The organism is Micromonospora sp. NPDC049359 (assembly GCF_044466585.1).
GTDB lineage: Bacteria > Actinomycetota > Actinomycetes > Mycobacteriales > Micromonosporaceae > Micromonospora.
This window is the reverse complement of record NZ_JBITMW010000006.1, coordinates 206084-263331: the sequence shown is the minus strand read 5'-3', so window position 1 is coordinate 263331 and position 57248 is coordinate 206084. Positions and strand designations below refer to the sequence as shown.

Sequence of the window (57248 nt, the reverse complement as noted above, 5' to 3'; positions counted from 1 at the left end):
CTTCCCGGGTGTCGTCACCCCGTCGGGCGTCGCGCAGACGGAGGGCGGTCGCTTTCTGAGCGTGCCCGTCGGGCTCGCGCACGCCACCGGCCTGAGCTTCGTCCTGCCGAACCTGCGGATCATCGCGGAGCCCGCGAAGGCCGACTGGCTGACCGGGCCGTTCGTGGCTCTGCGGCGAAGCACCCTCGACGCGATCGGCGGCGTCGACGAGACGTCCTTCTTCTACGGCGAGGACATGCGCCTCTGCTGGGCGGTGCGGCAGCGGGGCCTGCGCCTGGCGTACCGGCCCGACGCGGTGATCATGCACGAGGACGACGCCACCGCCAAGCGGCGCTGGACCGAGGAGGAGATCTCCCAGCGACGGACGCGCGAGTTCATCCGGGCCACCCGGCAGATGGCCGGCCGGCGGGGTCGGGTCGCCAGCGCCGCCTTCGTGGTGGGGGTGCTGCTGCGGGCGGCCGTCGGGCCGAATCCGGTGCGCCGAGCCATCGCCCGGGGCGCTGTCGAAGGACTACGTTCCCGATGAAGGTGTTGTTCGTCTGCACCACCGGCGGCTCCGGCCGGCGTCAGTTCGGCGGCGCCGAACGGATCCTGACGGAGATCATCCCCGCGCACGCGCGGACCGGAGTCGACGTCATCGCCGCCACCTCCGACGACGAGGTGGGCGCCTCCCTGCGGGAATCCGGAGTTCCGTGGGTCGACATCAGCGCGACCAGTCGGGTCGACCTGGGGTACGCCCGGGCGCTTCGGCGTCTCGTCGACGAGGTCAAGCCCGACGTGGTCTGTGCCCACCTGCTGTCCGCGGCGATGCACTGCCGGGCGGCGCTGGCCACCGAGCGCCGCGGTACGCCTCTGGTGGTCACCATGCACACCAGCCTGTGGCAGTTCCGCGACACGGCACCCTCGCTGAAGCGCAAGGCCAGCATCCAATCCAACATCACCCTCGACCTCGTCATGCGTCGTCTGCGTCCGCACGCGAGCGTGGCCGTCTCAGAGTTCGAGGCTGACGAGCTGCGCAACCGTGGCCAGGTCCAGGACGTCCACCTCATCCCCAACCCCCTCCCGGCGACCTGGCCGGCGTCTGCACCGCCACGGATGCCGGAGGGAACCCGTCCGCTCGTGGTGGGCTACCTGGGCCGGGTGGAGCCCGAGAAGGGCGTCGACCTGATACCCGACGTGGCGTCGCTCATGGCGGACGCCACCTTCCAGGTCGCCGGCAGCGGAGCGCTGGCGCTCGCTCCCCGACCGAACCTGGAACTCGTCGGCCGGGTCGATGCCGCCGACTTCCTCCGCCAGATCGACTGCCTCGTCGTACCGTCCCGGGTCGAAGCCTTCGGCCTGAGCGCTCTCGAGGCGATGTCCCTGGGCGTACCGGTGGTCCACTCGGGCGCGGGAGGTTTGGCCGAGGTCACCCGACACGCGGCCGGAACGCTGGCGTTCCAGAGCGATCTCACACCCTCGTCGATAGCCGCCGCGATCCGCCATGCCGTCGGAGCGACGACTGCGGAGCAGCGGAGCGCCGTCGCGGACTGGTACGCGAAGGAGTACGCCTTCGACAGGTGCGTCCAGCGGTGGCAGAGCCTGTACCGGTCACTCCTCACGAGGAACGCAAAATGATCATTCAGAAGTACCTGACCGTCGGGCTCTGGGCGGCCGCGGTCGCCGTCGTCGTACCGCTCTTTTTGGTCAACCCGGCAGCCGGGGTGGTGGCGGCGTTCGCCGCCGTCGCGGTCATCGCGGTGCGGTCGGCCATGTGGCTCGCGGTCTGTTCCGCCGCGTGGGCGCTCGTCTTCCTCGCGGTGATCACGGTCCCGGGGCCGTACGACTCCCCGGCGGGCCGCGCCGTCATCCCGGTGCTCGGGGTCTTCGTCGCCTGTTTCCTCGCCGCCTGGTACGCCGGTCGGCGGCTGGCCGAGCGGGGCCGGCCGGCCGCCGCCGTGGAGCCGCCGGCGGGGCCGCCACTGTGGTGGATCCAACCAGCGGGGCAGGACCGGCTCGCCAGCCCTTCGTTCGGCCGCGCGAACCGGTCGACCCGGCCGACACTGCAGTGGCCTGCCGACCGCCGCCTGACCGGCTTCCTGCTGGTCGTGCTGCTCATCGCGATCATCGGAGGCGCGCTGAAGTTCGGCGGTGAGGTGCCTCCACTCTTCGCCGAGAACCCGGACGTCGCCCGAGCCGAACTGGGCCTCCGGTCGAACATCGTGGTGGGTCTGCTCGCGGAGGCGTGGACGCTCGGTATGGCGATCTCACTGCTTCGGGCGCTCAACGGCAGGAGCGAGGCCCGCTGGCGCTACCTGCTCCTGGTCGTGGTCTTCACGTTCGGGGCGGCTCTGGGCGCCAGCAAGAACTCGGTCCTGGTCGGAATCGTGCCGGCACTTGTCGCCGCGCTCTCCACCCGGCGCGAGTCGGGCGGGATGAGTGCCCGTCAGCGGCAGGTCGCTGCTCTGGTGGTGGTCCTGGTCGGCCTCGGCGTGGTGGGCGGCGCGGTCTACCTCGGCGGGCAACGCACCCTGGCCGGCACCGGCACCTTCGAGGACCAGTTTCGGGCCCAGTACGGCGGCAACCCGATCTACACGAGCGTCGGATCTCTGGACCTGTCGCTGAGTTCGTCGGTGGAGACGTTCGGACGGCTCTGGGAACACCGGGAGGAGTACGACCCGGCATGGGGTCGTTACTCGCTGACCTTCACCGGCTCGGTGGGCGAGCGACTCCTCGGACCGGTCGACCTCTACAAGATCACCGGTGGGCTCAGTCAACCGTTCTACATGAACACCGCGACCTTCGTGGCGGTGCCGTTGATGGACTTCGGGCCGGTCGGCGCAGGACTCGTGCTGGCCCTAACCGGGCTCGTCGTCGGCTTCGCCGAGCGTCGGCTCAGCGACACCAACAGCCCGGCGCACCACATCGGACGCGCCTTCCTCATCTACTACGCCACCTTCGGCATCTACGAGTTCTACCCGGTCATCCAGCCGTTCTGGCTCTCTCTCGTGCCCGGCATCGTGGCGTTCTACCTGGTCAGCAACCCGTCCAGGCTGGCGATGCCGGCCTGGCCCAAGGTGGTGATGCCGACATGGAAACGCTGACCGTCGTCACGGTGCTCTACCGGTCCGCCGGCATGCTCGCCGACACGCTGCCGACCTGGGTACGCAGTGCCGACCGTCTCCCGGTGCGGTTCCTCTTCGCGGACAACTCGCCGGAGGACGGCTGCCGGAAGGTCATCGCCGACTGCCTGGACGACGACCGCTACGACTACCTGCCCGACGCCTCGAACCCAGGCTTCGCGACCGGTTGCAATCGGGCGGTGGCGCAGACGGCCACGAGCCACGTCCTCCTGCTGAATCCGGACGTCTGGCTGCCCGAGGACGCGCTGAAGCGGATCTGCGCCGCCATGGCCGAGACGCCCGCGCTGCCGATCGCGGTCGGTCTGGCGATGCACGGCGGCGAGTACGTCGGCATCGACCTGAACCCGATCTCGCTGTTCATCGATCGCCCGGCATCCGCGGTACGGGGGCCGTTGGGTCCGTCGGGTGGCGCGGCCGTCTTCCCTACCGAGCTGTTCCGTCGGTTCGGCGGCTTCCACGAGCAGCTGTTCGCCTGGGGTGAGGACGCCGACCTCGCCTTCCGTCTCTACGCGTCCGGCGTGCGCACACGTCGGTCGGAGCTGGTGCTGCCGCACGCCGGAGGCCACAGCGTCGAGGGCGACCACAAGCTCCAGGCGTTCCGCGCCTTCCTGCTCGCCCGCAACCGGCTCATCGTCGCGGCGCGCACCTTCACCTGGCCGTTGATGATCGTCGCGACACCCGTGCTGGCCCTGGCGCACCTCGCGCTGGCCGTACGCCGGGCACGACAGGGCCTGCTGCGGCCCTTCCTGCGGGGAATGGGCGAGGGCCTGCGTGGAGGGCTGCGCGCCCGACGCCAGTGGCAGGGCGACCGGTTCGGTTTCGCCGCCCTGTTCAGCTACTTGACAGTTCGGAGAGCGTGATGACAGGACGTCGCTGGAGTGTCGTGACGGTCACCTACAACTCGGCGGAGACGCTGCGCGCGTGCTGGCGCGGCGATGCCCGGCCGTACGAGTGGATCGTCGTCGACAACTGCTCCTCCGACGATTCGGCCGGCGTAGCCCAGGAGATGGGCGCCCAGGTCATCCGCCTGCCGGAGAACGTCGGCTTCTCCCGCGCCAACAACATCGGTCTGCGCCAAGCGGCGGGCGAGTACGTCCTGTTCGCCAACCCTGACCTCGAGATCACTTCGACCGAGGGCTTCGAGGTGCTGCGGCGGCACCTCGACGCGCACGGCGGCCTGGCCGCGCCGCAACTGCTCTCCTCGGACGGCGTCGTTCAGCCCAACGGCCGTGGCTTTCCCTACGCCACCGCCAAGCTGGGCAACCGGAAACTGTGGCCGTTGTCCCGGCTGCACGCCTCGTACCGGATGACGGCCGAACCGGGCACGGCGGTCTGGGTGGCCTGGGTCATGGGTGCCGCGGTCGCCGCACGGACCACCGACTTCATCGACCTGGGCGGCTGGAACGAGAGGTTCTTCCTCTACTACGAGGACCATGAGCTCGGTCTGCGCGCCTGGCGCAACGGGCTCCCTGTGGCGCTGCTCGGCGACGTGCGGTGGACACACCACTGGGGCCGGGCGACGAACTCGTTCCGCTGGTCCCGGGCGCACACCCTGGAACTGCGCAGCGCCCGGACGTTCTTCGGCATGTTCCCGGAGTTCCTGACGGGACTGCCGCCGGCACCACGCCGGCATCGGCAGGCGGCGCGGCTGGTCGGTTCGCCGGTGCCGGTCGTGAACGACAGCGCGGCCCAGCCGGTGAACGCGCCGGGCCAGCGGGCGACGACCTGAAGGGGGCGCGTTGGCAGTGACCACCGCCGACGCTCGGGACACCTGGGCGGTCCCGTCCGGCAGCCGCGACCGGGTCGCGCGGCTCGGCCGGAGCTTCGTCCGCGGCATCTGGTTCTTTCCGGCCCTGCTCACCGTCCTGTTGACGTTGCTGACCGTCCTGCAAATCAGCGGGTCGTCGATGGGCGTCTACCAGTCGATGCTGTACGGCTCGCAACCGGACGCGAACCTGCTGCTCAACGCACCGCAGCCGATCCGATCGGACGAGTGGGCCGTCAACACCCAGCTGACCATCGCCCAGGACGCCGCCGGCTACCCCCGGATAAACCCGAACATGGGTCAGGGCGCGGACGTCTCCCTGGTCGTGGACGTGCCGTACCGGGACTGGTCGGCGGCTTTCAAGCCGCACAACCTCGCGTTCCTGGTTCTTCCGCTCGACTACGCCTTCGCGTTCAAGTGGTGGCTGATGGCGGTGCTGCTCATCCTGAGCGCCTACTTCTTCGTCCTGGTGCTGATGCCGGGCCAGCACTGGCTAGCCGCCGGTCTCTCGTCGACACTCTTCTTCAGCCCGTTCGTGCACTGGTGGTACCAGTACATCACCCTCGGGCCGCTGTACTACGCACTGTTCATCGCGACGGTCTTCGTCCTTCTGCTGCGGTCGACCCGCCTGCTCGCCACCGTCGCCTGGGCGGCGTTACTGGCGTACCTGCTCACGTGTTTCGCGCTGGTCCTCTATCCGCCCTTCCAGATTCCCTGTGCCCTGGCGCTTGCCGCGTTCTGCGTGGGCCATCTCATCGAGCGGTACACCGTGCCACGAAGTCCCATGCTGCGGCCGCTGGCCTTCGTGGCGGCAGCGCTCCTCGTCGCCGGCCTCCTGGTCGGGCTCTTCGTCGGCACCCGGCTGGACGCCATCAACGCGGTGCTGCACACCGCCTACCCGGGGCAACGGCTCACCCGAAGCGGCGGCTTCGACCTGGCCCACCTGCTCTCTGGACACACCAGCTTCGGCCTGGAGTCGGGCAGATCAGCGGCGCAATACAGCATTCCGGACAAGGGGCTGACCAACCAGAGCGAGAACTCCAACTTCCTGCTCATGCTCCCGTACCTGTGCGTGCCGTGCCTCTATCTGCTGTACCAGTCGTACCGCGCCAGACGCGTCGTCGACTGGCCGCTGCTGCTCGTCAACCTCGCATTCCTCGGAGCACTCGTCCGGCTGTTCGTACCCCATCTCGACTTCTTCGGCAGGCTGCTGTATCTGGACCGGGTGCCGCACACGCGATTGCTCATCGGCATCGGCCTGCTCAACTTCATCGGGCTGGTGCTGTTCGTCCGGCGGCTCCGCGACCAGCGGTCGACTCTGCCGGGGCGCACCGTCATCATCGGTTACACACTCGCGCTCCTGCTCGTCCAGGCGTTACTCAGCCTGCACGTGGCGCAGACATCCCCCGGCTTCCTGGGCCTCGGCGGCTTCGTCCTGTCCCTCGTCCCCGTGCCGTTGGTCGTCCATCTGGCACTGCGCCGCCGCTTCGTCTGGGCGACATCGGTTCTCCTGGCGTTCTCGGTGGCCATGACGGCCTTCATCCATCCGCTCTACCGGGGCACCGCCACGTTGACCCAGACGCCGCTGTCCCGATCCATCCGGGCCATCGCCGCCGAGGATCCGGATGCCGTGTGGACGGCGGAGGTGGGCATCGTCCAAAACTTCCCCACCATGAACGGCGCCCGGTCACTGTCCGGTGTCTACGCGTACCCGCAGCTGACGTTGTGGCGGACCGCCGACCAGCAGGGCCAGCAGGAGTACATCGTCAACCGCTACGCGCACGTCTGGTTCACCTTCGACCGGAACCCCGCCGTCATGTCGACGACTACCTTCACCCTCACGGCGCCGGACCACTTCCGGGTCAACACCGAGCCGTGCGGCCCCTTCCTCCGCCAGCATCGCGTCAAGTACCTCGTGACGGGCACCGAGATCAACGAGTCGTGCCTGAAGCTGCGGGCCACGGTCCGCTATCCGGAGGCCACGTTCCTCATCTACGAGTTCTGGTGAACGGCGGTCAGCTGTTCCGATGCCACAGATCGCGCAACGCGTCCCAGTTGCCGGCGATCCCGGCCTCACACGGGGTCTCGAAGTACACCGCGCCCAGCCGGTCGTCCCGGTCCCACCAGATGCCGCACATGACCGGCCCGTTCCCGGGGTCGCCGGCGTACTCGACGTAGCTGCCGGTTGCTCCGCTGGAGCCACCCGTGGTCCGCGCGCCCTGCCTGATCCCCGGTGAGAGGGTGCCGGCGAGGAAGGCGAGCTGCTCACGGTAGGCGCGTGCGGCGTCCTTCGTCGTCGTGGACTCGAAAAGTGCGAAGTGGACGAACACGTTGCCGTACCGACAGAAGACATGCCGCTTCTCGTCCTTCGGCAGCTTCGGACCGCCGGCCTCCCGGTCCGAGGCGCAGTCGCCCATCCGGGCGAGCCAGGGCTCGGCGAGCGGCACCAGATCGGGGTCGAACTTCGCCTTGTTGAGGGCGTACTGGGTCTTCTCGAACAGCGGGACCGGAGGGCTGGCCGCAGGCTGCGTCTCGGGCTTCGTGTCACCACCGAGGGCACCGCCACCGAGGAGCCCGGCGCCGGCGGCCACCACCGCGGTCAGGACGAGGGCACCGACCCACAGGCCGGTCCGACTCCGCGGCGGGCGCGCCACCGGCGCGATCCGCCGTCCGCCCGAGGACGAGAGCGGATCGAACGACGGGATCGGTGCGGCGTTGGAGGCGTACGCCGGGGACTGCGGCGCGGCCTTTGCCGGCGTCGGCGCGGGGGAGGCCGGCGCTGCCGACACCGGTTGCGGGGACGCGGACACCGGCTGCCCGGAGACCGGGTTGGCGTGCACCGCCCACGGCAGCTGCGGCGGGTACGCCAGGAGTTCCGGAGCGCCGGAGACCGGGCTCGGCGGTCCGCTGGCCTGCTGCGGCACACCGGACACCGGCGGCGCGGAGACGGGCGGGGAGGAGGCAGGCGGGGCCGACGTGGGCGGGGCGGAGACCGGCAGGTCGGGCACGGGCTGGTAGTCCATGCCGAGGCTCTGGAAGAGCCGCTGCGGCGCGTGCCCCTCCTCGGCCCGGTAGGCCACCCACGGGTGGGCGGCGGACAGGTCGGCGTCCGCGTAGCGGTGACCGCCGACGGCCTGCGCCAGCGCGTTGGCCGCGTTGCCGAAGGCCACCCGCCAGCGCTCGTCGGACGCGGCCACGCCGTCCAGCACCGCCACGGTGGCGAACTGACCCTGCCCGTCCACTGCGGCCCAGGCCTTACCAACCTGGCACGCGCCCAGCATGTGCGTGTACCTGTAGGGGCTCTCCGGCTGCATGCCACTCCTTAGCTCAACCGCCGTGGATCCTACAGAGGTGTCGCCATCTCAGCGTGCCGCCCGCCGGCGGAGCGGCAGGGTGCGGCGCCCTTGCCTATTGAAAGTTTTCATGCATACAGTCACGATGTGAATGAAGGAGCGACGGCCGAGCAGGTCCTCGACCTGTTCGACGGGGTACGGCTCACCCCCACCCAGCGCCGGATCGCGCACTGTCTCGTGCAGCACGCGCCGACCGTCGCGTACCTCTCCGCCGCGGAGGTCGCCGAGCTGGCCGGGGTCAGCCAGCCCTCGGTCACCCGATTCGCCGTCGCGCTCGGCCACGACGGCTATCCGGCGCTGCGCCGCCGCCTGCGCGACCTCACCGCCAGCACGACCGGCGGCCCGGCGGACACCGCCAACGAGCTCCAGCAGGCGGTACGCGCCGAGATGGGCAACCTGGACCGGTTGGCCGGACAGCTCGCCGACACCGGCCGGATCGCCGAGACCGGGCGGCTGCTCGCGTCCAGCCGGCCGCTGCCGGTGCTGGGCCTGCGGGCCGCCGCGCCGCTGGCCGCGTACTTCGCCTACTTCGCCGCGAAGGTCCACCCGGACGTGCGGGTGCTCAACGACGGCGGCAGCCTGCTCACCGACCGGCTGGAGCAGGCCGCCGAGGCCGGGGCGTCCGCCGTGCTCGCCTTCGTGCTGCCCCGCTACCCCCGGGAAACCCTGGACGCCCTGCGCGACGCGCGTGCCGCCGGGCTGACCGTCGTGGCGATCACCGACTCGCCGGTCAGCCCGGCCACCGAACACGCCGACGTGGTGCTGCCGGCCGCCGTCGGCGCCCAACTCGTCTTCGACCTGCACACCGCCCCGATGACCCTGGCGATGGTCCTGTTGCAGGCGATCTGCGACGCCGCGCCGGCCGACACCCAGCGCCGCCTGGAGGCGTTCGAAGCCTCCGCGGCCCGCCGACAGTTGTTCCTCGGATGAGGAGGAGACCGGAGATGACCCAGCCCATCCGTGCCGCACGGGGCAGCCAGCTCACCGCCCGTGGCTGGCAGCAGGAGGCCGCCCTGCGGATGCTGATGAACAACCTCGATCCGGAGGTGGCCGAACGCCCCGACGACCTGGTGGTCTACGGCGGGACCGGCAAGGCGGCGCGGGACTGGCCGTCGTACCACGCGTTGGTGCGTACGCTGACCGACCTGCGCGCGGACGAGACGATGCTGGTGCAGTCCGGGCGACCGGTCGGTGTGATGCGTACGCACGAGTGGGCGCCCCGGGTGCTGCTGGCGAACTCCAACCTGGTCGGCGACTGGGCGACCTGGCCCGAGTTCCGTCGCCTGGAACAGCTCGGCCTGACCATGTACGGGCAGATGACCGCCGGCTCGTGGATCTACATCGGCACGCAGGGCATCCTCCAGGGCACCTACGAGACGTTCGCCGCCGTCGCCGCCAAGAGGTTCAGCGGCACCCTGGCCGGGACGCTGACGCTCACCGCCGGGTGCGGCGGGATGGGTGGCGCGCAGCCCCTCGCGGTCACCATGAACGACGGCGTCTGCCTGATCGTCGACGTCGACCGCACCCGTCTGGACCGCCGGGTGCACGACCGCTACCTGGACGAGGTGGCCGACTCCCTGGACGACGCGGTCGCGCGGGTCCGCGCGGCGAAGCGGGACCGGCGCGCGTTGAGCGTCGGGGTCGTCGGCAACGCGGCCGAGGTCTTCCCGGAGCTGCTGGGCCGAGGCGTCGAGATCGACATCGTGACCGACCAGACCAGCGCCCACGACCCGCTGGCGTACCTGCCGGTGGGCGTCGAGCTGGCCGAAGCCCGGGACTACGCAGCGGCGAAGCCCGCCGAGTTCACCGATCGGGCCCGCGCGTCGATGGCACGGCACGTCGAGGCGATGGTCGGGTTCCTCGACGCCGGGGCCGAGGTCTTCGACTACGGCAACTCGATCCGGGGCGAGGCGCAGCTCGGCGGCTACCAGCGGGCGTTCGACTTCCCGGGCTTCGTGCCCGCGTACATCCGCCCGCTGTTCTGCGAGGGCCGGGGACCGTTCCGGTGGGCGGCGCTCTCCGGCGACCCGGCCGACATCGCCGCCACCGACCGGGCCATCCTGGACCTGTTCCCGGAGAACGAGTCCCTGGCCCGCTGGATCAAGCTGGCCGGTGAGCGGGTCGCGTTCCAGGGCCTGCCGGCCCGGATCTGCTGGCTCGGCCAGGGCGAACGCGACCGGGCGGGCGTGCGGTTCAACGACATGGTCGCCTCCGGTGAGCTCTCCGCGCCGGTGGTGATCGGCCGGGACCATCTGGACACCGGCAGCGTCGCGAGCCCGTACCGGGAGACCGAGGGGATGGCCGACGGCTCCGACGCGATCGCGGACTGGCCGCTGCTGAACGCGCTGGTCAACACCGCCAGCGGGGCGTCCTGGGTGTCCATCCACCACGGCGGCGGGGTGGGCATCGGCCGGTCGATCCACGCCGGGCAGGTCTGCGTGGCCGACGGCACCGCCCTGGCCGGCCAGAAGATCGAGCGGGTGCTCACCAACGATCCGGCGATGGGCGTCATCCGGCACGTCGACGCCGGCTACGACAGCGCCCGCGAGGTCGCCGACCGCACCGGCGTCCGCGTCCCGATGACCGAGCAGTAAGGAAGGGCACCTTGTTATCGGATTTTGTTGAAGAAGGGGCCCTTCCTTTCAGGTTCCGGGCGCTGTGGGACGAGATCGCGCCGGTCGGGCGGGACGCCGGCAGCGGCGGCTACCTGCGGTACGCGCTGACCGAGCCGGAACACCAGCTGCGGGCCTGGTTCCGGGCACAGGCCGACCGTCGCGGCCTGCCGGTCACCGAGGACGGCAACGGCAACCTGTTCGCCCACTGGGGTGACCCGGAGGGCGCGGACGCCGTGCTGACCGGTAGCCACTTCGACTCGGTGCCGCACGGCGGGGCGTACGACGGCCCGCTCGGCATCGTCAGCGCGTTCCTCGCCGTGGACGAGCTGCGCGCCGCCGGTGTCACCCCGGTCCGGCCGCTGGTGGTGGCCGCGTTCGTGGAGGAGGAGGGCGCGCGCTTCGGCGTACCCTGCCTGGGGTCGCGGCTGCTCACCGGCGTGCTGGCGGCCGACCGCGCGGCCGGCCTGCGCGACGCGGCCGGGGTGAGCTTCGCCGACGCGCTCGGCGGGCGGCCGGCGGGCGCCCGACCGGAGCTGCTCGGCCGGTTCGGCGCGTTCGTGGAGCTGCACGTCGAGCAGGGCCGCGCGCTCGCGGACGCGGACGCGCCGGTGGGGGTGGCGAGCGCGATCTGGCCGCACGGCCGCTGGCGTTTCGACGTGGTCGGCGAGGGCAACCACGCGGGTACGACGCGGATGGCCGACCGCCGCGACCCGATGCTCACCTACGCGTTCGGGGTGTTGGCCGCGAACAAGGAGGCCCGGCTGCGTGGGGCGCACGCCACCGTGGGTCGGGTCGCCGTGGAGCCCAACGCCACCAACGCGATCCCGTCGAGGGTGACCGGCTGGCTGGACGCGCGCGCCGCCGACCCGGAGACCCTGACCGGGCTGGTCGACGCGGTTCGGGCCAAGCTCGCCGAGCGGTCCCGCCGCGACGGCACGGAGGTGCTGGTCACCGAGGAGTCGGTGACCCCGCTGGTCGCCTTCGACGGCGACCTGGCCGCCCGGCTGGCGACGCTGCTCGACGCGCCGGTGCTGCCCACGGGCGCGGGACACGACGCCGGGGTGCTCGCTGCGTACCTGCCCACGGCGATGCTGTTCGTGCGCAATCCGACCGGGGTGTCGCACTCCCCCGCCGAGTCCGCGAGCGACGACGACTGCGCGGCCGGGGTGCGCGCGCTGGCCCGCGTGCTTGAGGAGCTGACATGCCGCTGACCGCCACCCGCTGGCTCGCCGAGTACGCCTGGCTGCCCGCGCACGCCGAGCCCACGCCCGACGTGCTGATCGAGGTCGAGGACGGTCGGATCAGCGCGGTGACGCCGCTGACCCCCGGGAGCCGGCCGCCGTCCGGGGTCGACGTGTACGCCGACGCCGTGCCGCTGCCCGGCCTGACGCTGCCGGGCCTCGCGAACGCGCACTCGCACGCCTTCCACCGGGCCCTGCGGGGGCGCACCCACGGCGGGCGGGGTGACTTCTTCTCCTGGCGGGAGCGCATGTACGCGGTCGCGGACCGGCTCGACCCGGACACCTACCTGGCGCTGGCCCGGGCGGTGTACGCCGAGATGGCGCTTGCCGGGATCACCTGCGTGGGCGAGTTCCACTACCTGCACCACCGGCCCGACGGCGGCGCGTACGACGACCCGAACGCGATGGGCGCGGCACTGGTCGAGGCGGCCGCGCACGCCGGGGTCCGACTCACCCTGCTGGACACCTGCTACCTCGCCTCCACTGTGGATGGTCGGCCGCTCGCCGGACCGCAGCGGCGCTTCGGCGACGGCGACGCGGCCGGCTGGGCGCGGCGGGCGGGCGCGTTTCAGCCGACGGACTCGCACGTGCGGGTCGGCGCGGCCGTGCACTCGGTGCGGGCGGTCCCCGCCGACCAGCTCCGCACGGTCGCCGACTGGGCCCGCGACCGGCAGGCTCCGCTGCACGTGCACCTCTCCGAGCAGCCCGCCGAGAACGACGAGTGCCGGGCCGTGCACGGGCGTACGCCCACCGCCCTGCTCGCGGACCACGGCGTGCTCGGGCCGGACACCACCGCCGTCCACGCCACCCATCCGACCAGCGCCGACCTGACCCTGCTCGCCGACAGCCGGACCGGCGTGTGCCTCTGCCCCACCACCGAGCGGGATCTCGCCGACGGCATCGGACCGGCCCGCCGGATGGCCGACGCCGGTATCCGGCTGAGCCTGGGCAGCGACAGTCACGCCGTGGTCGACATGTTCGAGGAGGCCCGCGCCGTGGAGCTGGACGAACGGCTGCGCACCCGCCGCCGCGGCCACTTCACCCCGGTCGACCTGTTCGCCACCGCCACCGCCGCCGGGCACGCCGCGCTGGGCTGGGCCGACGCCGGGCGGATCGCCGTCGGCGCCCGCGCCGACCTGGTGACGGTACGACTCGACACCGCCCGTACCGCCGGCGTACCGCCGGTGGGGGTGTTCTTCGCGGCCGGCGCGGCGGACGTCGACCAGGTCATGGTGGACGGTCGCGTGGTGGTGGCCGACGGCCGGCACCTGAGCGTGGACGTGCCGGCCGAGCTGTCGGCGTCGATCGAGGCGGTGACCCCCGCATGAGCAGTCTGCTTGTCGACAACATCGGGGAGCTGGTCACCAACGGCGTCGGCGCGGACCCGCTGGGCATCCGCCGCAAGGCGGCCGTGCTCGTCGAGGAGGACCGGGTGGCCTGGGTCGGGCCGGCCGCGTACGCGCCGGCCGCCGACCACCGGATCGACGTCGGCGGTGCCGCCGTACTGCCCGGCTTCGTGGACAGCCACGCCCACCTGGTCTTCGCCGGGGACCGGGCCGCCGAGTTCGCCGCGCGGATGGCCGGCGAGCCGTACACCGGCGGCGGCATCCGGACCACCGTGGGCGCGACCCGGGCCGCCACCGACGGGGAGCTGCGGGCCACCGTGCGCCGGCTGCGCGGGGAGGCGCTGCGCCAGGGCACCACGACCATGGAGATCAAGAGTGGGTACGGGCTGAACGTCGCCGACGAGGCCCGCTCGCTGCGGATCGCCGCCGAGACCAGCTCCGAGACCACCTTCCTGGGCGCGCACGTGGTGCCCGCCGAGTACGCCGACCGGCCGGACGACTACGTCGGGCTGGTCTGCGGGCCGATGCTGGCCGCCGCCGCGCCGCACGCGAAGTGGATCGACGTGTTCTGCGAGCGGGGCGCCTTCGACGTCGACCACGCCCGCGCCATCCTCGCCTGCGGCCAGGCCGCCGGGCTGGGCGTACGACTGCACGCCAACCAGCTCGGCCCCGGGCCGGGCGCGCGGCTCGGGGTGGAGTTGGGAGCGGCCAGCGTCGACCACTGCACCCACCTGAGCGACGCCGACGTCGACGCGCTGGCCGGCACGGCCCACACCGACGGGTTCGGGACCACCACCGTCGCCACCCTGCTGCCGGGCGCCGAGTTCTCCACCCGCTCGCCGTACCCGGACGCCCGCCGGCTGCTCGACGCCGGTGTGACCGTGGCCCTGGCGACGGACTGCAACCCCGGTTCGTCGTACACCTCGTCGATGCCCTTCTGTATCGCCCTCGCGGTCCGCGAGATGCGGATGACCCCGGCGGAGGCGGTCTGGGCCGCCACCGCCGGTGGCGCGCGGGCGCTGCGCCGCGACGACCTCGGCGTGCTCACCCCCGGCGCGCGGGCCGACCTCGTCGTCCTGGACGCGCCGTCCTACCTGCATCTGGCCTACCGGCCCGGTGTCCCCCTGATCCGCCAGGTAATTCGCAACGGAGTTCCGCAATGACGCACGTGACCATCCAACCCACCGGGATCACCGCCGACGACGTGCTCGCGGTGGCCCGCGGCACCGCCACGGTGGTCCTCGCTCCGGCCGCCCGGGACGCGATGGCGACCAGCCGCGCGATCGTGGACGGGATCGAGGCCGCCGGACGACCGGTGTACGGCGTCTCGACCGGGTTCGGGGCCCTGGCGAACACCTTCGTCGCGCCGAAGCGGCGGGCCGAGCTGCAACACGCGCTGATCCGTTCGCACGCCGCCGGGGTGGGCGCACCGATGCCCCGCGAGGTGGTCCGCGCCATGATGCTGCTGCGCGTACGCTCGCTCGCCCTGGGCCGCTCCGGGGTCCGGCCGCTGGTCGCCGAGGCCCTCGTCGACCTGCTCAACCACGACATCACCCCGTGGGTGCCGGAGCACGGCTCGCTGGGCGCGTCCGGCGACCTGGCGCCGCTGGCGCACTGCGCGCTGGTGCTGCTCGGTGAGGGCTGGGTGCTGGGCCCGGCCGGCGAGCGGCAGGACGCGGCCGACGTGCTGGCCGCCAACGGGCTCAAGCCGATCGAGCTGGCCGCCAAGGAGGGGCTGGCGCTGATCAACGGCACCGACGGCATGCTCGGCATGCTGCTGCTGGCCATCCACGACGCGGCGCACCTCTTCGCGATGGCGGACGTGACCGCGGCGCTGGCCATCGAGGCGATGCTCGGCTCGGAGCGGCCGTTCCTGCCCGAGCTGCACGCCATCCGGCCGCATCCCGGTCAGGCGGCGTCGGCGGCGAACATCCACCGGCTGTTGCAGGATTCGCGGGTCATGGACTCGCACCGCGACGACCTGGCGCACGCCGTGCAGGACGCGTACTCGATGCGCTGCGCGCCGCAGGTGGCCGGCGCGGCCCGCGACACCCTGGACTTCGTCCGCACGGTCGCGGGCCGGGAGCTGGTGTCCGTGGTGGACAACCCGGTGGTGCTGCCGGACGGTCGGGTCGAGTCGACCGGGAACTTCCACGGCGCACCGCTCGGCTTCGCCGCCGACTTCCTCGCCATCGCCGCCGCCGAGGTGGGTGCGATCGCCGAGCGGCGGGTGGACCGGCTGCTCGACGTGACCCGCTCCCGGGAGCTGCCGGCGTTCCTCTCGCCCGACGCCGGGGTCAACTCCGGGCTGATGATCGCCCAGTACACGGCGGCCGGGATCGTCGCGGAGAACCGGCGGCTGGCCGCGCCCGCGTCGGTGGACTCGCTGCCCACCAGCGGCATGCAGGAGGACCACGTCTCGATGGGCTGGGCGGGGGCCAAGAAGCTGCGCACCGTGCTGGACAACCTCACCAGCCTGCTCGCGGTGGAGCTGCTGGCCGGAGTACGTGGCCTGCAACTGCGCGAACCGCTGGTGCCGTCGCCGGCCGGTCGGGCCGCCGTCGCCGCGCTCGGTGCGGCGGCCGGCGACCCCGGCCCGGACGTGTTCCTCGCCCCGGTGATGGAGGCGGCCCGTGCGGTCGTCGCCGGCCCCGAGCTGCGCGCCGCCATCGAGCGGGAGGTCGGCCCGCTGGGCTGACCTCCACGGGTCGCTGTCGTCCGCCGCGGGTCAGGCGGCGGGCGGCAGGACCTTGGCGACCAGCTTGGCCAGCTCGCGCAGCGCCTTGCCCCGGTGGCTGACCGCGTCCTTCTCGGCCGGGGTCAGCTCGGCGTTGGTCCGGTCCTGGCCGTCGCCCAGGAAGATGGGGTCGTACCCGAATCCGCCGTCGCCACGCGGCGCGCGCAGCACCCGACCGGGCTGCCGGCCGTCGACCAGGTGCTCCTTGCCGCCGGGCAGCACCAGCGCGACCGTGCAGACGAAGGACGCCGCCCGGTGCTCGTCGGGCACGTCGGCGATCTGGTCCAGCACGAGCTGGAGATTGGCCTGGTCGTCGCCGTGCTTACCGGCCCACCGGGCACTGAACACCCCGGGCATCCCGTTCAGCGCGTCCACGGCGATGCCCGAGTCGTCGGCGATCGTCGGCAACCCCGTCCGGCGGCAGCCCTCCCGCGCCTTGATCAGCGCGTTCTCGCCGAAGGTGAGGCCGGTCTCGGGCAGCTCCGGGTACTCCTCGACGTCGTCGAGGCCGAGCAGGGCGATCCGGTGCGCGCCGAGCGCGCCGTCCAGGATCCGCTGAAGCTCCACCAGCTTCTTCCGGTTCCGGGTAGCCAGCAAAACCTTGTTCATGAGGAAAGCGCCTTCCGCTGGGCTTCGGCCAACTCGGCGCACCCGGCCACGGCCAGGTCGAGCAGGCTGTCGAGCTGGTCCCGGGCGAACACGCCCGCCTCACCGGTGCCCTGCACCTCGACGAAGTCGCCCGTGCCGGTGCACACCACGTTCATGTCCACCTCGGCGGCCACGTCCTCTTCGTAGCAGAGGTCCAGGCGCGCCTCGCCGGCGATGATCCCGACGCTGACGGCGGCCACCGAGCGGTGCATGACCTTTTCCGGCTTGCCGGCGAGGGCCTTGCGGGCGGCCAACCAGCCCACCGCGTCGTGCAGCGCCACGTACGCGCCGGTGATCGCGGCGGTCCGGGTACCTCCGTCGGCCTGCAACACGTCGCAGTCGAGCACGATCGAGTTCTCGCCGAGCGCCTTCAGGTCGATGCAGGCGCGCAGGCTGCGACCGATCAGGCGGGAGATCTCGTGGGTACGCCCACCGACCCGGCCCTTGACGCTCTCCCGGTCGGAGCGGGTGTTGGTGGCCCGGGGCAGCATCGCGTACTCGGCGGTCACCCAGCCGAGCCCGGAGCCCTTGCGCCAGCGGGGCACGCCCTCGGTGACGCTCGCCGTGCAGAGCACCCGGGTGCCGCCGAACTCGACGAGCACCGACCCCTCCGGGTGGGTGCTCCAGCCTCGGGTCAGGGTCACCGGTCGGAGTTGAGAGGGCCCTCGCCCGTCAGGTCGCGCCATCCCTGCACCCTATGCGGTGCGGGGATCCACCTCGCCCCGGGTGCCCTGCGGCACGTCCGCGCCGTGTGCCGCCAGGAATCCGGCGACCGCCGCCGGCCACCCGAACTCCTCGGCCCGCGCCCGAGCGGCCCGCCGCCGCTGCGCCTCCGGACGGGCCACGAGGCGCAGCACGGCCTCGGCCAGCGACGCCCCGGAGCCGTACGCGGCCAGCCCCGCCGAGCCGACCACCTCGGGCAACGCGCTCGCGGCGTTCACCACCACGGGAGTGCCGCAGGCCAGCGCCTCCAGCCCGGCCAGGCCGAAGGTCTCCACCGGGCCGGGCGCCAGCACCACGTCCGCGCTCGCGAGCAGCGCGGCCACCACGGCACGGTCGGGCAGGAAGCCGGTGAACGTGACCGGCAGGCCGGCCGCCCGGCGGGCCAGCGACGCGCGCAGCGGGCCGTCCCCGGCCAGCACGAGCACCGCCGGCACACCGGCCCGGCGCAGCTCGGCGAGGGCTTCGACCGCCAGTTCCGGCCGCTTCTCCGGAGACAACCGCGCGCAGTGTACGAGCAGCAGCTCGGTCGGGTCGGCGTAGCGTTCCCGCAGCCGCGGGTCGGCCCGCTCCGGTCCGAAGGTGTCCAGGTCCACGCCGAGCGGCACCAGGTGGACGTTGTCGGCCCCGATGCGCGCGAACTCCTCGGCCGCCCACCGGGTCGTGCACACGATCCGGTCGTACGCCCGGCTGGTGGCCCGGTTGAGCCGGTCGGCGGTCGGCCGGCGCAGCACGTCCGGCACTCCCCACTGGCCGAGCAGGCCGGTCAGCGACTCGTGCGAGACCATCACCGACGGCACCCCGTGCGCCTTCGCCCAGGCCCCCGTCCAGCGCAGCGAGGACCGGTCGGACACCTCCAGCCGGTCCGGCGTCAGCTCGGTGAGCACCCGGGCCAGCCGCTGCCGGCCGGCCAGCAGCCGGTAACCACCCGTGCCCGGCAGCTCCAGACCCGGCAGGGTGACCACCCGACCCCACGGGTGCCACTCGTGGGTGTTCCGTCGGCCGGGCACCACCAGCACCGGATCGTGTCCCGCCGCGCGGTAGCCCTCGCCGAGGTGCCGCAGCGCCGTACGCAGGCCACCGGAGCGCTCGGTCACGAAGTTCGCGAGCCGGACGATCCGCAGCCCACCGGCTGTCGCCGTCACGACGCGGCCGGCAGGCCGACGGTGGCGGCGTTGGCGCGTACCGCGTGATAGTGCCCGACCAGCTCGTCGCCGACGGCCGCCCAGCTACGCCGGCGCACCGCGGCGCGGGCCGCCACCCCGTACGCCCGCCGCCGGTCGGCGTCCCCGGTCAGCTCGGCCACGGCGGCGGCCAGCGCGTCCCCGTCGCCGGGCGGCACCAGCAGCCCGGTCCGGCCCGAGTCGACCAGGTCGACCGGCCCACCGCTGGCCGGGGCGACCACCGGCACCCCGGACGCCAACGCCTCCTGCACGGTCTGGCCGAACGTCTCGTGCGGACCGGTGTGCGCGAACACGTCCAGGCTGGCGTAGAGCCGTGCCAGGTCCTCGCCGTGCCGCACCCCCAGGAACGTGACCCCCGGCAACGCCCGCTCGAGCTGACGACGGGCCGGGCCGTCACCGGCCACCACCACCCGTACGCCCGGCAGCCGGGACGTCGCCGCCAACAGCTCCACCCGCTTCTCCGGGGCCAACCGGCCGACGTAGCCGACCAGCAGCTCCCCGCCCGGGGCCAGCCGACGGCGCAGGTCGGCGCAGCGCTTGGCCGGGTCGAACCGGACGGCGTCGACGCCCCGGCCCCACAACCAGATCCGCTGCACCCCGTTGGCGATCAGATCGGCCGCAGCCCGGGTCGACGGCGCGAGCGTCCGCTGGGCCAGATTGTGGATCTCCCGGAGTCGCCGCCACGCGGCCGCCTCACCCCAGCTCACCCGGTACGCCCTGGCGTAGGCCGCCACGTCGGTCTGGTAGACCGCCACCATCGGCAGCCCATACCGGTCGGCGAGGGTGGCCGCCCGCGCGCCGAGAACGAACGGGCTCGCCAGGTGCACCACGTCCGGCGCCGCCGACAGCAGCGCCCCCGCCAGCCGGGTACCCGTCGGCACGCCCAGCCGGAAACCCTGGTAGCGGGGCAACGGCACGCTGGGGATACGCACCACCGGGTACGCCAGACGGTCGACGCCCCGCCGGTCCGCCCCGGCGGGCGCGGGTGCGATGACGACCGGCTCGTGGCCACGGGCCAGCAGGTGCTCGGCCGTACGCACCACGGAGTGCGCGACGCCGTTGACGTCCGGCGGGAACGACTCGGTCACGATGGCGATCCGCATGTCCACACCGTGCGGGTGCCACGGGTGCGCCAGACGACCAGCCGCTGACCGGCCGGCGAACAGTACGGCACAACACCGGACCATCGACACACCGGACCATCGACGACGCCCACGAAAGCGCCGGGTGGCCGCGAGGCGGTCAGATGTCGTAGCTGGCGCCCGCCCGGACCACTTCGAGCGGCCCGTTGTACGCGCCGGCCGCCGACTCCAGCGTGTGCGCCTCGCTGCCCCAGGCCGCGACCAGGTGGGTCAGCAGCAGACGACCCACCGCCGCCTTCGTCGCGATCTCACCCGCCTCCCGGCCGGTCAGGTGCAGATCCGGCGGATTGTCCACGCCGTCCAGGTAGCTGGCCTCGCACAGGAACACGTCGGCGTTCTGCGCCAGCCGTAGCAACGCGTCGCACTCGGCGGTGTCCGACGAGTAGCACAGCGACCGCCCACCGTGCTCGAGCCGCACGCCGTACGTCTCGACGGGGTGGTTGACCCGGTCGACGGTGACCGTGAACGGCCCGATCGGGAACGTGCCCGGCTGGAGGGCGTAGAACTGGTAGACGTCGTCCACCGTGCCGTCGTCGCCGTAGGCGGCGCTGAGCCGGTCCGGGGCGCCGGCCGGGGCGTACACCGGCAGCGCCGGGTAGGGGCCCTCGGGGGCGTACCGGCGGACCACCACGTACGTCACCGCGTCGAGGATGTGGTCACAGTGCAGGTGGGTCAGCAGGATCGCGTCCGGAGCGTGCAGCCCCACGTACCGCTGGAGGCTGGACAACGACCCCGAGCCGAAGTCGACCAGGAGCCGGAAACCATCCGCCTCGACGAGGTAGGCGGAGCACGGTGACTCGGGGCCCGGGAAGCTGCCGGCACACCCAAGGACAGTCAGTCGCATCGGGTTTTCTCACTGTCACTGTCGGTAGTATCTCTGCCGGCGGTCGTACCGGCCATGATCTCTACCGACGCGTACGCCACGCTGCGCAGCCTACGCCGGGGTACCCGAGGACAAGAATCATCCGTTGGAAGTTGTCACGAACGTGACACACGCTCACGGCGAGCCGCGACGCGCGACGGGCCATCGACGCGTACGCCGACGGCCCGTTCGCGCAGGGACCCGGCCCTCAGGCCCAGAGCTGACCTTCCAGCGCGTCCTCGGCGTCGCCGAGGGTGCCGCCGTACGCGCCGGTGGACAGGTACTTCCAGCCGCCGTCGCACACCACGAACGCGACGTCGGCACGGCGGCCGGCGCGGACCGCCTCGTGGGCCACCGCCAGCGCGGCGTGCAGGATCGCGCCCGTGGAGAACCCGGCGAAGATGCCCTCCACCTCCACGAGCTGACGGGTGCGCAGCACCGCGTCCCGCGTGCCGACCGAGAAACGCCGGGACAGCACCGAGGCGTCGTACAGCTCCGGCACGTACCCCTCGTCAATGTTGCGCAGCCCGTAGACCAGCTCGCCGTAGCGCGGCTCGGCCGCCACGACCTGGATGCCCTCGACCTTTTCGCGCAGGTAGCGCCCGGTACCCATCAGGGTGCCGGTGGTGCCCAGTCCGGCCACGAAGTGCGTGATGGTGGGCAGGTCGTGCAGCAGCTCCGGGCCGGTCGTCTCGTAGTGCGCCCGCGCGTTGGCCTCGTTGCCGTACTGGTAGAGCATCACCCAGTCCGGGTGGTCGGCAGCGATCTGCTTGGCCGTCGCGACGGCCTGGTTCGAGCCGCCCGCCGCCTCCGAGAAGATGATTTCCGCCCCGTACATGCGGAGTAGTTGAACCCGCTCGGTCGAGACGTTCTCGGGCATCACGCAGACCAGCCGGTACCCGCGCAGCTTAGCCACCATGGCCAACGAGATACCGGTGTTGCCGCTGGTCGGCTCCAGGATTGTGTCACCAGCCCGGAGCCGGCCCGCCTCCTCCGCCGCGCGGACCATGAACATCGCCGCGCGGTCCTTGATGCTGCCCGTCGGGTTCCGGTCCTCCAGCTTGGCCCAGAGCCGCACCGGCGGCGCCCCGTCGGGCACCGTCGGGGAGAGCCGGGGCAGCCCGACGAGCGGCGTACCTCCGCACGCGTCGAGCAGGCTGTCGTACCGCGCCACGACGGCCGCCCTCAGTGAGCGGCGACGGCGTCGCGAGCCGCTGCCGCGCTGTCCTGGCTGATGCTGTGCGAACTGATCGCCGCTGCCGCGGCGCTGTGCGAGCTGATCGCCGCTGCCGCCGCGAAGCCGAACGCGCCGCCGGCCACGGCCGGCAGGATGGTCACGCTGTCGCCGTCGGAGAGCTTGGCGTCGAGCGCGCCGAGGAAGCGCACGTCCTCGTCGTTGACGTAGACGTTGACGAAGCGGTGCAGCGCGCCGGCGTCGGTGACCAGCCGGCCGCGCAGGCCGGCGTGCCGGGAGTCCAGGTCGGTGAGCAGGTCCGCCAGCGTGTCGCCGGCGCCCTCGACGACCTTGGCGCCGCCGGTGTAGCTACGCAGGATGGTGGGGATGCGAACTTCGATGGCCATGATGTCGTGCTCCTTGATCGGGTGTGCCAACGGTGACGGGAGGAAACGGGTGCGGACGCTGACGGGTCAGCGGCCGGAACACTCGTAGTCGACCGTCGCCGGGCTCTGCCCGAACATGTAGGACTGCACGGCGTGCGGGTCGACCCCGGCCTCCACGATCTGGACCGGCTCCTCGGCCACCACGCCGTCGACGATCCGGAACGAGCGGATCTCCTCCGAGTCGGGCTCGCGGGTCGAGACGAGCAGGTAGTGCGCGTTCGGCTCGCCGGCGAAGGACACGTCGGTACGCGACGGGTACGCCTCGGTCGCGGTGTGCGAGTGGTAGATGACCACCGGCTCCTCGTCGCGGTCGTCCATCTCCCGCCAGACGCGCAGGTGCTCCATCGAGTCGAACTCGTAGAAGGTCATCGACCGCGCGACATTGTCCATCGGGATGTGCCGGGTCGGGGTGTCGCTGCCGACGGCACCGGCGACGACGCCGCACGCCTCGTCGGGGTGGTCCCGGCGCGCGTGGGCGACGATCGCGTCGATGATCGACCGGTCGATGCTCAGCACGTGTACCAGCCTAACGCCTCCCAGGCAGGGCCTGAAGTGGCGCGGGTCACGCCTAGTCGATCAAGGCGTTGAGCAGCGACTCCTGGAGATATCCGAGATACGCGTAGACCGACAGTTGGAACACCCGGCTCGACCCCGGATCCTCGGTCACCGCGTCGTCCAACTCCTCGCCCAGGTCGGTGCCGTCCTTGATCTCCAGCCGCACACCCATCGCCAGCCGTGCGTCGTTGAGCGCCCTTAGCCACGCCTCGGCCGCCTCGGCGTCCAACCGCACCTCGCCGCCGGCATCGTCGGGCAGCGCGGCCAGGATCGCCCCGGCCTGGTCGATCTTCGCGGTCTTCAGGTCACCCTCGGTGTAGCGGCGGAACTCCGACGTGCTGGCCGCGTCCTCCGGGTACACCGCCGGGAACAGCCGGCCGACGACCGGGTCGGTGTGGTCGAAGCCGTCGGTGAGCAGACCGACCACCTCGGAGGCGACCTTGCGCAGCACCCGCACCTCGTCGACGGCGAAGGTGGCGACGTAGCGGCCCGCCTGCCGCCGGAACATGCTCACGATGCCAGCCCGGTTCGCGACTGCGGGGCTCGCAACCCCGGCTCACTCCTCGCGCTCACGAGCGATCCACCGTTGCCCAGAGCCCGTACGCGTGCAGCTGCGACGCGTCGTGCTCCATGCGCTCGCGGGCGCCCGTCGAGACCACGGCGCGGCCCTTGTGGTGCACGTCCAGCATGAGCTGCTCCGCCCTCTCCCGGCTGTAGCCGAACAGCTTCTGGAAGACCCAGGTCACGTACGTCATCAGGTTGACCGGGTCGTCCCACACGATCGTCACCCATTGCCGGTCGGGCGCCGGCACGTCGTCAGTGGCCGGCGTCTCGACCGGTGCAACCTGTGGAGCCGCCATGCCCCCCATCGTGCCACCGGTTTCCCGGAACCGAGGAACCGGAACGCCGGACGAATCCGGATCGCCCGTCGTGCCCGCCACGAAGCCGCCTCGCACCTCGGCGGAGGCGAGACGCGGAGCGAGGTCGAGCCGCACGGCGGGCACGCTCTCAGGCAAGCAGGATGCCGTGGTCGATCGCATCGGACAGCACCACGCCCAGCGAGAGACGGATCACCTCGAACCGCCGGGAGATCTCGCGGGCGAGCTCCAACTCGACCTCCCGAAGCGCCCGCTGCGACCAGGCCCGCGCCGCGCTGTGGTCGTCGTTTCCCGGGGTACGCCACTGCTGCCAGCATCCGCCGGAGAGCCCCACCGCGATCGGCGGAAGCACCTCGTCACGGGTTGCCGTCGGATAACCGGCGAGTGCGTCGATCGCCTCGACGCCGGTCAGTCCGGCCACTCCCGCCGTACTGGTGACCAGCAGAACCCGGTCCAGGTCGCGTCCCGTGCGGTGGTCGGCCAGGCCGTACTGGACGGCCGTGGCGATCCGCCGACGTACGCCCTCCGTGGGCGGCGTGCCGAGCACCTGGGCGGTGGTGTCCGACACGATGCCCCGCACCGCGCGGTCGCACTGCGCGGTGGCCAGCAGCGACAGTGCCGCCATCTCCCGGTCGAGCAGATCGGGAAGGCCGGCGCAGCCGACCCCGAAGACGATCTCCTGAACGGCCCGCAGATGGATGTTCGCCAGTTCCAGGGCCAGGTGCTGGCGGATCCGCTGGGCGCAGGAGCGGGCCTGCCGGTCGAGCCGTTCGGACCAGTCGCCCGGGTCGGCGGCCACCGCCACGCGGTCGTGCTGCCCCGGCAGCACGGGCGGTTCGGCGCTGGCCCGCTGCAACCCCTCGGTCGCCGACCACCCCACCAACGCCCGGCGCAGGTCGGCCGCGCTGTCGACGCCGTCGACCGGGAACCAGCGGGCGGCGGCCAGGTCGGGGACGGCGGCCAGCAGCGCCGCGCGGTGCGCCGCGACGGTCACCGCGACCGGGTCCACCTCCCCCGAACGGCCGGCCGCCGGCGGGACGGACGCCCCCGTGTCCTCCGTCGTCGCCGTGCCGTCGGCCAGCGGCGCCCAACCGGCCGTGCCGGGCGTCACCGCGAAGACGACCTCCACCGGGGCCGCGGCCACCTCGGCGAGCAGGTTCAACTCCTGGGCGGTGAACGCCTGGTCGGCCGCGATCACGAAGAGCAGCGCGCCGGCCCGGCCGACGGCGTCACGCAGCACCCGGACGCCGGCCACACCGAGCGCGCCGGTGTCCGGCGTGTCGATCAGGGTGAAGTGGCGCAGCAGCGGCTCGGGCACGCTCAGCTCGACCCGCCGGGGCGGGCGGGCCAGTGCCGGGCCGGCCGCGTCCCGGTCCGCGCCGTACGAGTGCGGCTGGCGGTAGCCCGGGACGAACGCCGCCCGCGTCGGCACCTTGGCGTGCCGGACCACCAGCCAACTGCCGGCCGGCACGGTGAGCATCACCGGGTCGAGTCCGACGAGGGTGGCGAGCACGGCACGCCGGTCAGCGCCGGCGGGACCGACGGCGACGACGCCGAGCGGCTCGTCCGACCGGGGATTGGAAACCTCAAGCTCGGTGGGCAACGGGGCGCAACTCGGCGGGTCGGCTGAGCTGGCCATGTCGCCGGGCGAGTCGAGCGAGGGGAGAGGGCCCTGCTGCATCGGGTGGCCTCCCGGAGCTGGCGACCGGCACGCCGGTCGGATGGAAATTCCGGTGACACTACCCGGATGCCCGAAGAGTACGTGTGGCCCGCCGACCAGGCGGAATACCGCAGGTACTCACCGGTAATTGTGCGACTACTCAACTTCGGTGCGTGACGGTGCGGGCGCGGACCGAACTCGATGGATATGCTGCGCGGATGAGTCGATGGAAGTTCGTCGGCCGGACCGATGAACTCAACCGCCTGCTGGCGGCGGTTACCGGCGAGGCCGGCCGAGGGCTCTTCTTCAGCGGCAGCGCCGGCATCGGCAAGAGCCGGCTGTTGCGGGAGGGCGTCAACACCCTGCCCACCGACCGGTACGCCATCTGGTCCATCGCCGCGAGCGCCACCACCGCGGCGCTGCCGTTCGGCGGGCTGGTGCAGGTCCTCCCGGCGGAGCAGCCACAGGGGCTCTCCCCCGCCGGCATCCTGCGCTGGGCGCTGGGCGTGCTGCAACAGCAGGCCGCCGGCCGGCGGATCGTGCTCGCCATCGACGACGCGCACCTGCTCGACCCGCCGTCCGCCGCGCTCGTGCACCTGGTCGCCCGCGCGGACAACGCCACCGTGGTCGGCACCCTGCGCGACGGCGAGCAGATCCCCCTGCCGATCCGCGCGCTGTGGACCGACGACCTGGTCGAGCACGTCGAGCTGACCCCGATGCCACCGTCGGAGACCGCCGGCCTGCTGGCCGCGATCCTGGGCGGGCCCGTCGACGCCAACTCCGCCGACCGGCTCGGGCGGCTGTCGGCCGGCAACCCGCTGCTGCTGCGCGAGCTGGTGCATGCCGCCAACGGCAGCGAGGAGTTGAAGCGCACCTACGGCCTCTGGAAGTGGACCGGGCGACTGGAGCTGGCGCCCAGCCTCACCGATCTGATCGACACCCGCGTCGGGCAGCTCACCGACGGCGTCCGTACGGTCGTCGAGCTGGTCGCCTTCGGCGAGCCGCTCGGCCTGCACCTGCTCAACCAGGCCGCCGAGCAGTCCGATGTGGAGTGCGCCGAGGAGCGTGGGCTGATCACCGTCGTCCAGCACGACCGGCGGACGAACGTACGCCTGGCGCACCCGCTCTACGGCGAGGTGATGCGCCGCCGATGCCCGGTCAGCCGCACCCGACGCCTCCAGGCGCACCTCGCCGAACTGCTGGAGCAGGTCGGCAAGCGCCGCCGCGACGACCTGCTGCGGGTGGCGGTCTGGCGGCTCGACTCCGGCACCGCGCAGGACGCCGCCCTGCTCGTGGACGCCGCGATGCAGGCGTTCACCCGGTACGACGTACCGTTGGCGACCCGCCTGGCCCGGGCCGCGCTGCACGCTGACGGCGGCTCGGACGCGGCGGAGCTGCTGGCCACCATCCTGATGTTCGCCGACCGACCGGACGAGGCGCTCAGCGTTCTCGACGCGGTGACCCTGGAGCCCGGCGACGAGCGCCGCCTCTGCCGATGGCTGACCGTCCGCGGCATGGTCAGCTACTGGGGGCTCAGTCGGGAGTCCACGGTGGAGGAGATCGCGAGCCGCGTCGAGCAACTCGGCGACTCCGCCGACCGGGCCCGGGTGCACGCCTTCGAGGCGATCATGCGGCTGCACCGACTGGACACGGCAACCGCCGTACGGCTCAGCCAGACCGTGCTCGACCGGCCCGCGGCCAGCATCGCCGCCCGCGAGCTGGCCCGCAGCACCATCGCGTACGTCCAGGCCGCCGAGGGTCAGCTGACGCGCAGCGGCGCGGCCATCGCGCAGGTGCACTCGGCCGCGGCGAGTTGGCGCACCGACATGCCGTACCTGCAACTGGCCCTGGAGTTGGCGCGCGGCACCCGGCTCATGCTCACCGGCGATCTCGTCGGGATCGACGCGATCGTGGCCGACGAGTTCGCCGACCTCGCGGGGGCCGGTGACTTCCGGCTCGGCACCGGCTACCTGGCGATCCTGGCGGCGTACGCCGCGCGGCTGCGGGGTCAGAGTGACGCGGCCATGCGTACCTCGTTGGGTGCCTGCGCGGTGCTGGCCACCAGCCGGGTCTACGCGGGCCTGGCCCAGGCCGAACGGGCCCAGGCGGCGGCGCTGCGCGGCGACGCGGCGCAGGCCACCGAGGCGATGGCCGAGGCCGACCGCACCCACGCGCCGGGGATGGCGGTGCTCTACCCGTGGTTGGAACAGGCCCGGGGCGCGGTGCTGGCCGTGTCGGGTGACCTGCCGGGCGCGGTGAAGCACCTCGGCGACCTGGCCGACCGGCTTCGCGCCGACGGCTTCGCCGGGCACGAGGTGCACGTCCTGCACGATCTGGTCCGGCTGGACCAGGCCGGTGCGCCGATCGGCCCCACCTGCTCCGACGGCGGGCGGCGGACCGTGGCGCAGCGCCTCGCCGAACTGTCCGAGCGGGTGGACGGGGTGTTGCCGCCGCTGCTGGCCCGGCACGCCCGTGCTGCGGTGACCGACTCGGCGGCGGACCTGCTGTCGGTCGCCGACGACTACGCCGCGCTGGAGCTGACCGTGTACGCCGCCGAGGCCACCGCCCAGGCCCTGCACCGGCTGCGTCAGCAGCACTCGGTGGTGGCCGGCGAGGCACGCGAACGGCTCGCGGGGCTGCTCGGGCGGTGCAACCTGATCCGGACGCCGGCGCTACGGGCCGGAGCGCCGGTGCTGACCGAACGCGAGTGGCAGGTGGCGCGCCTCGCCGTGCACGGCGCGACCAGCAGGGCCATCGCCGAACGGCTGTACCTCTCCGCCCGCACGGTGGAGAACCACCTCCAGCGGATCTACACCAAACTCGGCGTGACCGGCCGGGCCGAGTTGTGGGCCGCGCTGCGGTCGATCCCGGGCCACGAGGGCGACGACTCGGCCTGAACCTTAGGCTGGGACGGTGAGCACCCTCCGCCCCGCGCTGCTGACCGACCACTACGAGCTGACCATGGTCAGCGCGGCACTCAAGGACGGCACCGCCGACCGCCGCTGCGTCTTCGAGGTGTTCAGCCGCCGGCTGCCCAGCGGCCGACGCTACGGCGTGGTCGCCGGCACCGCGCGACTGATCGAGCTGATCCGCGACTTCCGGTTCGATCCGGCCGAGGTCGACTTCCTGCGTCGCACCGGGGTGGTCGACGACGCGGCGGCAGCCTGGCTCACCGACTACCGCTTCACGGGCGACATCGACGGGTACGCCGAGGGTGAGCTGTTCTTCCCCGGGTCGCCGATCCTGACCGTCTCCGGCGGCTTCGCCGAGTGTGTGGTGCTGGAGACGGTGGCGCTCTCCGTGCTCAACCACGACTGCGCGGTGGCGGCCGCCGCGGCGCGGATGGTCACCGCCGCCCGGGGCCGCGCCCTGATCGAGATGGGGTCACGTCGGGCCCACGAGGAGGCGGCCGTGGCGGCGGCGCGCGCCGCGTACCTGGCCGGTTTCCGGTTCACCTCCAACCTCGCCGCGGGCGAGCGCTACGGCATCCCCACCGCGGGTACGGCGGCGCACGCGTTCACGCTGCTGCACGACGACGAGCGGGCGGCCTTCGCCTCGCAGGTCGCCACGCTGGGCAAGGACACCACGCTGCTGGTCGACACGTACGACATCTCGCAGGGCATCCGCAACGCCATCGCGGTGGCCGGACCGGAGCTGCGGGCGGTCCGGATCGACTCGGGTGACCTGGCGGTGATCGCGCAGCAGTCCCGGGAACTGCTCGACTCCCTGGGCGCGACCGAGACCAAGATCATCGTTTCGGGCGACCTGGACGAGTACTCGATCGCGGCGCTGGCCGCCGAGCCCGTCGACATGTACGGCGCGGGTACGGCCGTCGTCACCGGCTCCGGAGCGCCCACGGCAGGGCTGGTCTACAAGCTCGTCGAGGTCGACGGCCGGCCGGTGGTGAAGCGGTCCGAGCACAAGGCCACCATCGGGGGGCGCAAGGTGGCGGTTCGCCGACACAAGCCCACCGGCACCGCCACGGAAGAGATCATCGTCCCGCAGGGCGTGCCCGACCGGCAGGCCAACGACCGGGTGCTCCAGCGCTCGTACGTGGTCGACGGCGAGCCCGTGGCCCTGCCGACCCTCGATGAGTCCCGGGAACACCTGCGCGAGTGCCTCATCTCCATCCCGTGGGAGGGGTTGAAGCTCTCCGCCGGCGACCCCGCCGTGCCGGTCACCGTCGTACCCGCCGGCTGAGCCCGCCGATCCGACCTCGAAGGGACCCCCGATGGCCAACGCGCTGATCATCGTGGATGTGCAGAACGACTTCTGTGAGGGCGGCTCGCTGGCCGTCCCGGGTGGGGCCGGGGTGGCCGCCGGGATCTCCCGGCTGCTCGCCAGCGAGCCGGGCCGGTGGCGGCACGTGGTCGCCACGAAGGATTACCACGTCGATCCGGGGGCGCACTTCGGCGATCCGCCGGACTTCGTGGAGTCCTGGCCGCGGCACTGCGTGGTCGGCACCAGCGGCTCGGAGTTCCACCCGGAGCTGGAGACCGGACGGGTCGAGGCGATCTTCCACAAGGGCGAGCACGCCGCCGCGTACTCCGGCTTCGAGGGCCACGCCGACGACGGCGAGTGCCTGGCCGACTGGCTGCGCCGGCACGACGTGGACACCGTCGATGTGGTCGGCATCGCCACCGACCACTGCGTCCGCGCCACCGCGCTCGACGCCGCCCGGGAGGGCTTCGCCACCACGGTCCTGCTGGAACTGACCGCCGCGGTCGCCCCGGAGACCACCGACGTAGCGCTGCGCGCGATGGACGGCGCCGGCGTGGTCCTGCACGGTGAGCCTGTGATCAGGGCCGCATGAGGCGCTAATTGGTTGGCCAACGGTCCGCGACCCGTCGAGGATGTCGCCGGAGGTACGGACCAACGTGAACATCAAGCCTTACCGGACCGCGCTCGCCCTGCCCGGCCTGCGGTCGCTGCTGCTGGTCGCCGTCCTCGCCCGCATCCCGCTCACGGCCACCGGGGTCACCCTGACCTTCCACGTGGTGCTCGACCTCGACCGGGGTTACGGCGCGGCGGGCCTGGTGGGCGCCGCCATCACGATCGGCGCGGCGATCGGCGGCCCGCTGCTCGGCCGCCTGGTCGACCGGCGCGGCCTGCGTCCGGTGCTGGTCCTCACCGGGATCGCCGAGGCGGTGTTCTGGGTCACCGCGCCCTCGCTGGCGTACCCGCTGCTGCTGCCGGCCGCCTTCGTGGCCGGCTCACTGGCCCTGCCGATCTTCTCAGTGGTCCGCCAGTCGATCGCCGCGCTGGTCCCGGAAGATCAACGGCGGCCGGCGTACGCGCTGGACTCCATGTCCGTCGAGCTGTCCTTCATGATCGGTCCGGCGCTGGCGGTGGCCCTGGTCACCGCGATCTCGGCGCAGACCACCATGTACCTCGTCGGTGGCGGCATCGTCGCCGCCGGGGCCGCGCTGTGGCTGCTGAACCCGCCGATTCGGGGCGCGGCCGAGCCGGTCGGCCCACAACGCCAGGTGTCCCGCCGGGAGTGGCTGACGCCCCGGCTGCTCGCCGTACTGGCGCTCAGCACCGCCGCCACCCTGGTCCTCGGGGGTTACCGACGTCGCGGTGGTCGCCGTCCTGCGGGCCAGCGGCGAGGCCGGCTGGACCGGCGTCGTCCTGGCCGGCTGGGCGATCGCCTCCCTGGTCGGCGGCTTCGCCTACGGGGCCGTGCACCGCTCGCTGTCGCCGCTGGCGCTCACCGCGGCGCTCGCGCTCTGCACCATCCCGGTCGGGCTGGGCGGCGCACACTGGTGGCTGCTCTCTCTCGCGCTGATCCCGGCCGGCGCGCTCTGCGCGCCGACCATCGCGGCCTCCGCCGACGCCGTCAGCCGGCTCGCCCCGGCCGGGGTACGCGGTGAGGCGATGGGCCTGCACGGCTCGGCCGTCACCGTCGGCATCGCGGTCGGCGCGCCACTCGCCGGCGCGGTCATCGACGCCAGCGCGCCACTGTGGGGCTTCGTGGTGACGGGGGCGCTCGGCGCGCTGGTCACCCTGATCGTGCTCCCCATCGAGCTGCGCCGCCGTCGTAACGCCACCACCCACCCCCCGACGACACCAACCGAGCAGGAACTAGCCGCCACAACCCGCTAGCACCCGGCACCCCCCGCACCCCGCACGCCCGGCACCCCGCACGCCCGGCACCCCGCACGCCCGGCACCCCGCACGCCCGGCACCCCGCACCCCGGCACCCCGGCACCCCGGCACCCCGGCACCCCGGCACCCCGGCACCCCGGCACCAAGATCCGCGCAACTTACCTGATGTTGCTGCTTCGAGAGCGCGGGAAGCAGCAACATCCCTGATGTTGCGCGGATCTTGCCCTTGAGTGCGCTCGCGAACAGGAAGCCCTGCCCCTCCCCGCGCCGATCTTGCACAAACTGTCGCCGTTTTGCCCACTTCACCCCTTTGGCCGCGACAGAAAGTGCAAGATCGGCGCGGAGCGGGGTGCGGCGCGGGTGCGCTGGGCCGAGCGACGCGCGGAGTGCGCGGGGCTGGGGGGTAACGCGACGGGCGCCGCTCCCGGTGGTCCCGGGGGGCGGCGCCCGTCGTGCTGGTTCGGTCGAGCGTCAGTGCCGGTCGAGGTTGCTGGCGGTGTCCTCGGTGTAGGTGGCGCCGCCGTCCGACTCGCTGGTGAGCGGCTTGGCGCCACCCTCCGGCGGGCCGGCCACGCTCTGGCCGGCGGCCAGCTCCGGGAACTTCGCGTCGAACGCCGGCCGCTCGGAGCGGATGCGCGGCATCCGGTCGAAGTTGCGCAGCGGCGGCGGGCTGCTGGTCGCCCACTCCAGCGAGTTGCCGTGACCCCAGGGGTCGTTCACCTCGACCACGGGACCGGTCTTGTACGACTTCCAGCAGTTGTAGATGAACGGCAGCGTGGAGATACCGGTGATGAACGCGCCGATCGTGGAGATCGTGTTCAGCGTGGTGAACCCGTCGCCGGGCAGGTAGTCGGCGTACCGACGGGGCATGCCCTCGGCGCCGAGCCAGTGCTGCACCAGGAAGGTGGTGTGGAAGCCGATCATGGTGAGCCAGAAGTGCACCTTGCCCAGGCGCTCGTCGAGCATCCGGCCGAACATCTTCGGGAACCAGAAGTAGATGCCGGCGAAGACCGCGAACACGATGGTGCCGAAGAGCACGTAGTGGAAGTGCGCCACCACGAAGTACGAGTCCGACACGTGGAAGTCGAGCGGCGGGCTGGCCAGCAGCACGCCGGTGAGACCACCGAAGAGGAAGGTGACCAGGAAGCCGACCGCCCAGAGCATGGGCGTCTCGAAGCTGATCTGGCCCCGCCACATGGTGCCGATCCAGTTGAAGAACTTCATACCGGTGGGCACCGCGATCAGGTAGCTCAGGAAGCTGAAGAACGGCAGCAGCACCTGGCCGGTGGCGAACATGTGGTGCGCCCAGACGCTCATCGACAGCGCGGCGATGGAGATGGTCGCGGCGACCAGGCCCTTGTAGCCGAAGATCGGCTTGCGGGAGAAGACCGGGATGATCTCGCTGATGATGCCGAAGAACGGCAGCGCGACGATGTACACCTCGGGGTGCCCGAAGAACCAGAACAGGTGCTGCCAGAGCATCGGCCCGCCGGTGGCGGGGTCGTACACGTGGGCGCCGATCATGCGGTCTGCGGCGAGCGCGAACAGCGCGGCGGCCAGCAGCGGGAAGACCAGGATCACCAGGAGGCTGGTGACCAGGATGTTCCAGGTGAAGATCGGCATCCGGAACATGGTCATGCCGGGCGCGCGCAGGGTGAGCACCGTGGTGATCATGTTCACCGCGCCGAGGATCGTGCCCAGGCCGGAGATGGCCAGACCCATGATCCACATGTTGGCGCCGACGCCGGGCGAGTTCTCGACGCTGCTCAGCGGCGAGTACGCGAACCAGCCGAAGTCGGCGGCGCCGCCCGGGGTGATGAAGCCGGCGGTCGCGATCGTGCCGCCGAACAGGTACAGCCAGTAGGCGAAGCTGTTCAGGCGGGGGAAGGAGACGTCGGGCGCGCCGATCTGGATCGGCACGATGTAGTTCGCGAAGGCGAACACGATCGGCGTCGCGAAGAACAGCAGCATGATCGTGCCGTGCATCGTGAAGAGCTGGTTGTACTGCTCGGGCGACAGGAACTGCAGCCCGGGTCGGGCCAGCTCAGCCCGCATGATCAGGGCCATCACGCCACCGATCAGGAAGAACACGAATGCGGTGATCATGTACATGATCCCGATCTGCTTCGCGTCCGTGGTTCGCAGCAGCCGCGCGATGGCCGACCCCTTGACCGGCTCCCGGACCGGCCAGGGCCGGGTCACGACCGGCTTGGGTGCGACGGTGGTCACGAGTGGCCTCCGGTTCTCGGTTGTCCCGCTCGGCTCACGCTGTTTATCGGCGGGCCGTCATCCGCAAGGAGGATAGTCCCCGGCAGGTCGCAGCGCCGCGTGGGGTGGCGTGACACGATCTACAACGGGCCTACAGCGGGCCGACCAGTAGCCGGTAGTGCTCCCCGAAGATCCGGCCGCCGCGTCCGCGCAGCAGCGGGTCGCGCAGCGCCGGCGGGACGTCCCGGGTCCGGTTGCGGTCCCGGGTCCGGTCGGCCACCCATCGGGTACGCGGGCGACGACGACTCTCGTACGCCATCAGCGCCGCCTCGACGCTGCCGGCCGCGCGCAGTGATTCGGCCAGCACCACGGCGTCCTCGAGGGCCATCGCCGCTCCCTGCGACAGGGTGGGCGCGGTGGCGTGGGCGGCGTCGCCGACCAGCAGCACCCTCCCCCGGTGCCAGCGACCCAGCTCGACCTCGTCGGTGATCCCGACGTCCACCCGGTCGAGTGTGTCGAGCACCTCGGGCACCGGGCCCCGGTAGTCGGCGAAGAGTTCCCGCAGCCGGGCCAGCGGGTCCGCGGGCGGCTCGGTGCCCACCTCGTCGGCGTAGCAGTGCAGCCGGCCCTCCCCGATCGGCACGAGCAGCAGGCCGCAGCGCTGCCCCAGCAGCGCGGTCCAGTCGGTGACGGCCGGACCGTCGCGCAGGACGGCCCGGTAGACGACGTGCCCGGCCGGGCGGGGTGGCCCGCCGAGCGCGGCCAGGGTCCGGACCGACGATCGCGGTCCGTCGGCGCCGATGACCAGGTCGTACTCGGTGCGGGTGCCGTCCGTGAAGGTGACGCCGACGGCGCCCGGCAGCAGCTCCAGGGTGCGGACCTCGGCGCCGTGGCGGACGGCGCCGCCGGCGCCGCTGAGCAGGACCCGGTGCAGGTCGCTCCGGGGCAGCGCCCGGCACTCCCCGACGCCGGCCCAGAGCGCGTCCAGGTCGACCTGGCAGAGCGGGGCCCCGGATGCGTCGAAGAAGCGCTGCCGGTGGATCACCTGCCCGAGCGGGCGGACGGGATCGTGCAGGTCCAGCCGGTGCAGCGCGCGGGCGGCGTTGCCGGGCAGGTAGAGGCCGACATCGGTCGACTCTCCCGCCGGCAGCTTGTCGGTCACATCCGGCCGGAAGCCCGCCAGGCGCAGGGCCCGGGCCACGGCCAGGCCGGCGATGCCCGCGCCGACGATGAGGATGCGCAGGGGGGAGCTACGCATGGTGGTGTACGCCTCCGGAGGGGAACGGCACGCGTTGGAGGCAACACGCTACTCGGAGCGATCGACGCACACCAGAGCCGATCGGCCCGGCGCGAACCGCTCGCCGTCGGCCGCTGCCGCTGACCGGGAGGTGGGCTGACAGCCGACCGGAGGGGCATGGCAATCCTCACAATTCGCCAGTTTGACGCATGCGGTTGCGCCACAGTTTCAGACATGTAAATGTGTCGTTGAGCGTGGGAGCGCTCCCGCACCACCCCACCACAGCCGGCGCCCAGCTTGCGCCGAGTCAAGGAGCGTCATGAAGCGTCACCTTCGAGCCCTGGCCGCCGCCGGGCTGCTGCTCACCAGTTCCCTCGTGGCCGTGGCCTTCGGCGGCAGCGCCTCCGCCGACACCCTGATCTGCGAGCAGTACGGCTCCACCGTGATCCAGGGCCGCTACGTGGTGCAGAACAACCGGTGGGGCACGACCGCCCAGCAGTGCATCAACGCCACCAGCAACGGCTTCGAGATCACCACGCTGAACGGCAGCAGCCCCACCAATGGCGCGCCCACGGCGTACCCCTCGATCTTCTTCGGCTGTCACTACACCAACTGCTCCCCCGGCACGAACCTGCCGATCCAGGTGTCGCAGATCAGCAGCGCCACCAGCAGCATCAGCTACCGGTACGTGAGCGGCGCGACCTACAACGCCTCGTACGACATCTGGCTGGACCCGTCACCCAAGCGGGACGGCGTGAACCAGATGGAGATCATGATCTGGCTCAACCGCCAGGGCCCGATCCAGCCCATCGGCTCGGTGGTCGGCACGACGAACCTGGCCGGCCGGACCTGGGAGGTCTGGCGCGGCAGCAACGGCTCCAACAACGTCATCTCGTACGTCGCGCAGTCCACGACCTCCAGCCTGAACTTCAGCGTCATGGACTTCGTCAACGACACCCGCAACCGGGGCGCGATCACGAACTCCTGGTACCTGACGAGCATCCAGGCCGGCTTCGAGCCGTGGCAGGGCGGCGTCGGGCTCGCGGTGACCTCGTTCTCGGCCAACGTCAACGGCGGCGGCAACCCCACCAACCCGCCGCCGACCACCCCGCCGCCGGGCGGCACCTCGGGCTGCGCGGTCAAGTACACGGCCAACTCGTGGAACAACGGCTTCACCGCCGACGTGCAGATCACCAACACCGGGTCCAGCGCGATCAACGGCTGGACGCTGAACTACAACCTGCCCGGCGGGCAGACGGTCACCAACGCCTGGAACGCGACGGTCAGCCAGAGCGGATCCGCGGTGACCGCCCGAAACGTGAGCCACAACGGGTCGCTCGCCCCCGGCGGCACGGCCAGCTTCGGCTACCAGGGGACGCTGAACGGGTCGTACTCGTCCCCGAGCAGCTTCTCGCTGAACGGCAGGAGCTGTACGCGTAACTGAGTCGACGGCACAACGGCGGGGCGCGACCGAGCGGTCGCGCCCCGTTCACGTCGCGAGTGAAAGAATCACGCTTAACTATGCATTAATATTATCTCGGTAGCTTTCGCAAGATGTCGACTTTAGCGTCATTTCGGCACGATATCCCCTCGTCGATCGTGGTCTTCCTGATCGCCATCCCGTTGTCCCTGGGCATCGCCGCCGCCTCCGGAGCACCGCTGCTGGCCGGACTGATCGCCGCCGTCGTGGGCGGGGTGGTCGCCGGCGCGCTCAGCGGAGCGCCGCTTCAAGTCAGCGGACCAGCGGCCGGGCTCACCGTGATCGTCGCGGGCACCATCGCCGAGTTCGGTTTCGCCGGCACCGCCGCGATCGTGACCGTCGCCGGACTGCTACAGATCCTGCTGGGCATCACCCGCCTCGGGCGGGCCGCGCTCGCGCTGTCGCCAACCGTCGTACACGGAATGTTGGCCGGCATCGGCCTGGTCATCGCGTTGAGCCAGGTGCACGTCGCGCTCGGCGGCGCGCCCCAGAGCTCCGCGTGGGCGAACCTATGTGACCTGCCCGGCCAGGTCGCCGACCACCACAGCGTGTCCGTGCTGCTCGGCGCGCTGACCATCGGGCTGTTGCTGGTCTGGTCCCGGCTGGTCAAGACCACCATGCTGCCGGCGACCCTGGTGGCGGTGGTGGTCACCACCGTGGTGGCGACGGTCCTCGGCGCCGACGTGGAGCGGGTGAATCTGCCCGCCAACCCCTTGAACGCGCTCGCCCTCCCCCGCTGGCCCGACTCGCCGCCGTGGGAGGTCCTCCCGGCAGTCGTCACCATCGCCCTGGTGGCGAGCGTGGAGTCTCTTCTCTCGGCGGTGGCCGTCGACCGCATGCACCACGGCCCACGCGCGAACCTCGATCGGGAGCTCATCGCCCAGGGCGCCGCGAACGCCGTGTCCGGAACGCTCGGCGGCCTCCCGGTGACCGGCGTCATCGTGCGCAGCTCGGCCAACGTCGCCGCCGGGGCACGCACCCGGGCGTCGGCCATCCTGCACGGCGTCTGGATCGCCGGGTTCGTGCTGGCCGGCTCCGCGCTGCTGGAGATGATCCCGATGGCCGCCCTCGCCGCCGTTCTCGTGGTGGTCGGCCTGCGGTTGGTGAGCCTCGCCCAGATCCGTACGTACGCCCGACACCGGGAGCTGCCCATCTACGTGGTCACCGCGCTCGGCGTGGCCGCGACGGACCTGCTGATCGGGGTCGGGCTGGGCATGGCGACGGCCGCGCTGTTCATGTTGTGGCGGTTGGCCCGCTGCGACATCCACGTCAGCGAGCCGAACCCCGGCGCCTGGCACGTGTCGATTACCGGAACGCTCGCCTTCGTCGCCTGCGGACGGCTCACCCGCCGACTCACCGCCCTGCCCCCGGGGCAGCACGTCGACGTCGAGCTGCACCTCGACTATCTCGACCACGGCGCCTACCAGACCATCCGCGACTGGCAGGCGTCCTACACACGGTCCGGTGGCAGCGCGCAGGTCAGCGAGGTGCACGGCTCGTGGCTCCATCGGGCGGGCACCGACGGGCTCGGCACCGGCAAACGCACCGCCCTCTGCGTGACTCGGGGTCGTCGGTCTGCGGAGGCGCAGGGGCCGACCCCTCACCCGTCGGGGTGATGATCCACTCGGGATCCTTGACGTCGGGGCATCCTCGGACGAGGGACACCCCGACATCCGGGAAGTCGAGCCGATCAAGCCGGGGCGGGGCGCGTCACGCGGGTCAGACCCGGGTGAGGCGTACGGCGTCGGCGATGACCAGGCCCGTCGCGTTGCTCCAGCGACTCACCGCCACCCGGTTGGCGTCCCCGGCGGGCAGGGTGAACGTACCGAGAACGCGCCACTGCCCGCCGGTCGCCCGCTGGTCGACGTAGACCGTGCGGTTGCCGGTGGTGGTGGCGACGATGTACGGGGTGGCGCTGTTGTAGCCGCTGTTCGTCGGCCACCACGCGTCCACCCGGTAGTTGCCGGTCGCCGGAACGTTGAACCGGTACCAGGCCGGGTCGCTGGCCGCGACGGGATCGGCGTAGCGGTAGTCGGCGCCGTACCGCTGGGTGGAGAACGTCGACACACCCCAGCTGGCGCTGGCCGTGAAGCGACCCGAGGTCGTGTTGTCCACGATCGACGACCAGGCCGTGCTCCCGCCGGCCATCTTCGCGGCGACGTCGGCCCGCATCACGTTCAGGTCGATGAAGGACGGGTCGATCTTGCCGGTGGTGCTGGTCTCCCGGTGACCGCGGGCATAGCTGCTGTCCCGACCCAGCCGGGTGAGCACGGCGGCCGTGGCGGCGATCGACGCGTTGTACTGCGCGGTCGTCATCTGCTGGTCGACGCCGTTGTAGTCGATCTCCCACCCGATCATCAGGGTGTTGCCGTCACCCGCGGGGATGGGTCCGCTGCCGCCGCTGACGCCGGCGTGGTTACAGCGGCCGGCGGAGATCACGTGGAAGACGCCGTTGTAGTCGACGAGGGCCTGACAGAGCGGGCCGGCCAGGTCGGAGCGACCGTTGATGCAGATGCCCAGCGCCGGGTGCGGGTTGCTGGCGCTGGAGGTCGAGGCGGTGTGGTGCCAGAGCACCCCGATCGGGTCGAAGGAGCCGGGCCGCATCCGGTTGAGCCAGTCGCCTTCGACGACGACCTGGACCCCGGCGGCGCGCAGCACGTCCACGAGCCACGGGATGGTCGCCATCAGGAGTCCTGCAGCAGGTCGGCCAGGCACTCGGCCTTCGGCGCGGCGCTCGCCGGTGCGGGTCGGACGGCGAGGGTGGTCAGCGCGGCGGCCACCAGGGCGGGGATGCCGAGCACCCCACGACGGCGCAGACGAATGGACGGTGGTCGGGCCATGGCGATCCTCCAGCTGAGGCGGGTGGGGAACGGATCGACGGACGTGATGACGGCACGCTATACCGTCACACGCGTCAATGTCGATACCCTTCACCTGCCACCCGAAGCCTGAAGGATTCCGCCGTTTCAGGCGTCGCCGAGCGCGTCGATGTCGCGCATCTCCTCCGCCGTCAGCGAGAAGTGGAAGACGTCGAAGTTGGCGGTGATCCGCTCCGGCGTCACCGACTTGGGGATCACCACGATCTCGTGGTCGATGTGCCACCGCAGCACCACCTGCGCCGGTGAGACGCCGTGCGCCGCGGCGATCCTGGTCAGCACCGGATCGCTGAGATCGCTGGTCTTGAACGGGCTGTACCCCTCCAGCACGACGCCCCGGTCCCGGTGCTCGGCGTGCCGCTGCCGGTCGTACAGCGCGGGACTCCACCGGATCTGGTTGACCGCCGGGTTCTCCTCGGTCGACTGGATCAGCTCATCGATCTCGCTCGTGCTGTAGTTGCTGACCCCGACGGCCCGGGTCAGGTTCTCGTCCCGGGCGGCCAGCAACTCCCGCCACAGCGGGATGCTGTCGGCCGCCGACGACGGCGGCCAGTGGATCAACCAGAGGTCCACCTGGTCGACGCCGAGCGCCTCGAGGCTGGCCTCCAGGGTCTCGCGCTCCCGGCCGATCCGGTCCGGCGGCAGCTTCGTGGTGAGGAAGATGTCCTCCCGACGCAGCCCGCTCTCCCGGACCGCCCGACCCACCTCCCGCTCGTTGCCGTACACGGTGGCGGTATCGAGGTGCCGGTAGCCGGTGTCGAGCGCGGCCAGCACGGCGTCGTAGCCCGCCTGGCCGGTGGCCTGCCAGGTGCCGAAGCCGAGCAGGGGCATTCGCACGTCACCCGGAAGGAGGGCGGTGGGCTGGTCACGGAGGTCCATGAAGTCCGTTTTACCCCGCCTCATGCCCGGCCGCCGAGCGAATCGGACACTCCGGCGGCCCGCACAAGGGCCCGTTTTGCCGGAGAATGCGGGTGTGACGGACCGGCTGGACGAGTACCGACGCCGGCGCGACGCGGCCCGCACCCCGGAACCCGTGCCGCGGGCGACGCCCCGGCCGGCCGGTGACGACGGCGACCGCGCCCGCTTCGTCATCCAGCAGCACCACGCCCGCAGCCTGCACTGGGACCTGCGGTTGGAGCACGAGGGCGTGCTCGCGTCCTGGGCGGTGCCGCGCGGCCTGCCCCGCGACCCGGGCCGCAACCACCTCGCCGTCCATACCGAGGACCACCCGATGGAGTACCTCGACTTCGCCGGCGAGATCCCGGCCGGCGAGTACGGGGGCGGCCGGATGATCATCCACGACCGGGGCACGTACCGCTGCGAGAAGTGGCGCGACGACGAGGTCATCGTGACGCTCTCCGGCGCGCGCACCGTGGGCCGCTACGCGCTGTTCGCCACCGGCGGCCGGGACTGGATGATCCGCCGCACCGATCCCGCGCCGCCGGGCTGGACGCCGATGCCCGAACTGGTCCGCCCGATGCGCGCCACCCCCGCCGCCGGGCTGCCGCGCGACGCCGGCAAATGGGGGTACGAGCTGCGTTGGGACGGGGTCCGCGCGGTGGCGTACGTCTCCGGCGGGCGGCTACGGCTGCTCTCCGAGACCGACGAGGAGATCACCGGCGGGTACCCGTGGCTGCGCGCGATGGCCGAGGCCCTGGCGCCGACCGAGGCGGTGCTCGACGGCGTGCTGGTGCGCATCGACGGATCGGGCCGGGTGCGTCCGGCACGCCCGACCAGCGGGGGCCGGGTGCCGACCGGCGCGCAGTTCCTGCTCGTCGACCTGCTGTGGTTGGAGGGTGTGAGCAGCGTCGACGTCCCGTACGCGCAACGCCGGGAACTGCTCGATGGGCTGGCGTTGGCCGGTACGCACTGGCAGACTCCGCCGTGGTTCTCCGGTGCCGGCGACGAGGCCCTGCGCACCGGGCGGGAGCAGGGGCTGCCCGGTGTGGTCGCCAAGCGGCTCGACTCGGTCTACGAGCCGGGCGTACGCAGTCGGCGCTGGTTGAGTGTCGACGCGGCCTGACGGCGAGGAGCGACGTGTACCTGACCCACCTGGACTGCCCGCGCTGCGGCTTGGAGTACGCCGCCGACGAGGTACAGAACCTCTGCGACTGTGGTTCGCCGCTGCTGGCCCGGTACGACCTGCCGGCGGTCGCGAAGGCGGTCACCCCGGAGCGCTTCGGCCTGCGCCCAGCCGACCTGTGGCGCTACCGGGAGCTGCTGCCGGTCGCCGACCCCCGGCACGTCACCACGCTCGGCGAGGGTTGGACGCCGCTGCTGCGCGCTCCCTCGTACGGTGCCGAGATCGGCATCGCGGATTTGATGGTCAAGGACGAGGGGCTGATCCCGACCGGCTCGTTCAAGGCGCGGGGCGCGGCGGTCGGCGTGAGCCGGGCCCGCGAGCTGGGCATCAAGCGGATCGCGATGCCCACCAACGGCAACGCCGGGTCGGCCTGGGCAACCTACGCGGCGCGCGCCGGAATGGGCGCCACGATCGTCATGCCGCTGGCGGCGCCGACCATCTGCCGGCGCGAGTGCGTGGCCGCCGGCGCCGACCTGCGCCTGGTGGACGGGCTGATCAGCGACGCCGGCCGGCGGGTGGCCGAGCTGGTCGCCGAGTCGGACGGCGCGATCTTCGACGCCGGCACGCTGCGCGAGCCCTACCGGCTCGAGGGCAAGAAGACGATGGGGTACGAGATCGTCGAGCAGCTCGGCTGGCAGGCGCCCGACGTGATCATCTATCCGACGGGCGGCGGGGTCGGCCTGATCGGCATCCACAAGGCGCTGCACGAGATGCGCGAGCTGGGCTGGGCCGGCGACAAGCTGCCCCGGCTGGTGGCGGTGCAGTCGACCGGCTGCGCGCCGATCGTGCGGGCCTTCGCCGCCGGTGAGTCCCGGGCCCGCCCGTGGGAGGACGCGCACACGGTGGCGTTCGGCATCACCGTGCCGTCGCCGCTGGGTGACGAGCTGATCCTGGCGGCGCTGCGGGCATCAGCCGGCACCGCCGTCGCCGTCGACGACGCCGAGATCCTGACCGACCTGCGGGACTTCGCGGCCCGGGAAGGGCTGCTGCTCTGCCCGGAGGGCGCGGCCTGCCTGACCGCCGCGCGCCAGCTACGCGCCGGTGGCTGGATTCGGGCCGGCGAACGGGTGGTGGTGCTCAACACCGGCGCGGGGTTGAAGTATCCGGAGACGGTCGACGTCTCCGGCGTACCCGTGCTGGCCTGAGCCGGCATCCCGCGCGGCGTGGGATGCCGGCGTGCCGCGCCTACCGGTAGGTGATGTCGGACGGCGAGTAGAGGCAGTTGACGCCGTCGGCGCCCTCACCGATCTTGGTCGGTTCGCTGCCCTTGGGTACGCCCTTGTACTTGACGCAGATCGAGGTCTCCCGGTCCGGGTCGCCGACGATGGTGACGCGGCTGAAGCGGGCGGTGTCGCCCCAGTTGGTGTTGATGCCGGCGATCGTGTCGGTGTCGCGGACGACCACGTTGTCGATCACCACGTGCCGCTGGTACGACGTGGAGCAGTTGCCGCAGGCCCGGTAGAGCTTCCCGGAGTTCTCCACCCGGAAGTTCCTGATGTAGACAGTGCCCGCGCCGTTGTGCTGGAAGACCTTGTCGCTGGCCGACCGCGCCCCGCCGCCGTCGACCGTGTACGTGGTCCCGCCCCGGAAGGTGGCGGCGTCCTCGCCCACGTCCTCCCACCAGACGTTGACCAGGGTGCAGTCGCCCTCGCAGTGCACGCCGTCACCGGCCGGCGCGCCGATGATCACGTTGCGCAGGGTGGCGCCGGCGGCCAGCTCGAACATCGGGTCCTGACTCTCGCTCTGCCCACCGTCGCCGATGCCGTAGTAGCGCCTCAGCCCGCCGTCGAAGGTGCCGGACACCGGGATCGTCGCGTCCACCTTCTGGCTGCCGGTCGGCGTCGGCCACCCGGAGGGTGGTGGGGCGGTCGGGCTCGACGTGGTGGGCGGCGTGCTGGTGGCCGGCGGTGTGGTCGGGGCGCCGCCGCCGGAGGAGTCGACGACCACGTCGTCGAAGCCGCCGCTGGCGTACGCGGTGACCAGCCCGATCCGCCCGGCGCCGGCCAGGCTGTTGCTGCCGGAGGCGATCTGCGCGCCGTTGACGAAGCCGCGGATGGTGCTGCCGATGACCTCGACACGCAGGGTGTACCAGGTGCCGGTGGTGACGCCGAGCGGGGCGGAGCCGATCGCCGTGACGCTGCTGCCGTTGACGGCCTGGAGTTCGGCCCGGCCGGAGCCGAGCAGGGCGAGGCGATACATCCTGGTGCTGCTGGTGGAGCGGGCGGCGAGCCCGACCAGAGCGCTGGACGAGCCGAAGCTCACCGGCCGGACGCGGGCCTGCACGGCGTAGTCGGTCCACCCGGTGTCGCCGGCGAACTGCCGGGCCAGTTCACTGCCCGTGTTGGACTGCTGGAACACGCCCGCGCCGTCGACCGTCCAGGTGCCACCGGACTTGGACCAGCCGGAGGCGTCGCCGTCGCTGAAGGTGTCGGTGAAGATGGTGGCCGCGAAGGCCGAGGTCATGCTGGCGGCGAGGGCCGCCACGGTCACGCCGGCGCACACCGCCAGCACCAGTGGTCGTCGTCTCCTGTGCACGGTTGTCCTCCTTGACGCGGGTGGTGGTGATCCCGGGACACGGACGCGCGGGGACGTGCCGGCACGGCGCGCTGACGCGAGAGCGGGATCGGTGTGCCCCGTCGGACGCCCGGATCCGACAGCGGGGTGAAGCGGGACGAAAGCCGCGGGAAAGGGCTTTCCCGTCTCTCCGAGGCTAGGACTACGCACATATCAGCGTCAATGCCTGACGCTTGCAGGTCTGTTGCAGGATTTCGGCGCGGGATTCAGAAGCTGTTCGGCTCGGTCAGCCGCCAGGCCGCGTTGATCAGCCCGATGTGGGAGAGCGCCTGCGGCATGTTGCCGAGCTGCGCCCCGGTGGTCAGGTCGATCTGCTCGCTGAACAGGCCCACGTCGTTGGCGCGACCCACCACGCGCTCGAACAGCTCCTCGGCCCGCTGCGGCTCACCCGCCATCACCAGGCACTCCACCAGCCAGAACGAGCACAGCAGGAAGCCGGCCGGGTCGCTCGTCCAGCGCCGGACCAGCCCGTCCTCCGTGCCCAGCTCACGCTCCACCATCGCGATGGTCGAGCGCATCCGGGGGTCGGTGGCCGGCAGGAAGTGCGCCACCGGCAGGGCGAGCACCGAGGCGTCCAGCTCCGCCGAGCCGAACGAGCCGGTGAACGCGCCGATCCGGTCGTTCCAGCCTTCGCGCAGCACCGTCTCGCGGATCTCGTCACGGACGCCGGCCCAGCGACGCGGGTCGGCCCGCTCACCCAACCGGTCGGCGAGCCCCACCGCCCGATCCATGGCCAACCAGCAGGAGACCTTCGAGGAGAGGTAGTGCCGTTCCTCGTCCCGGGTCTCCCAGATGCCCCGGTCCGGCAGGTGCCAGGTCGCCGCCACCTGCTCGGTCAGCCCGAGCACCATCTCCCGCAGCTCCGACTCGAACGTCGTGCCGAGGTAATCGCGCAGTCGCCACACCGCCGACAGCACCTCACCCGGCACGTCGAGCTGCCGCTGCTTCCAGGCGTCGTTGCCGATGCGCACCGGGCGACTGTCGCGGTATCCGCGCAGGTGATTGCAGTGGTGCTCGGAGAGGTCACGCTCGCCCTCCAACCCGAAGAGCACCGGCACCGGCTCGTCGCCGAACTGGCCGATCGACCGGGACACCCAGGCGAACAGTCGCGACGCCTCGTCCGGACAGGCGGCCACCCAGAGTGCCCGCATCGTCAACGAGAAGTCCCGCAACCAGGAGTACCGGTAGTCGTAGTTACGGTCGCCGCCGATCCGCTCCGGCAACGAACTGGTCAGCGCCGCCGCCACCGCGCCACTGCGGGCGTACGTGAGACCGGCCAACACGGTCGCGCTGTGCCGCACCAGCTCCGGGTGCCGGCCCGAGTACGTGTGCGTCTCCCGGAACGCCTCCCAGGCCCGGGTCGTGTCGGCGAGGGCGGCCAGCGGGTCCATCTGGACCGGTGGTTTGCCGTACGTCTGCCCGAACGCCACGTCGATCCCCACCACCTGGCCGGAGGAGACCTCGAACTCGTGGGTCACCCGGTCCCGGCCAGCCCGCAGCGGCATGCCCCCGGCCCGCAACACCAGCACCACCGGGCCGGCGCCGGCCACCACCGCGCCGCCGGGCCGCTCGTGCAGGTACGGCGTGAGCAGGCCGTACTCCGGGCGGGGGGCGAAGTCCAGCGCCATCCTGACCCGCCCGGTGAGGCCCTCGACCACGCGCACGAGTACGGCGGGCGAGTTCACGCCCAACTCGTGCGCGCGGGCACCGGGCTCGGCGGCGAGCGCGTCCGTCACCGAGACGCTGCCGTGCGGCGTGTGGTGCACCGTCCGCAGGATGAGCGTGTCCGGCCGGTAGGCGCGCTCGACCCGGTAACCGGGGCCACCGGCACCGACCGGCGCCAACCGGAAGTGCCCACCGTCCGGGTCGAGCAGCCTGCCGAAGACGGAGGCGCCGTCGAACCGGTGCGGACACCACCAGTCGATCGAGCCGTCGACGCCGACCAGCGCGCCGGAACGGGAGTCCGAGAGGAACCCGTAGTCGGAGATCGGCGGCTGTGTCACCAGCCGCGCGTACCCGGATCGGCCCGATTCAGGCCGACGCCGTCACGCGGTCGGCGGTTCGTCCTCGCCGGCCTCCTCGGCCCGGTCGGCCTCCTCCTTGGTGTGGTGCACCGCCTGGTCGGCGTGCTCCGGAGGGCCGTAGACGGTGTAGAGCACCAGCGGATTCGGACCGGTGTTGACGAAGTTGTGCTTCGTGCCGGACGGCACGACGACCAGGTCACCCGCGACGACCTCCCGCTTCTCGCCGGCGACCCGGGCCTCGCCCGTCCCGCTGACGAACGTCAGGATCTGGTCGATGCCCTCGTGCACCTCCTCGCCGATCTCCCCGCCCGGCGGAATCGTCATGATCACCAACTGGGTGTGCTCGCCGGTCCACAGCACCCGCCGGAAGTCCGGGCTCTTCTCGGCGACGGTCGCGATCGTGAAATGCTCCATGGCCCGCTCATACCCCGTTCGGTCCCGCGTCACGCCGGGACTGGCGGATGGTGGAATTCCCCACGGTCGGCAGGTTTGGATCCGCGCCGAGCGGGGATCGACAACGCTGACCGGCGCGAACGGCCGGTCGAGCCAGGTCCCCGCTGGCGTACCGCCGAACGGCTGCGGTGGTGGGAGACGGCCAGAGCGCGGCGACGTTGCGACCACGATCGCAGCGGCGCCGCGCGCTCGTTTGCGCGTACGACTCAGGTGTCGCGGTGCAGCCAGGCGAGCAGGTCGGGCGGGGCCAACCCCCGCGCCCGCCGCTCGTAGCGGGCCAGCGCGGCCGCGTCGAGCAGATCACGCCCCTGCCCCGAGCCGCCGCGACGGAAGAACGCCTGGCGGTCCCGCAACACGCCGAGCGTGTCCGGGGCGAGTTGGTCGGCGCGCTCGCGCATCCGGTCGAACGTGGCCGCCTCGACCAACGCGGGCCACCGTCCGGCGGGCACCTCGACACCCCAGCGGTCGGCCAGCAGTCGCATCTGTGCGCCCAGGTCGGCGCGGAGGTCGTCGTAGTGCACCAGCGCGATGTTCGGCTCGTGCCGACGGGCCCAGGCGTCCCGCAGGTGCCCGAACACCCCGGGCAGCGAGTCCAGCTCGACGCGCGGGTCGACCTCGTGGTCGACCCAGCTCGCCAGCCACTGCCCGAGCGGTGGACGGACACGCGGCGGTCCCGCCGGCGCGGGTTGGCCGGTCAGCTCCGCGACTCGGGTCCGGTCCAGGTTTCCCGCCTGGTGGTAGAGGGAGACGGCCATGTCCAGTGGATGCCGCGCCACCACCACATAGTGCGCCCGGGGGTCGAGCGGTACCCCGTCCAGCGGGGTGTGCGTCTTGATGAACCGGCGGTGCGACTGCGCGGCCAACCGCTCGTACACCACGTCCCGCGGCTCGCCCAACCAGTCCAGCCAGGGCGACAACTCGGACAGCGGCGCCGGCAGCTTCGGCGTGCCCAGCACCAGCAGCGCGCAGATCATCTGCATCCAGGTGGTGCCGCTCTTGGAGCGGGTGCTGATCACGATGTCGCCATCGCGGAACGGGAAGCCGAGCCAGCGGGCGCTGTCCTCGTCGGTGGAGCGGTAACGGTACGGCGACGCGGACATCGGGCGAGCGTAGTCGCCGAACCGACAGCCGGACAGCGGATTTTCGGTACCAGAAAGTGTGGAGGCATGCGAATGCCTGACTAGATTGAAGTATGGTGCCCGCCCACGGGGGCCGGGCAGTGGCGCCGGTCTACCGCCCCATCCTCACCAGCCGCCGACGCGGTGAGCTGGAAGCCCTGACCCACCTCGATCCCGCGGCCGCCCCGCTCGTCGCGCCGATCCTGGAGGTCAACGCCGTCGACCGTTCCACGAGGGACGGTCTGCGCCGACTGCCGGCTGGCCTGCTGCCGGCCGTCGACGTGACCGCGCAACCCGACTCGGTCGATACGGAGCTGGCCCGGTGGGGCGTACCGCTGATGCCTGTCATCGGCCTCGCGGAGAGTGAGCGGCGGCTCGTCGCGCACGGCGCGGCGGCTCGGGCGTACACCCGGCGGGCGCTGGTGCGGGTGCGGGCCGCGCACGACCGGGCGGGCCCGGACGCGGACACGACCGCCGTCGAGCGGATCTGGCGGTACACCGGCCTCGCGCCGGAGGAGTGCGACCTGCTGGTGGACGCGGGTGACGTCTGCTGCCCGGCGGACGTACGGGTGGCGGAGCCCCGAGTACGGCGGCTGCTGGACTGGGCCCGTCGCCACGCCTGGCGCTCGGCGACGGTGGCGGCGGGCGGCATGCCGCCGACGCTGTCCCGGCTGCCCGCCGACGAGCCGGTACGGCTGGAACGCTGGGACTGGCAGCTCTGGCAGCGGCTGGTCGACCTCGGAGTCGACTACGGCGACTACGGCGTCGGTCCGGCGCTACCCGACGCGGGCGACCCCGGCGACCGGCTACCCACCGTGCGGTACACCGCCGACGACGGCTGGTGGGTCTACCGCTGGTCGCGCCGGGGCGGCCGGGGCGACGACCGCTTCGCCGACCTCTGCCGGACGCTGGTGACGGCGCCACACTGGTCGAGCGTCGGCGCGGCGTTCTCCTGGGGCGACCACGAGCTGCTGCGCCGGGCACGGCGAGGTGCCGGGGCCGGGTCCGCCGCCAACTGGACGGCGTGGAGCACGTCGCACCATGTGGCGCACGTGCTCGCCGCACTGCTGCGACCCGACGACCCCGGCCGGTCGGGTTGGGACTCCCGGCCGGGGCCACCGCAGCGGGGGCGATCGCCCCGGTGAGAGCCCCTACTGCTGCTCGGTGAAGCCGAACTGGATGATGCCCTCGTCGTCGACGGTGGCGTCCACCGAGGCGTCGCCGAGCAGGTCGGCGGCGTCCGGGTCGAGGAAGATCCGTGCGCCCTGGTTGTCGACGACCTGGTCACCCTGCTCCGGCTCGGGCACCAGCTCAACGGTGAGCGATCCGGCGTCGGCGTCGGCGGCGATCCGCACGCCACCGTCCTGGGCCACGTCCTGCTGGTTGGCGAGGTCACGGATGACGAGCACGGCGTTGTCGGTCATGGTGAGCATTGGTGGAACTCCTCGTGGTTTCTCGGCTCGCGGCCTGATGTCACGCAGAGGCGGACAAACGGCCCGCGTACGAGCACGCGTGGGAGGCGACGGGAGGTACGGACGGTCATCGCCGTCGCGTCGAATCGGGGCGGCTGACGGGCCCCTTCCCAGCCCACGGTGCCCGTTACCGAGCGATACGTCAAATAGAGCCGGATCAGTCCCGCTCTCGCTTCCGCGCTGGTCACGGCCCTGATTTGCCCACCAGCGAGCGGAACTATCCTTACGCTGAGTAAATGATGGATGACGCCCGCCGTGCGGCTGCCGAATTCCTCGGCACGCTGCTGCTGGTCTTCTTCGGCGTAGGCGCCGCCGTCGCCGCGCGGGTCCAGGGCGGCGTCGTGGTCGTCGCGCTGGCCTTCGGGTTCGTCATGCTGGCCCTCGTCTACACGATCGGCCCGCTCTCCGGCAGTCACGTCAATCCGGCGGTGACGCTCGGCGTCCTGCTCTCCGGCAAGATTTCGGTGATCGGCGCAGTCGCCTACTGGATCGCGCAGTTCGCCGGGGCGACCGTGGCCGGCTTCCTGCTCTGGGCACTGACCCGGTGGGGTGACGTCGCGGACCAGACCGGGGCGCTGGGCTCGAACGGGTACGGCGCCCACATCAACCGAGGTGGCGCGGCCGTACTGGAGATCGTGCTGACCTTCCTCTTCGTCCTGGTCGTGCTCGTCGTGACCAGTCGCAGCGAGAACCCCGGCATCGCGGGGGTTGCCATCGGTCTGGCCCTGGCCACGACCCAACTCGTCGGCGTGACGCTGACCGGCGCGGCGGTCAACCCGGCCCGCGCCTTCGGTCCGGCCGTCTTCGAGGGCGGGGTGGCGCTCCGCCAACTCTGGGTGTTCATCGTCTTTCCGCTGCTCGGCGGAGCGCTCGCCGCGTTGGTGGCCCCGCTGGTGATGGGCGGGCAACGGCACTACTGGGGCGGCCACGAACGAGGGCTCGGCCGACCGGGACATCGCGAAGGGCAATAAGCCTCGTCACCTGCTGAGAGCAGGACGCGGGTCAGGCGGGGCGGTTCGGTGTGGGGGGTACCGCCGCGGGATCACCGCGCTCGATGAGCGCGGCGATCTCGGCGGCATGCAGCCCGCGGAGCGTCAACACCTGGGTGCCCCACCGGTGCAGCCGGCACGGGTGAGGGCTGGCGTCGTTGCGACAGACCACCCCACCGGACCAGCGCCGGGGCGCGTGTACCACCACCGCGCGTACCGCGAACTGGGCATCCTCGCCCGTCACGTACGGCGGCAGGGGGATGTCGCGGAGCACCTCCGGCTCGTCGTGGCCGGGAGAAACGGCAGGACGGACGCGGTGGGCGGTACTGCTGCTCATCTGCGCTGCCTCCACAATGGAAGGTGGACGGGGACAGCAGAAAGTTACGTCCTCAGCGACGGAGGGCGACGGACAAACTGTCCCGCTCAGCGCAGCGCGACGGCTTGCAGGCCGACGTTCCCGCAGTGCTCGGTGTAGACCTTCTCGACCGTCCAGCTCACCACCAGCCGGGCGTCCTTCGGCGCCGCGAACCGGATGACGAACTGGGCGCTCTGACTGGTGTACGGGTCCTCCAGGCGCAGGGTGCTGACCGGCCCGCCCGTCGACAACCGCACGTCGAGCCGACCGCGCGCCATCCAGATTCCGGCGTACACCTGGACCGTGCGCGGCGCATCGCTGCCAACGACGGTCAGGCTGAACCCGTTGCCCACACCGCAGGTGTAGACACCGTCGGAGGTGCCCCGGTCCCACCGGTCGGGCGCGCCGTCGGACCAGCGGACCACCTCCTGGTTGCCGTCCCAGCCGATCCGGCGACCCTTCCCGCCCCCGTCGACGATCTCCCCGGAGCCGGACTGCTTGCGGACCGTCGAGTTGCCGCCGCGCTGCCCCCAGTGCATCCAGTCCCGGGTGCCCACGGCCGTCAGGTCGACCTCGGCGGGCACCTCGGCGCGGGTCAGCGACAGCAGCGGCGCGGCCGGCTTCGCCGACTCGGGGGCCGGTGGGCTGGTCGACGGGGTCGGTTCGGGTGAGGGTGGCCGCTGCCGGGGCCGCAGACCCGGCAGCGCCGGGCCGGCCTCGCTGGTACGTCCGTCCGCGCCCGGCAGGCCCGTCGGACGGGCGGCGCCGGCGGGCACGCCGCCCGGGCCGCCGACCGTCGCGTCGCCCGAATCGGGACCGGACCGCGTGCCGAGGTACGCCACGAGCACCACGAGGCAGACGACCGCGCCGACGCCTTCCAGTGCCCAGCGCCGCCGCTGCCGGGCGCGGGCGAGCCGGCGCAGCGCTCGGTGGCCCAGTCCGGCCGCGGCAGATCGCGGCCGGTGCGACGCGGGTCGAGCGGCCGACTCGTCCCCGGCCCGCGAACCATCCCGCGTACGGTCCTCGTCCGCCACCGACTCCTCCACGTTGCCGCCCGACCGCCACCGCACGTGACGGATCGACCGTCCACTGTGGGTCGTTCACGATTGCACCGGCGTGGTCGACACGCTAAATCGGGACAGCATGACGTGTCCAGTCCGGATCGGGACGGTATGGGACGGCCGGCTCACCCTCCGGTGGTCACCCCGGCTCAGCCGATGCGGAAGCCGAGCGCCTGCGCGATGACGAGAGCCTGCTCGACGTCCACGAGCGCGCCGGCCCGCTCGACCGACGTCGGGTCGAGCGCGGTGAGATCACTGCGCCGCAGGTCGGCGCCGCCGAGGCGGCAGCGCTGAAGTTGCGCTCCGGAGAGGTCGACGCCGGTCACGGTGGCCCCGGTGAGGTTCGCGCCGGTCAGGTCGGCCTCGCGCATCCGCACGTCGCTCAGTCGGACAGCGCGCAGGTCCGCGCCGGGCAGCGCGACGAACGACCAGTCGCCGCCGTCGACGCGTAACGGGCGCAGCTCGCACTGGACGAAGGTGCTGCCCACCAGCTTGCAGCCGGTGAACTCGGCCTCGAAGAAGTTGCAGCGCTTGAAGACACAGCGGGTGAACGCCGAGTCGAGGTGCCGGGACGCGTTGAACCGTACGTTGCCGAACGTGCATCCGGTGAAGACCGCGCCCCGGGTGACCGCCTCGGTCAAATCCACGTCGAAGAACTCGCAGGCGACGAACTGCCGGTCGGTCAACTCCTCGCCGTACCAGTCCTCGTGGCGGAAGGTCACGTCCTCGGTCAACTCCGGCATCCGGCCAGGCTAGTGCCGCCGACCGACACCACCGGGGAGCCGCCCCTTCCGGTAGCGGCGTACCGGCGAGTAGTTTCGGCGGCGTGAGTGTGGCGCGGAGCAAGGACCCGGATGAGATCGGCTTCGACCCGGAACGGCTGGCCCGGATCGACGAACACTTCGGCAGGTACGTCGACGACGGCCGGCTCGCCGGCTGGCAGGTGGTGGTCACCCGCCGCGGCGAGGTGGCGCACTCCTCGACGTACGGCCTGCGGGACCGCGAGTCGGGTGCGCCGGTCGGGGCGGACACGCTCTGGCGCATCTACTCGATGACCAAGCCGATCACCTCGGTCGCGGCGATGATGCTGTGGGAGGAGGGTCGCTTCGAGCTGACCGACGAGATCAGCCGCTGGTTGCCCGAGTTCGCCGACCTGCGGGTCTACTCGAAGGGCTCGACGCTCAAGCCGTACACGGTGCCGGCGACCGAGCCGATCCGGGTCTGGCACCTGCTCACCCACACGGCCGGCCTGACGTACGGCTTCATGCAGACGTCGGTGGTCGACGGGCTCTACCGGGCCGCCGGCTACGACATGTACCCGCCGCCCGGCGTCGACCTGGCCACGGCCTGCGCGGCCTTCGCCGAGTTCCCCCTGCTCTTCGAGCCCGGCACGGCCTGGGGTTACTCGGTCGCCACCGACGTGCTCGGTCGACTGGTCGAGGTGGTCTCCGGGCAGAGCCTCGATGCCTTCTTCGCCGACCGGATCTTCGCCCCGCTGGGCATGACGGACAGCCGCTGGTGGGTCGAGGGCGACGAGGCCGAACGACTGGCCGCGCTCTACGCGCCGGATCCGCGCAGCGGGCAGGCGTTCCGCTACGACCGGCTCGGCGCCCTGGCGCACCACAAGCCCGGCCTGCTCTCCGGTGGCGGCGGCCTGATCTCCAGCGCCGCCGACTACCACCGCTTCACCCAGATGCTGCTGCGCGGCGGCGAGTTGGACGGCGTACGTCTGCTCGGGCCACGCACGGTGCGTTTCATGGCCCGCAACCACCTGCCCGGCGGGCAGGACCTGGGCACCCTGTCCACCGGCGGCTTCGCCGAGAGCACCCTGGACGGGGTCGGCTTCGGCCTCGGCTTCGCGGTCGTCGAGGACCCGGTCCCGAGCCGGGTGCCGAGCAGCGTCGGCGAGTACTACTGGGGCGGGGTCGCCAGCACCGCGTTCTGGGTGGACCCGACCGAGGAGATCACCGCGCTGCTCTTCACCCAGCTCCTGCCGTCGAGCACCTATCCCCTCCGCTCCCAGCTGCGCCAACTCGTCTACTCCGCGCTCATCGACTGAGGGGTGGGGTCCGTCGCCCACGGCTGACGGACCCCACACCGCAGCTCAGCCGAGCTGCTGGGCCTGGATCGCGCGGATCTTCGCCGGCTTGCTGACGGAGAGGTTCGAGATCAGGTACGCCCGCACGCTGCCGTCGGGGAACACCGCCCACAGGTCGGCCACGCCGTCGGCGTTCAGGTCGGCGGCGAGGAGGCTGCTGACTGCCACGCCGGTGTTCCAGCCCGAGGCGAGCCGGTACTGGGTGTAGGCGAGCGCGCCGGTCCCGTCGCCGTTGTCGGTCATCGTCACGCCCTGCCACAGGTACAGGTCGCCGGTAGTGGCGTTGCGCAGGACCAGGGCCACGCCCGAAGCCAACTCGGTGCTGGCCAGGGTCCAGTTCTGCCAGTCGCTGCCGCCGGTCGGGGTGGCGGTGTTCAACGCCACCCGGAGGTAGAGGCCCACCGCCCAGGCGTTCGGGTAGTAGGCCAGTCGGTAACCGTTCGTCGTGTCGCCGACGATCCCGACCAGGTCAGGGATGTAGTCGCCGACGCCGTCCGCCACGTACCCGCTGACGAGCTGGATCGGGGAGTTGCCGTAGTCGTCGGCCAGGAATTCGCGCGCGAGGCTGACCGAGGCGCTGTAGGGCTTTGCCATCGTTCCGTCGCCGACACCCTTGATGATGACGCCGCCACCGGCGTTGTCGCCGCCCGGGTAGTAGGCCAGGAAGTCCTGGTTCGCGGTGCCCCAGAAGGTGCCGGTGATCATCTGGGCGCCGTCGAAGTCGGCCGGCGATTCATTGCCGGTGACGCCGTTGCCGTAGATACCGATGTTCACCGCTGGGACCTTCACCCGGCCGGTGCCGACGCCGGTGGTCGCGTTGATCCGGCCCCGCGCCGTCCAGACACCGGAGTCGAGGCGCGTCGTGGTGCCGCCGGCGGTCACCAGGTCCGGTACGCCGTCACCGTTGAGGTCCTTGTCGACCGGGCCGGTGACGGCGGTGGTCGGCGTGTGGACCGGTGCGGCCTGGGCCGGCAGGGCCGGGACGACGGCGAGCGCCAGGGTGGCAGGCACCGTCCAGGCGAGCAGCCGGCGACGGGCGGAGAGGTGCTTCATGGATTCCCCGTTCAGTCAATGGATCTTGTTTGGCTCACCGTAGTGGGCCCATGCCAGTCGGTCGCTCCCCTGAACGCCCGGCCGGGTTCGTCATAACGGCATCTCCGGGGCGAGCCGGCCCTAGCCTGGGCTGGTGAGCACCATCGTCGTGTTTGGCGCGGGCGGCACCGCCGGGTCGCGGATCGCCGCCGAGGCCGTCGACCGGGGACACCGGGTGATCGCCGCGGTCCGTCGCCCGGAGGCGACCTCGTACCTGCCGGACGGGGTACGGACGGTCACCGGCGACGCCACCAGCGAGCGCAGTGTCCGGGAGTTGGCGCCGGACGCGGACGCGCTGGTGGTGGCGATCGGCGGCGGCGAGCGCGGGCTCTGGCGCACGGCCGCCGAGACCCTGGTGACCGCCCTGCGGCCCATGCCGGCCGCGCCCCGGATCATCCATCTGGGTGGCGGGTCCACCCTGCTCACCCCGCGCGGCACCCGCTTCCTCGACGAGCCCGACTTCCCCGAGCAGTACCGGGACTCGGCGATGGGCCAGGCCGACGCTCTGGACTACTACCGCAGCTCCGCCGACGGGGTGCGCTGGACCTACGTCTCGCCGCCGCCGCTGGAGTTCCACCCCGGCGACCGCACCGGGCACTACCGCACGGGCACCGACGAGCCGGTCACCGATGACCAGGGCCGGTCGGTGCTCACCTACGAGGACCTCGCGGTAGCGATCGTCGACGAGATCGAGCAGCCCCAACACATGAACGCGCGCTTCACCGCCGCGTACTGACCGGCACGGCGGTCGGCGGTCGGCGCTCGGCGCTCGGCGGTCGGGCCGACCTCCCCCTCAGCCCCTGTCGAGCTGCTCCAGATATGGGGCAGACGCAGCGAGATGCGGAAGAACAGCTTGCGGTAGACAGCGCCGCACCCCCGCACCCCCGCACCCGCACCCGCACCCGCACCCGGCGGATCGAACGGCACCGTCGTCGCCCGCCGCCCCACATCCGGGGCAACTCGACAGCGCACCACCCCTACACAGCCAACCCACCACCGCGACCGCACCCCACCACCGCCGCCCCACATCCGGGGCAGCTCGACAGCGCACCACCCCTGCACGGCCAACCCACCACCGCGACCGCGCCCCACCACCGCCGCCCCACATCCGGGGCAGCTCGACAGCGGACGAACAGCTGGCGGGTACGGACGCGTTCGAAGCGCGCGCTCAGTCGGCGAGGCGGGCCGGGAAACCGCCGGTGGCGATCGGACCCCAGGCATCAATGGTCACTCGGATCAGCGACTTGCCCTGGCGCACCATCGCCGCCCGGTAGTCGTCCCAGTCCGGGTGCTCGCCGGAGATGCTGCGGAAGTACTCGACCAACGGCTCCAGCGCCTCGGGCAGGTCCAGCACCTCGGCCGTGCCGTCGATCTGCACCCACGGGCCGTTCCAGTCGTCGGAGAGGACGCACGCCGAAACCCGGGGGTCGCGGCGGATGTTGGTCACCTTCGCCCGCTCGGGGTACGTGGACACCACCAGGCGACCCTCGCCGTCGATGCCGGCGGAGACCGGGGAGGACTGCGGCCGGCCGTCGGCTCGGGTGGTCATCAGCACGACGCGGTGTCGCGGCCGGAGGAAGTCGAGCAGGGTGTCCCGGTCGACCCGGGTGTTCTTCGCGATGCTGCGTGCCATCACTCGTTCCTACCAGGCCGGCGGCGGGTCCGCGGGCGGTGGGGGTCAGCGGGCGGTGGAGGTCAGCGGGCGTGGGGGTCAGCGGGCGGTGGAGGTCAGCGCGGGTCGGCGGCGGTGCGGTGCACCGCCTGGGTGGGCACGCGAGGCCGACCGGCCGGGCGCCACGCCCGGCCGTTGGCATAGATCACCCGAAAGCCGAGGTACGAGGCGAGCGGCGCCCAGTGCGCGGAGCCCATCCGCAGTTCGGCGGCGTTGTGCCGCTGCCCGTTGGCCAGCACGTCGAGCAGGACGGTTTCGAAGGCGGCCGATTCAACCCAGTCGACGTCCCGGGTGAAACCGCAGATCAGGGCGGCGCCGGTGACCTCCAGGAACTCGCGCAGCACCGCGTCCGACGCGCGCAGCACCGAGCAACTGCCGAAGTAGAGCCGCCGCCCCTCACAGCGGCCGGCCATCAACTCGGCCACCTCGTTCAGCTCCACCGACTGCCAGTCGGTGAGGCAGAGCCGGCTCGGCTCACCGTGCATGGCGAAGAAGCCGACACGGTGATCGGCGTACTGCTTGAGCAGCCAGCGGTCCAGGAAGTAGAACAACTCGTCGCGGGTGGCGGCGTCCTTGTGGATGAAGCGGATCTTGCCGAGTCGCTCCAGCAGTTCGAGGGTGGGCAGCACGGAACCGCGTTCGTTGAGGTCACGGTGCCACTGACCCTCGACACAGAAGACGCCACCGCGTGCCACGCGCACCTCCGCCAGTTCGCCACCCGGGCCTGACGTTACCGCCCGCCCAGTGAAGTGGAACATCACCCTGGGTGCGACTGAATGCGACGTTCGGTGCCGTTCCCGCGTTCCCGGGCCGATCGGGGGAAATGGCTGTTTCGCAAATCAGCCGAATTCACAGGCGCTGCCCAGGAACGGACGAATCGTGAGGACAATTCTCGTTATT

Annotated in this window: 51 protein-coding genes and 1 pseudogene (1 of these 52 cut by a window edge); 24 read left to right on the top strand and 28 right to left on the bottom strand. The window is 72.1% G+C overall.

Going from position 1 to position 57248, the window contains the following annotated elements; all coding sequences use genetic code 11:
• The 6 genes in view from ACIBTX_RS16655 to ACIBTX_RS16630 are tightly spaced (at most 10 nt apart) and all read left to right on the top strand, a layout consistent with a single transcriptional unit that may run on beyond the window.
• Positions 1–526, top strand: partial view of a glycosyltransferase gene (locus tag ACIBTX_RS16655; RefSeq protein WP_396832681.1) — the 3' portion only. The gene continues 374 nt to the left of window position 1, outside the view; 526 of the gene's 900 nt are visible here — the last part of the coding sequence; its start codon lies beyond the left edge, outside the window; its stop codon occupies positions 524–526.
• Positions 523–1617, top strand: a complete 1095-nt coding sequence (locus ACIBTX_RS16650) for a glycosyltransferase family 4 protein (protein ID WP_357173058.1) — start codon at positions 523–525, stop codon at positions 1615–1617. Before ACIBTX_RS16655 ends, ACIBTX_RS16650 begins: the two co-directional genes overlap by 4 nt.
• Positions 1614–3083, top strand: a complete 1470-nt coding sequence (locus tag ACIBTX_RS16645; protein ID WP_357127640.1) for a hypothetical protein — start codon at positions 1614–1616, stop codon at positions 3081–3083. The genes ACIBTX_RS16650 and ACIBTX_RS16645 overlap by 4 nt, the downstream gene beginning before the upstream one ends.
• Positions 3071–3982 carry a glycosyltransferase gene (locus ACIBTX_RS16640; protein ID WP_357127643.1) on the top strand — a complete coding sequence of 304 codons (912 nt, stop codon included), beginning with the start codon at positions 3071–3073 and terminating at the stop codon, positions 3980–3982. The genes ACIBTX_RS16645 and ACIBTX_RS16640 overlap by 13 nt, the downstream gene beginning before the upstream one ends.
• Positions 3982–4851, top strand: a complete 870-nt coding sequence (locus ACIBTX_RS16635) for a glycosyltransferase family 2 protein (protein ID WP_357127646.1) — start codon at positions 3982–3984, stop codon at positions 4849–4851. Before ACIBTX_RS16640 ends, ACIBTX_RS16635 begins: the two co-directional genes overlap by 1 nt.
• A 10-nt stretch (positions 4852–4861) precedes the next feature.
• Positions 4862–6895 (top strand): hypothetical protein, encoded by a 2034-nt coding sequence (locus ACIBTX_RS16630; RefSeq protein ID WP_357127649.1) that lies wholly within the window; start codon positions 4862–4864, stop codon positions 6893–6895.
• Between the two features lie 7 nt (positions 6896–6902).
• On the opposite strand, the gene ACIBTX_RS16625 is transcribed toward ACIBTX_RS16630, so the two are convergent.
• Entirely contained in the window at positions 6903–8201 is a 1299-nt protein-coding gene (locus ACIBTX_RS16625; RefSeq protein ID WP_357127652.1) for a hypothetical protein, read from the bottom strand.
• Positions 8202–8327: 126 nt separating this feature from the next.
• On the opposite strand from ACIBTX_RS16625, the gene ACIBTX_RS16620 reads away from it, so the two are divergent.
• Genes ACIBTX_RS16620 through hutH form a run of 6 tightly spaced genes read left to right on the top strand, consistent with a single transcriptional unit; the run spans position 8328 to position 16140 of the window.
• The gene (locus tag ACIBTX_RS16620) at positions 8328–9170 is read left to right on the top strand and encodes a MurR/RpiR family transcriptional regulator (protein ID WP_357173055.1); all 843 of its coding nucleotides are present in this window, start codon (positions 8328–8330) and stop codon (positions 9168–9170) included.
• A gap of 14 nt (positions 9171–9184) precedes the next feature.
• Entirely contained in the window at positions 9185–10834 is a 1650-nt protein-coding gene (hutU, locus tag ACIBTX_RS16615; protein ID WP_396832680.1) for a urocanate hydratase, read from the top strand.
• An 11-nt stretch (positions 10835–10845) separates the two neighbouring features.
• Positions 10846–12066: an allantoate amidohydrolase gene (locus tag ACIBTX_RS16610; protein ID WP_357173052.1), complete on the top strand. Its 1221-nt coding sequence runs from the start codon at positions 10846–10848 to the stop codon at positions 12064–12066.
• Positions 12057–13424: a formimidoylglutamate deiminase gene (locus ACIBTX_RS16605; protein WP_396832679.1), complete on the top strand. Its 1368-nt coding sequence runs from the start codon at positions 12057–12059 to the stop codon at positions 13422–13424. Before ACIBTX_RS16610 ends, ACIBTX_RS16605 begins: the two co-directional genes overlap by 10 nt.
• Positions 13421–14605: an imidazolonepropionase gene (gene hutI, locus ACIBTX_RS16600; RefSeq protein ID WP_396832678.1), complete on the top strand. Its 1185-nt coding sequence runs from the start codon at positions 13421–13423 to the stop codon at positions 14603–14605. The genes ACIBTX_RS16605 and hutI overlap by 4 nt, the downstream gene beginning before the upstream one ends.
• Entirely contained in the window at positions 14602–16140 is a 1539-nt protein-coding gene (hutH, locus tag ACIBTX_RS16595; protein WP_396832677.1) for a histidine ammonia-lyase, read from the top strand. Before hutI ends, hutH begins: the two co-directional genes overlap by 4 nt.
• Positions 16141–16170: 30 nt before the next feature.
• On the opposite strand, the gene rdgB is transcribed toward hutH, so the two are convergent.
• The 11 genes from rdgB to ACIBTX_RS16540 form a co-directional block, all read right to left on the bottom strand.
• On the bottom strand, positions 16171–16788 hold the full coding sequence (gene rdgB / locus ACIBTX_RS16590; protein ID WP_355052054.1) for an RdgB/HAM1 family non-canonical purine NTP pyrophosphatase: 618 nt from the start codon (positions 16786–16788) through the stop codon (positions 16171–16173).
• Positions 16785–17513 carry a ribonuclease PH gene (rph, locus tag ACIBTX_RS16585; RefSeq protein ID WP_357127672.1) on the bottom strand — a complete coding sequence of 243 codons (729 nt, stop codon included), beginning with the start codon at positions 17511–17513 and terminating at the stop codon, positions 16785–16787. Before rph ends, rdgB begins: the two co-directional genes overlap by 4 nt.
• Positions 17514–17522: 9 nt before the next feature.
• A complete protein-coding gene (locus ACIBTX_RS16580; RefSeq protein ID WP_357393660.1) occupies positions 17523–18692 on the bottom strand; it encodes a glycosyltransferase in 1170 nt (389 codons plus the stop codon).
• Positions 18689–19834 carry a glycosyltransferase family 1 protein gene (locus ACIBTX_RS16575; RefSeq protein ID WP_357393658.1) on the bottom strand — a complete coding sequence of 382 codons (1146 nt, stop codon included), beginning with the start codon at positions 19832–19834 and terminating at the stop codon, positions 18689–18691. The genes ACIBTX_RS16580 and ACIBTX_RS16575 overlap by 4 nt, the downstream gene beginning before the upstream one ends.
• Positions 19835–19973: 139 nt before the next feature.
• Positions 19974–20717, bottom strand: coding sequence for an MBL fold metallo-hydrolase (locus tag ACIBTX_RS16570; protein WP_357393656.1), 744 nt, complete (start codon positions 20715–20717; stop codon positions 19974–19976).
• A gap of 226 nt (positions 20718–20943) precedes the next feature.
• A complete protein-coding gene (locus ACIBTX_RS16565; protein ID WP_357127683.1) occupies positions 20944–21909 on the bottom strand; it encodes a pyridoxal-phosphate dependent enzyme in 966 nt (321 codons plus the stop codon).
• 11 nt (positions 21910–21920) lie between these two features.
• Entirely contained in the window at positions 21921–22316 is a 396-nt protein-coding gene (locus tag ACIBTX_RS16560) for a MoaD/ThiS family protein (protein WP_357173030.1), read from the bottom strand.
• A gap of 66 nt (positions 22317–22382) precedes the next feature.
• On the bottom strand, positions 22383–22871 hold the full coding sequence (locus ACIBTX_RS16555; protein WP_363660982.1) for a M67 family metallopeptidase: 489 nt from the start codon (positions 22869–22871) through the stop codon (positions 22383–22385).
• A 52-nt stretch (positions 22872–22923) separates the two neighbouring features.
• On the bottom strand, positions 22924–23418 hold the full coding sequence (locus ACIBTX_RS16550) for a DUF2017 domain-containing protein (RefSeq protein ID WP_357128035.1): 495 nt from the start codon (positions 23416–23418) through the stop codon (positions 22924–22926).
• A gap of 61 nt (positions 23419–23479) precedes the next feature.
• On the bottom strand, positions 23480–23770 hold the full coding sequence (gene clpS / locus ACIBTX_RS16545) for an ATP-dependent Clp protease adapter ClpS (RefSeq protein ID WP_039905549.1): 291 nt from the start codon (positions 23768–23770) through the stop codon (positions 23480–23482).
• Positions 23771–23918: 148 nt separating this feature from the next.
• Positions 23919–25469, bottom strand: a complete 1551-nt coding sequence (locus tag ACIBTX_RS16540; protein ID WP_357127692.1) for a hypothetical protein — start codon at positions 25467–25469, stop codon at positions 23919–23921.
• A 197-nt stretch (positions 25470–25666) separates the two neighbouring features.
• On the opposite strand from ACIBTX_RS16540, the gene ACIBTX_RS16535 reads away from it, so the two are divergent.
• The 4 genes and pseudogenes from ACIBTX_RS16535 (at position 25667) to ACIBTX_RS16520 (ending at position 31553) form a co-directional block, all read left to right on the top strand.
• Complete coding sequence (locus ACIBTX_RS16535) at positions 25667–28345, top strand: LuxR C-terminal-related transcriptional regulator (RefSeq protein ID WP_357127695.1); 2679 nt, start codon at positions 25667–25669, stop codon at positions 28343–28345.
• 16 nt (positions 28346–28361) lie between these two features.
• On the top strand, positions 28362–29648 hold the full coding sequence (locus ACIBTX_RS16530) for a nicotinate phosphoribosyltransferase (protein ID WP_357127698.1): 1287 nt from the start codon (positions 28362–28364) through the stop codon (positions 29646–29648).
• Between the two features lie 31 nt (positions 29649–29679).
• Entirely contained in the window at positions 29680–30261 is a 582-nt protein-coding gene (locus ACIBTX_RS16525) for a nicotinamidase (RefSeq protein ID WP_357173027.1), read from the top strand.
• Positions 30262–30301: 40 nt separating this feature from the next.
• Positions 30302–31553, top strand: a pseudogene (locus ACIBTX_RS16520) (MFS transporter).
• A 474-nt stretch (positions 31554–32027) separates the two neighbouring features.
• Here the strand turns inward: ACIBTX_RS16520 and ctaD are convergent.
• Both ctaD and ACIBTX_RS16510 read right to left on the bottom strand, forming a co-directional pair.
• Positions 32028–33785: a cytochrome c oxidase subunit I gene (ctaD, locus tag ACIBTX_RS16515; protein WP_357127703.1), complete on the bottom strand. Its 1758-nt coding sequence runs from the start codon at positions 33783–33785 to the stop codon at positions 32028–32030.
• A 130-nt stretch (positions 33786–33915) separates the two neighbouring features.
• Positions 33916–35022, bottom strand: a complete 1107-nt coding sequence (locus ACIBTX_RS16510) for an FAD-dependent monooxygenase (RefSeq protein ID WP_357127706.1) — start codon at positions 35020–35022, stop codon at positions 33916–33918.
• 298 nt (positions 35023–35320) lie between these two features.
• Between ACIBTX_RS16510 and ACIBTX_RS16505 the strand changes: the two genes are divergently transcribed.
• The gene (locus tag ACIBTX_RS16505) at positions 35321–36445 is read left to right on the top strand and encodes a cellulose binding domain-containing protein (protein WP_357127709.1); all 1125 of its coding nucleotides are present in this window, start codon (positions 35321–35323) and stop codon (positions 36443–36445) included.
• Positions 36446–36555: 110 nt separating this feature from the next.
• On the top strand, positions 36556–38097 hold the full coding sequence (locus ACIBTX_RS16500) for a SulP family inorganic anion transporter (RefSeq protein ID WP_396832676.1): 1542 nt from the start codon (positions 36556–36558) through the stop codon (positions 38095–38097).
• A gap of 103 nt (positions 38098–38200) precedes the next feature.
• Here ACIBTX_RS16500 and ACIBTX_RS16495 read toward each other — a convergent pair whose 3' ends face one another.
• From ACIBTX_RS16495 to ACIBTX_RS16485, 3 genes are all read right to left on the bottom strand, one after another.
• Entirely contained in the window at positions 38201–39166 is a 966-nt protein-coding gene (locus ACIBTX_RS16495) for an N-acetylmuramoyl-L-alanine amidase (protein WP_357393650.1), read from the bottom strand.
• A complete protein-coding gene (locus ACIBTX_RS16490; protein ID WP_363660979.1) occupies positions 39166–39321 on the bottom strand; it encodes a hypothetical protein in 156 nt (51 codons plus the stop codon). The genes ACIBTX_RS16495 and ACIBTX_RS16490 overlap by 1 nt, the downstream gene beginning before the upstream one ends.
• Positions 39322–39447: 126 nt before the next feature.
• A complete protein-coding gene (locus ACIBTX_RS16485; protein WP_355051899.1) occupies positions 39448–40236 on the bottom strand; it encodes an aldo/keto reductase in 789 nt (262 codons plus the stop codon).
• Positions 40237–40330: 94 nt separating this feature from the next.
• On the opposite strand from ACIBTX_RS16485, the gene ACIBTX_RS16480 reads away from it, so the two are divergent.
• The gene (locus ACIBTX_RS16480; protein WP_357127721.1) at positions 40331–41380 is read left to right on the top strand and encodes a DNA polymerase ligase N-terminal domain-containing protein; all 1050 of its coding nucleotides are present in this window, start codon (positions 40331–40333) and stop codon (positions 41378–41380) included.
• Between the two features lie 14 nt (positions 41381–41394).
• Positions 41395–42585, top strand: a complete 1191-nt coding sequence (locus ACIBTX_RS16475; protein WP_396832675.1) for a threonine synthase — start codon at positions 41395–41397, stop codon at positions 42583–42585.
• Positions 42586–42625: 40 nt separating this feature from the next.
• Here ACIBTX_RS16475 and ACIBTX_RS16470 read toward each other — a convergent pair whose 3' ends face one another.
• From ACIBTX_RS16470 to ACIBTX_RS16455, 4 genes are all read right to left on the bottom strand, one after another.
• Positions 42626–43975: a pectate lyase gene (locus ACIBTX_RS16470; protein ID WP_357127727.1), complete on the bottom strand. Its 1350-nt coding sequence runs from the start codon at positions 43973–43975 to the stop codon at positions 42626–42628.
• Positions 43976–44220: 245 nt separating this feature from the next.
• The gene (locus tag ACIBTX_RS16465) at positions 44221–46017 is read right to left on the bottom strand and encodes a glycoside hydrolase family 15 protein (RefSeq protein ID WP_363660977.1); all 1797 of its coding nucleotides are present in this window, start codon (positions 46015–46017) and stop codon (positions 44221–44223) included.
• A 42-nt stretch (positions 46018–46059) separates the two neighbouring features.
• Positions 46060–46452, bottom strand: a complete 393-nt coding sequence (locus tag ACIBTX_RS16460) for a cupin domain-containing protein (RefSeq protein ID WP_355051904.1) — start codon at positions 46450–46452, stop codon at positions 46060–46062.
• A gap of 245 nt (positions 46453–46697) precedes the next feature.
• Positions 46698–47591 (bottom strand): sulfotransferase domain-containing protein, encoded by an 894-nt coding sequence (locus ACIBTX_RS16455; protein ID WP_357172998.1) that lies wholly within the window; start codon positions 47589–47591, stop codon positions 46698–46700.
• Between the two features lie 92 nt (positions 47592–47683).
• On the opposite strand from ACIBTX_RS16455, the gene ACIBTX_RS16450 reads away from it, so the two are divergent.
• Positions 47684–48754: a hypothetical protein gene (locus ACIBTX_RS16450; protein ID WP_357172995.1), complete on the top strand. Its 1071-nt coding sequence runs from the start codon at positions 47684–47686 to the stop codon at positions 48752–48754.
• 6 nt (positions 48755–48760) lie between these two features.
• Here ACIBTX_RS16450 and ACIBTX_RS16445 read toward each other — a convergent pair whose 3' ends face one another.
• Positions 48761–49042 (bottom strand): adhesin, encoded by a 282-nt coding sequence (locus ACIBTX_RS16445; RefSeq protein ID WP_357127739.1) that lies wholly within the window; start codon positions 49040–49042, stop codon positions 48761–48763.
• Between the two features lie 275 nt (positions 49043–49317).
• Between ACIBTX_RS16445 and ACIBTX_RS16440 the strand changes: the two genes are divergently transcribed.
• Entirely contained in the window at positions 49318–50052 is a 735-nt protein-coding gene (locus tag ACIBTX_RS16440; protein WP_357127742.1) for an aquaporin, read from the top strand.
• 31 nt (positions 50053–50083) lie between these two features.
• Here ACIBTX_RS16440 and ACIBTX_RS16435 read toward each other — a convergent pair whose 3' ends face one another.
• From ACIBTX_RS16435 to ACIBTX_RS16425, 3 genes are all read right to left on the bottom strand, one after another.
• A complete protein-coding gene (locus ACIBTX_RS16435) occupies positions 50084–50407 on the bottom strand; it encodes a hypothetical protein (protein ID WP_357127745.1) in 324 nt (107 codons plus the stop codon).
• Positions 50408–50493: 86 nt separating this feature from the next.
• A complete protein-coding gene (locus ACIBTX_RS16430; RefSeq protein WP_396832674.1) occupies positions 50494–51459 on the bottom strand; it encodes a hypothetical protein in 966 nt (321 codons plus the stop codon).
• A 176-nt stretch (positions 51460–51635) separates the two neighbouring features.
• A complete protein-coding gene (locus tag ACIBTX_RS16425; protein ID WP_357127751.1) occupies positions 51636–52229 on the bottom strand; it encodes a pentapeptide repeat-containing protein in 594 nt (197 codons plus the stop codon).
• Positions 52230–52312: 83 nt separating this feature from the next.
• On the opposite strand from ACIBTX_RS16425, the gene ACIBTX_RS16420 reads away from it, so the two are divergent.
• Complete coding sequence (locus ACIBTX_RS16420) at positions 52313–53545, top strand: serine hydrolase domain-containing protein (RefSeq protein WP_357127754.1); 1233 nt, start codon at positions 52313–52315, stop codon at positions 53543–53545.
• A 45-nt stretch (positions 53546–53590) separates the two neighbouring features.
• Here the strand turns inward: ACIBTX_RS16420 and ACIBTX_RS16415 are convergent, their stop codons facing one another.
• Complete coding sequence (locus ACIBTX_RS16415; RefSeq protein ID WP_357127757.1) at positions 53591–54637, bottom strand: hypothetical protein; 1047 nt, start codon at positions 54635–54637, stop codon at positions 53591–53593.
• 133 nt (positions 54638–54770) lie between these two features.
• Between ACIBTX_RS16415 and ACIBTX_RS16410 the strand changes: the two genes are divergently transcribed.
• Positions 54771–55412 carry an NAD(P)H-binding protein gene (locus ACIBTX_RS16410; protein WP_357127760.1) on the top strand — a complete coding sequence of 214 codons (642 nt, stop codon included), beginning with the start codon at positions 54771–54773 and terminating at the stop codon, positions 55410–55412.
• 432 nt (positions 55413–55844) lie between these two features.
• On the opposite strand, the gene ACIBTX_RS16405 is transcribed toward ACIBTX_RS16410, so the two are convergent.
• On the bottom strand, positions 55845–56309 hold the full coding sequence (locus ACIBTX_RS16405) for a PPOX class F420-dependent oxidoreductase (protein WP_357127763.1): 465 nt from the start codon (positions 56307–56309) through the stop codon (positions 55845–55847).
• Between the two features lie 95 nt (positions 56310–56404).
• Positions 56405–57043 carry a DUF6642 family protein gene (locus ACIBTX_RS16400; RefSeq protein WP_357127766.1) on the bottom strand — a complete coding sequence of 213 codons (639 nt, stop codon included), beginning with the start codon at positions 57041–57043 and terminating at the stop codon, positions 56405–56407.
• Positions 57044–57248: the final 205 nt, after the last annotated feature.

Coding starts and splice junctions, on each gene's coding strand:
- ACIBTX_RS16650 (WP_357173058.1), top strand. CDS start 523: ATGAAGGTGTTGTTCGTCTGCACCACCGGCGGCTCCGGCCGGCGTCAG.
- ACIBTX_RS16645 (WP_357127640.1), top strand. CDS start 1,614: ATGATCATTCAGAAGTACCTGACCGTCGGGCTCTGGGCGGCCGCGGTC.
- ACIBTX_RS16640 (WP_357127643.1), top strand. CDS start 3,071: ATGGAAACGCTGACCGTCGTCACGGTGCTCTACCGGTCCGCCGGCATG.
- ACIBTX_RS16635 (WP_357127646.1), top strand. CDS start 3,982: ATGACAGGACGTCGCTGGAGTGTCGTGACGGTCACCTACAACTCGGCG.
- ACIBTX_RS16625 (WP_357127652.1), bottom strand. CDS start 8,201: ATGCAGCCGGAGAGCCCCTACAGGTACACGCACATGCTGGGCGCGTGC.
- hutU (WP_396832680.1), top strand. CDS start 9,185: ATGACCCAGCCCATCCGTGCCGCACGGGGCAGCCAGCTCACCGCCCGT.
- ACIBTX_RS16605 (WP_396832679.1), top strand. CDS start 12,057: ATGCCGCTGACCGCCACCCGCTGGCTCGCCGAGTACGCCTGGCTGCCC.
- hutI (WP_396832678.1), top strand. CDS start 13,421: ATGAGCAGTCTGCTTGTCGACAACATCGGGGAGCTGGTCACCAACGGC.
- hutH (WP_396832677.1), top strand. CDS start 14,602: ATGACGCACGTGACCATCCAACCCACCGGGATCACCGCCGACGACGTG.
- rdgB (WP_355052054.1), bottom strand. CDS start 16,788: ATGAACAAGGTTTTGCTGGCTACCCGGAACCGGAAGAAGCTGGTGGAG.
- rph (WP_357127672.1), bottom strand. CDS start 17,513: ATGGCGCGACCTGACGGGCGAGGGCCCTCTCAACTCCGACCGGTGACC.
- ACIBTX_RS16575 (WP_357393658.1), bottom strand. CDS start 19,834: ATGCGGATCGCCATCGTGACCGAGTCGTTCCCGCCGGACGTCAACGGC.
- ACIBTX_RS16570 (WP_357393656.1), bottom strand. CDS start 20,717: ATGCGACTGACTGTCCTTGGGTGTGCCGGCAGCTTCCCGGGCCCCGAG.
- ACIBTX_RS16560 (WP_357173030.1), bottom strand. CDS start 22,316: ATGGCCATCGAAGTTCGCATCCCCACCATCCTGCGTAGCTACACCGGC.
- ACIBTX_RS16550 (WP_357128035.1), bottom strand. CDS start 23,418: ATGTTCCGGCGGCAGGCGGGCCGCTACGTCGCCACCTTCGCCGTCGAC.
- clpS (WP_039905549.1), bottom strand. CDS start 23,770: ATGGCGGCTCCACAGGTTGCACCGGTCGAGACGCCGGCCACTGACGAC.
- ACIBTX_RS16540 (WP_357127692.1), bottom strand. CDS start 25,469: ATGCAGCAGGGCCCTCTCCCCTCGCTCGACTCGCCCGGCGACATGGCC.
- ACIBTX_RS16535 (WP_357127695.1), top strand. CDS start 25,667: ATGAGTCGATGGAAGTTCGTCGGCCGGACCGATGAACTCAACCGCCTG.
- ACIBTX_RS16525 (WP_357173027.1), top strand. CDS start 29,680: ATGGCCAACGCGCTGATCATCGTGGATGTGCAGAACGACTTCTGTGAG.
- ACIBTX_RS16510 (WP_357127706.1), bottom strand. CDS start 35,022: ATGCGTAGCTCCCCCCTGCGCATCCTCATCGTCGGCGCGGGCATCGCC.
- ACIBTX_RS16505 (WP_357127709.1), top strand. CDS start 35,321: ATGAAGCGTCACCTTCGAGCCCTGGCCGCCGCCGGGCTGCTGCTCACC.
- ACIBTX_RS16500 (WP_396832676.1), top strand. CDS start 36,556: ATGTCGACTTTAGCGTCATTTCGGCACGATATCCCCTCGTCGATCGTG.
- ACIBTX_RS16495 (WP_357393650.1), bottom strand. CDS start 39,166: ATGGCGACCATCCCGTGGCTCGTGGACGTGCTGCGCGCCGCCGGGGTC.
- ACIBTX_RS16490 (WP_363660979.1), bottom strand. CDS start 39,321: ATGGCCCGACCACCGTCCATTCGTCTGCGCCGTCGTGGGGTGCTCGGC.
- ACIBTX_RS16485 (WP_355051899.1), bottom strand. CDS start 40,236: ATGGACCTCCGTGACCAGCCCACCGCCCTCCTTCCGGGTGACGTGCGA.
- ACIBTX_RS16460 (WP_355051904.1), bottom strand. CDS start 46,452: ATGGAGCATTTCACGATCGCGACCGTCGCCGAGAAGAGCCCGGACTTC.
- ACIBTX_RS16455 (WP_357172998.1), bottom strand. CDS start 47,591: ATGTCCGCGTCGCCGTACCGTTACCGCTCCACCGACGAGGACAGCGCC.
- ACIBTX_RS16450 (WP_357172995.1), top strand. CDS start 47,684: ATGGTGCCCGCCCACGGGGGCCGGGCAGTGGCGCCGGTCTACCGCCCC.
- ACIBTX_RS16445 (WP_357127739.1), bottom strand. CDS start 49,042: ATGCTCACCATGACCGACAACGCCGTGCTCGTCATCCGTGACCTCGCC.
- ACIBTX_RS16440 (WP_357127742.1), top strand. CDS start 49,318: ATGATGGATGACGCCCGCCGTGCGGCTGCCGAATTCCTCGGCACGCTG.
- ACIBTX_RS16435 (WP_357127745.1), bottom strand. CDS start 50,407: ATGAGCAGCAGTACCGCCCACCGCGTCCGTCCTGCCGTTTCTCCCGGC.
- ACIBTX_RS16425 (WP_357127751.1), bottom strand. CDS start 52,229: ATGCCGGAGTTGACCGAGGACGTGACCTTCCGCCACGAGGACTGGTAC.
- ACIBTX_RS16415 (WP_357127757.1), bottom strand. CDS start 54,637: ATGAAGCACCTCTCCGCCCGTCGCCGGCTGCTCGCCTGGACGGTGCCT.
- ACIBTX_RS16405 (WP_357127763.1), bottom strand. CDS start 56,309: ATGGCACGCAGCATCGCGAAGAACACCCGGGTCGACCGGGACACCCTG.